A 57671-nucleotide genomic window follows, 5' to 3' on the forward strand; every position below is an offset into this window, starting at 1 on the left:
GAATCCTTGCCCAGCCCGCGGGAGAGTTACTATGAAGAGCACATCACCTGATCAACGCAGCACTCGACGTGGCTTCACTGCTCTGGAACTGATCGTTGCCCTTGGTGTTATTGTAGCGATCGTGCTGTTGCTTATGCCTGCCGTACGGACATCACGAGAACCTGCAAGGCGCACGCAATGCCGCAACAATCTCAAACAGATTGGCCTGGCATTACATAACTATCACGATCAGCACGGCGTCTTCCCCCCTGCATTTACTGTCGATGCAGAAGGCAAACCGCTTCATAGCTGGCGCACGCTGATCCTGCCTTATCTCGGTCAGGCAGCCCTCTACGACTCCATTGATCTCTCGAAACCATGGGATGATCCCGCCAATGCTCACGCGAAAGAAACCGCGACATATTGCTACAGCTGCCCCAGCAACCCTTTGCCCGCAGGAATGACGACTTATGTGGGCCTAGTAGGAGAACAGAACTTCTTTTCACCCTCCCATCCCCGGAAACTCTCCGAGTTCCCGCCGAACAAGTCTTCTCAGTTGATCACGATTTTCGAGCGGGATTACGAACGCGCCGTCCATTGGATGTCTCCCGAAGATGGCACAGCCGCCGAACTCCTCACACCTCCGGCCGACCGGAAGACAGCTCACACTGGCGGATGTCACATGCTCCTTGTCGAAGGGAGTGTCCGCTTCGTGAGCAAAGATCTTCCCCAGGAAACACTCAAAAGCCTCCTCTCCATCGACGCCCCACTCTTCAAGGGCGACTTTTAGACCGAAGAGATGCTCTGAACTTGACCAAGTTTCGTATGGGTAGGAGCGACTCCATGAGAATGCTTGCCATCGTCTTGACCATCTTGATGATCAGCGGATTTCAGACTGCAGTTGCAGGCGATCTGGAAGACTTCGGAAATCTTCTGACATACTTTTATCTCGAACCCAGCGAAGAGGCGTTTCAACGACTGCAAAATAGTGCTGACAAGATCTACCCGGAGTTAAGGAAAGCCGGGAACGGTCTTGAGAACATTACCGCAGTGTCGATTGCCCGCATTTCACAGAAGCATCAATGGCCCATCGGCGATAGTCCATTGGGAATAAAGGCACAGGAAATTGTGACGGGCGAATCGGCCTTTGCGAAATATGTGGCCGATGATTCCAAGATTGATCCCGCCAAACTGGACATGTGGTGGGTCAGTTTTTTCGCAACAGGCGACGACGCTTATCTTGAAAAAATCTTCAAATACGCGGGGATTAAACCTCCCAAAGAACCGGCGCTGCAAGTCGTCATCGTAGGCGCTGCTACCTGGTCATTTCAATCCAATTGTGGTCAGCATAAAGCGGTGCTGGAGTTTGCCAAGAAGAAGTTGACTTCACCAAATCTTCCCCCCGAACAAACCAGCTATTTACAGAAATGTATTCAGCCAGCGGCTGAACATGAGCCGCGATAACAGAACACCTTGTTTCAAGTCGGTGGGGTGAGGCGATAGAAGACTGAATCGACCGCCACTTCTCAGAAGGTAATTATTGGGATGCAATGATGCTGGCATGCTCCCCCGATATCGAGCATGATCAGGAGAGTGAATCCTTGCCCAGCCCGCGGGAGAGTTACGATGAATCGCACATCACCTGATCAACGAAAACTTCGATCTGGCTTCACCGCTCTGGAACTGATCGTCGCCCTGGGCATTATCGTAGTGCTGTTGCTGATTTTGCTGTCCCCAACCAGGCAAGTTCGAGAAGCTGTAAGGCGAACGCAATGCCGCAACAATCTCAAGCAGATTGGCCTGGCATTATATAACTACCACGACCAGCACGGCGTCTTCCCCCCTGCATTTTCCGTCGATGCAGCAGGAAAACCTCTCCATAGCTGGCGCACGCTGATCTTGCCTTATCTCGATCAGGCAGCCCTCTACGAATCCATCGACCTCTCCAAACCATGGGATGATCCCGCCAATGCTCATGCCAAAGAGACGGCCACACCCTGCTACAGTTGCCCCAGTTCTGTCCTTCCCAAAGGCATGACAACCTATGTCGGCCTGTTGGGAGAACAGAACTTCTTTTCACCCACCCATCCCCGGAAACTCTCCGAGTTGCCGCCGAACAAGTCTTCTCAATTGATCGCGATTTTCGAGCGGGATTACCAACGCGCCGTCCACTGGATGTCTCCCGAAGATGGCACAGCCGCCGAACTCCTCACACCTCCGGCCGACCGGAAGACAGCTCACACTGGCGGATGTCACATGTCCTGGTGGCTGATGGATGCGTCGCCCGCTTCGTGAGCAAAGATCTTCCCCAGGAAACACTCAAAAGCCTCCTCTCCATCGACGCCCCACTCTTCAAGGGCGACTTTTAGCATTGCCTTCAGTGTTGCGGGAAAGCCCCCTTCTGCCGCCAGTTTCGAGACCAGCCTTCGTAAATCAAAAGTGGCACCACCCAACTCAGCCAGTTGGCCACCGGATCAAACATCTCGGGATTGATCCACGAAATCTGCGTGTGCGTGACAATCGCCGTCCCCACAATCAAACGCAGAGTAATCGCCGAACAGAGCAGGATCATGCAGCGTTCCATCCACCGGCGGTGCCGGGCATATTGCCGCCGCAGGGCAGCTCGCCAGCCCAGCAGGATGCAAAGGCTCGTCAGGATGGAGAGTGTCGCCAGCGAAAATCCGCCAATCGGCCCGGAGGCCGCCCAGTACGACATCACCAGCCCGCTGGGTGCCAGTACTCCCACCACAACGAGCACCTGCACTCGGCCCAGCCAACGATGAAACACAGGCCACCGGCTGCGGATCTTCCCGCTGAGCAGTACCAGCCCGAACACAATCGCTAATGGACCACTCACAATATGGGTATAAAAAGCCCAGGCATAGATTCCCCAAAAATACCCTTCCCGATTCCGCAAAAACTCGGCGTCGAAATCAGGGGGCAGGTAATCAGGATAATTGCTGATGATCCCGATCGTCACTCGCAAAATGAGCAACACGACCGTCGCACGCAATGCCAGCAGCAGAATGTTCAGTTGAGATATGGCCATGAAAACACTGTGCTCACCAGACAAGTACCCCTCTCATCACACCGCATCCACGATTTACCATCGCGGGTGTGCCATGCCTGAGGCTCCAAACTGTGTTTTATACTTCACTTGCGGTCTGCGTACATCAAGGGTAGCCCGGCCAACTTGTGGCCGGGTCGTTGTGTTCGACACAACGACAAGAAGCCGCGCCATGGGCGTCCTCCTCTGGAACCCTCGCCCGCGTCTTCGTGGGAGAGGGCAGGGTGAGGGTTTTCTATATTCTTGCAACCGTAGGGTGCCATGCAGCGCCAGCGAAATGCACCAACTCTTCACCCTTCGCGAGACCACCGAAATTCAAACCCTCCTCACGCGAATACGCGCCGTTCACCAGGAAGACCAGCCCCCAATCTGCAACAAGACACCTTCCCGCATGCCACTCAACAAATCTTTGTCTCTGAATTCCCCATCGTGTTCTTCGTGCCCTTCGTGGTGAACAAATAACTTACCCTGCTCACACCCTCGAGCCCGCATCCTCTCTGGAACCTTTGCCCACGTCCTCGTGGGAGAGGGTGGCACGAAGTGCCGGGTGAGGGTCTTCCCCATCGACAGGTATCAGTCACCGAAGCTTCCGCAGGAGCGTCTATTATCTCAATGTAGCCAAAGATCAAGAGCACGTTGCGATGGGGACGTACGTTAATCGCCCACCAAATACGTTCGAGCTCCCCTCATCCCGACCTTCTCCCGTCAGAACGGGAGAAGGAGAAATTCCCCTCGCCCACGTCCTCGCTCGACAGCCACTGGAACACGCCCTTGATTCCTCGCATATTCATTAGTGATCCGGCAATACTCCCTGCTGATGACGTTGTTTTCGCGAAGAGCATACCATGACCGACGCCCCCCTTCCCCATAACACTCTCGATCTCAGGCCCGTGCTGAAAGTTGTTCTTCAGGATTACTCGCTCCCCTTCACAGGTGATCACGGCATCATCCATTGGGCGCGGGTCCTCGAAAATGGCTTATTGGTCGGTCGGCATGCCGGCGCGAACCTGCGGGTTGTCTCCCTCTTTGCCGTGCTCCACGATTCGAAGCGGATGAACGAATATGCCGACCCCGCTCACGGTCCCCGGGCGGCTCTCTTTGCCGAAAGCCTTCAAGGCCAGGTGTTCGAGCTGGAAGCTGCCGAGCTGGAACTTCTGAAAACCGCCTGCCGCGGCCATACCCACGAGAAGCACCATCCCGACGTCACAATTCAGACCTGCTGGGATGCCGATCGCCTGGATCTCGGACGGGTCGGCATCACCCCGCATCCAAACTATCTCAACACCAGCCACGCCAGATTAAAAGAAACCATCCAATGGGCCGATGGCCGCGCCAGCATGAGATTCATTCCCGAATTAATTCAAAAAGACTGGGGAATCGACCTGCCGGAGTTCAGGGGGTGAGGTTCTTTGACAATCAATGCCATCATAAGTTGCGTCCAATCGGTCACAAAACGAATCAAACGTCCCCAAAACCACCCCAAACCAGCCGGTTTGTGAGGGTTTCGAGAAGGCCGAATCGTTGCAATTCGTCTGGATGGTTGAACTTCCGGTCCTTGGCTGCTACGGTTCAAACGTGAAATCGACATTCTAAGAAGTGTCGTTTCGTTCCCAGGGTGCTTTCTCACCCTGGTTTACAGTGTTTTTCTCGGTCTGATCCGCTGGCGGCAGAGCCTGCTGCCATACCTTCGCATGAGAGGCTAGGGATTACGGTATGTCGACGAAGTACGTCTATTTCTTCGGAGCTGGCAAGGCGGACGGTAACGCCAAAATGAAAAACGAGCTGGGTGGCAAAGGCGCCAACCTCGCGGAAATGACCAACATTGGCCTCCCGGTCCCTGCCGGCTTCACCATCAGCACTGAAGTCTGCACCTACTATTACGCTCACGAAAAAACCTATCCGCCAGAACTGGAAGCTCAGGTCGATGCGGCCATGGCTCAGGTCGAAAAGGCCATGGGCAAAAAGTTCGGCGACACCACCGATCCCCTCCTGGTTTCCTGCCGCTCCGGTGCTCGCGAATCGATGCCCGGCATGATGGATACCGTGCTCAACATCGGCTTGAACGACGTCACTGTCGAAGCTCTCACCAAGGCTTCCGGCAACGAACGTTTCGCTTGGGATAGCTACCGCCGCTTCGTCCAGATGTACGGTGACGTCGTCATGGGTCTCAAGCCCGAAAAGAAGACCGACATCGATCCGTTCGAAGAACTGCTCGAAAAGAAAAAACACGCAGCGGGCGTCCACTTCGATAACGAACTGAGCGTCGCTCAGCTCAAGGAACTCGTGGCAGAATTCAAGGCCGCCATCAAGGCCAAGACCGGCCTCGACTTCCCGACCGATCCTAAGAAGCAGGTCTGGGGAGCTGTGGGGGCTGTGTTCAGCTCGTGGATGAATGACCGCGCGATTGTTTACCGTCGTACATATGGTATTCCTCACGAATGGGGTACCGCTGTGAACGTGCAGGCAATGGTCTTCGGCAACCTGGGCGATGACTGTGCGACAGGCGTGGCACTCACCCGCGACGGTGCTCTGGGCACCCCCGGTTACTGCGGTGATTACCTGATCAACGCTCAGGGTGAAGACGTGGTGGCCGGTATCCGCACCCCGCTGCGAATTGAAGAAACTCTGGCCAAGGATATGCCCAAGGCCTTCGAAGAACTCGACTCCATCGGCAAGATTCTGGAAGGTCACTACAAGGACGTTCAGGACATCGAGTTCACCGTTGAGAAGGGTAAAGTCTGGATGCTCCAGACGCGTAATGCCAAGCGAACAGGTTTTGCTGCTGTTCGTATTGCGGTCGATCTCGTCGAAGAAGGCAAGATCACCGATAAGGAAGCCATTTCGCCCAAGCGAATTCCTGCAGACGACCTGAATCAGTTGCTGCAGCCAGTCTTCGACCTCGCTGGCAAGAAAGCCGCACAAGCAGGCGGAAAGCTCCTCACCAAGGGGATCAACGCCGGTCCTGGCGCTGCCTTCGGACAGATCGTCTTCCACGCCGATGATGCCGAAGCCATCTACCTCAAGAATCCCAAGGCTGAACTGGTTCTCGTTCGCCGCGAAACCACTCCGGAAGATCTTCGCGGGATGAAGGTCGCCAAGGGCATTCTGACAGCTTTCGGTGGTGCCAGCTCTCACGCGGCACTCGTCAGCCGCCAGATGGGTAAGGTTTGCGTGGTCGGTGCTTCCGAGCTGAACATCGACTACGAAAAGGCCACAGTCACAGTCGGTGGCAAGACCCTTAAAGAAGGGGATTTCATCTCGATTGATGGTTTCACTGGCGAAGTCTTCGAAGGCAAGGTCGATACCAAGCCGAGCGAAGTCATTCAGGTTCTCATCAGCAAGACGATGAAGCCCGAAGAATCGGAAACCTATCAGCGATTTGCCAAGCTGATGAGCTGGGCTGATAAGTACCGCACTCTCAAGGTCCGCACCAACGCCGACGAACCCAAGCAGGCCACACAGGCTGTTTCGTTCGGTGCTGAAGGGATCGGCCTCTGCCGTACCGAGCACATGTTCTTCGATCATGTCGATGAATTCCGCGAAATGATTCTGGCTGGCGATCTCCCATCTCGTGAGAAGGCACTGGCCAAGCTCCTCCCCTTCCAGCGGGATGACTTCTATGGCCTGTTCAAGGCCATGAATGGTCTCCCCGTGACAATTCGTCTCCTGGATCCACCACTCCACGAGTTCCTGCCACACGATCACGCCTCACAGGCTGATCTGGCTGCGAAGATCGGCATTCCAGCCGATTACATCGCCCGCCGTGTGCACGAACTGCACGAATCGAACCCCATGCTCGGTCACCGTGGCTGCCGTCTGGGAATTGTCTACCCGGAAATCACCGCCATGCAGGCCCGGGCCATCTTCGAAGCGGCTTGCAAGCTTAAGAAAGAAGGCCTGACTGTGATTCCTGAAGTGATGATTCCGCTCGTCGGATACGTCGCTGAATTCAAGAATCAGGAAAAGGTCGTCCGCGAACAAGCCGAGAAGGTCTTCGCCGAAACTGGCGAAAGCGTCGAATACCTCGTCGGTACCATGGTCGAAGTTCCACGTGCCTGTGCCACTGCCGATCAGATTGCTGGTGCCGCTGAGTTCTTCAGCTTCGGTACCAACGACCTGACTCAGACAACTCTCGGCATCAGCCGCGATGACTACGGTGGGTTCATCAACCACTACAAGGAAAACGACATCGTCCCGAACGATCCTTTCCAGATGATCGATCAGGCCGGCGTCGGCACACTCATGAAGATGGGCGTCGAAAAGGGTCGCTCAGGCCGCCCAGGTCTCAAGATCGGTATCTGCGGCGAACACGGCGGCGAGCCCTCCAGCGTCGTCTTCTGCCATAAGATCGGCCTCGACTACGTTAGCTGCAGCCCCTTCCGAGTACCCATCGCCCGCCTCGCAGCCGCACAGGCCGCTCTGGCCGATGCCAAGTAAACGGTAGCTGCCGATCCTCAACTCATGACTTCGCTCATGGAGTTGTGTATCAAGAATGATTCATGGCCGGTGTCAGCTTCGTCTGACACCGGCCATGTTTTTTTAGAGCCAGTCTTCCCAGAGCCAGATCCTCCCCTTTTGCACCTCCATGGAATTGCTCCTGCATGACATCCAGATCATGACGCCTCAACATCATTTGGCAGACGAACAATGAGTTCCAAGAGGATCTGCCCGCACTTCGTGGTAGACTGTGACCGGTCACAAAACGTTCTTGCCAGAAAACCCGGGGTGCAAAGGACATCATCAGATGCCGCTTGAACTTCCTCCGCGAGAGCCATTTCGCCGCACGAATCTCCTCTGGCTGTATGGCCGCCGCCTCCTGATCTGGCTGCTGGTTCCTTATCTGCTGCTCCATCTGCTGCTTATTACTTTTCAGCGGCAACTGATTTTCCACCCCACAAAAACAGCCCCGCTTTCAGGTCACCTGGCAGGTGCCGGGCTGATCGATGTGCAGGATGTCAAACTCAAAATCAGCGATGAACTCACACTCCACGGCTGGTACTACGAGCGGCCCGCCACAGCCGAGACTTCCGCCAGACAACTGTTAATCTACTTTCCCGGCAACTCGGGCACCCGCAGCGATCGCCAGGAGATCTGCCTCGATCTGTTGAGACTGGGCTACAACATTCTGATCTTCGACTATCAAGGCTATGCCGAGAATCAGGGCTCACCTTCGGAGCAGCACTTCGCCACCGATGCTCAGGCGATCTGGAAATTCGCCACCACACAACTCGGCTACTCACCCGAAAAAATCACCCTCTATGGCGAATCCATGGGTGGCGGCGTCGCGACGCGACTGGCAGCAGAACTCTCTGAAGCCAAAACACCACCGGCAGCATTAATTCTCAAATCGACCTACTCATCTATCCCAGCCACTGCTCGCTATCACTACCCATACCTGCCCCTTTTATCACTCTTCGTCTGGGATCCATTCCCTTCGATTGATCGAATTGAAAAAGTGACCTCGCCGATCCTGCAGTTTCATGGGACAGCCGACCGCATCACCCCCTACTACGAGGCCGAACGACTCTTCGCCGCCGCCCCCGCACAATCCGCCACCGGAATCGCTAAGCAATTCGTCACGATCCCCGAAGGCGGTCATAACGGCTTCCCCGAAGAAACACTGAGGCGGGAAATTCAAAAACTGCAGGCCCTCATAGCACAGCCCACAACCCCTCCCGAGAGTTCTAACTAGCCAGATCGGGAAAGCTGACAACCCTGAGGCTCATCTTGCCGCCTCCTGAGCAGGGCGATAGATTCATTCGTACGATCCACGTCCCCATCAGTTGGCGAGACGTAGCAAGGAGAGAAGATGACCACCATCATTAACCCAGTAAACGCTATCCGCCACAGGTTTCATCAACAACCCGTTGTGCCCTCAATCGCTGATCGCACCGACAAAGTACCGCCCAGGCTAAAAAGCAATTCAACACCATCAGGCTTCTCCCAAGCAACTCTATGGCCGATGCCCGATGAATGAAACCCACAAACGGCGTTCGATACGAGAGCATCAATGCGAAATGCTCCACAAGAAGCGCAGCCCAGAAAACACTGATTAAACACTATCCATATTGAGCTTCAGTACTTTGCCCTGCTCGCCTTCCGACTCTCCAGACTTGTTGAAGATTTATATACGGCAAAAACAGATTAACCACAGGAACAAGGTAGCTCAGCACGGCCCACTTGGGTGTCAAGCTGACCTTATCGCTTGCCATCGCTTTCGCATTAATATTTATCCGATACACCACTTCTAAGTAGACGACTATAGAAAACACTCCGGACAATAAGCCAGCAGAAATGAATGATATCTGAACGAAAAAAAACAGGCAATTATCAAGCCGTAACTCTGCTTATTACTCCCTTCGCTCATTAGCCGCACGAGATCCACTCGACCGAAGGCAATCTGCAACAGTCCAAACCCGGCCTGAATTATCATAGCTATAGCCAGCCAACGCAGCGCTGCCTTAGTGGGCATTGGATTCTCTCGATAATCCCATTCCTGTAATTCGGAAGACACCCAACACCCCTTGGCTCAGTTTTCAATTTTGACACTGGTAATCAAGCATCAATCTGCTCAAAGAGTAGATACATTACACCAGAACGACTTTGTGCCATGCTTGTCGCTCTGGACAAGTATGTCTTCGCATTCAACAGAGCGCTATGATCTCTTCAGAAAAAGCCTGACTCACACGTTGAAGCTTCTCAGCACAATCATCGACGGATCACGGCCCGGTGATTCATCGCTTTCGTTCTCAATCGATCGCATTTTTCATGCGGCGGCCACTTCTTCCACGCAGCTTCAAATTCTTCCTCAATCTCCGTCGTCACAGGAACCGCCACCGTCGGCCCCCACGACGATTGCACCACACACGGCAACCCTGCTCCCATCAAATGCTTCGCCAAATCACCCATAAGTGGCGATGAAAAAACACTCCCCTGCACTGCCGCAAAATGCTCGCCCACCAGCCGACCATACTCATGCAGCCCCGTCGCGAACTCCCCGAAACTTCGAGACTTCAGCCCCGGCAAAATTGAAAGCAGCGTCAGCGCAGCCAACCGATCGGTCATCGCCTGCGGGATTGGCGACATCTCACGAAACGCTTTCAACTCCGCCTCCCCCGACAACCCCATCACATTTTTCGGCGAGATGAGCCACCACCCCCACTCCTCGGGAAAATCAGCTCGAACGACAATTGCCGCAGCAGCATCCGCCTGCTCACAATGATGCCCCGCATCCACGAGAAAACCGCCCGTCAAATACCCATACTGCCCTACCGACGACCGCGCGCCTCGTCCAGAAATTGCGAACAACTCTTGAGGCTCAAACGTCTTTCCCAAGAGCTCTCCCCACCCCTCCGTTAAAGCCATCGCCAACTGAGTCCCCGATCCCAACCCCGCATGATGCGACAGCGTCCATTCCACCGTCACACGAATGGCCTGCCGCCCCCTAAAAACTTCCGTCACACGCAACTGCGAAATCAATCGCTCAATTCGCTCTCGCGTCTCCCCTGCCGCAACCACCACATCCTGGAAGACAACAGGTTGCTCATCCGCCAGAGCTACTTCCTCCAAACGCAACGACCATCCGGGCGACGCCAACATCACCCCCAACCCCCCAAAACAGCGGTCTTGAGCACGATTGGTGCTCAGCAGGCCGAAATGAAGTCGGCATCCTGTCGTGATACGGATTGCAGCGTTCATTCACATAGCATCCCGATTCCCAACCCACTCCGCAATCAGCACTTTGCGGACATCTCCCCGTACCACCATTCAACGCGCCTTTGGAGCTTTGCCAACTGAGGCAGGGTACATGCAGTTCCGACGCAATGCACCAATTCATCCACACCACCGACTTCGGCAATCATCGCCATCCCACGAGACTTAAACCGGCAAAACCCCCACCGACACCTCACTTTCACACCCCGCCCCGCACATCGGACAAACCTTTTCCGCCACCGCCACCTGTTCAAAACACTGAGGACAACTCCACTGATCCACTACCTGCCGGTTCGATATCTGCGTCGTGATCTGACGATCAATCTGCGTAAAAGCCCGCCACGCTAAATAGCAACTCGCAATCACTACAAAATTGGCCGCAACATTCATACAAGCTGCCTGCAACCGAACCTCAAGACTCTCGCTCCGGCCCAGAGAAACTCCTCCCACGACAAGCAGACGTGAACCAACAACCGCCATCCAGTATAAATTAACCAACAGAGAATTCGGCTGCTTCTTCCACAAAGACGTCGCACACCTGCCAATCTTGGAAAGCTCCTGAAGATTCATATACGGCAGCACAAAGTTAAAAATAGGCACAAAATAAATCCCCACTGCCCATCCCGGCGACAGCGATGGCCGCGCCCCCTTCATACAGGAAGCATTCCGATTCAGCCGATAGACATACACTAAATAAATAATCTGAGTAGAAAACAACGTCAACAGGCTCCCCCGAGCCGCCACAACAAACACATAGTTATAGAGATCATAAGTCGCCTGGCTGAACTCCAACTCATTGAGCTCACCATAGGTCAAGTACACATCGATCGCATCAACAAAGGCAAAAAACAAATAGACCAACCCATGCAACAACAGTGAAACTGCGAAAACCTTCCGCAACACTCGCGTCGAGGAAGGTTGGTATCTTAAATTCGCTGAAACCGACATTCCCCACCCTTTCCACAACACCACAAACCCATCCGGTGATGCTTCACATCCATGCAACGACAGCCCCAAAGCCTACAACCAACAGATGACAGCCCGCTCACTGCCACTTCATTCATGAGCACCTGCTGGCAGGTTTTGGACAAAGGCTCATTTTGAGCCCGTCAATCAAGAGTGATTTCCAACGGACTCCAAAACCTTAACTCGATGACGATCGGTTCGCCAGACGCTGTTCGATGATGGAGGTCACCAGCTCCCACGCTTCCCGTTCGCGGGGGCCACCCGTCTTATCGACCAGAGGCTGCCAACGCCGGATCTCTTCCCAGATCACCGCCGGTTCGAGAAGCGATGTCCGCGTCGCGAGAATGATCGCTTCGAGGACGGCATGCCGGGCCCGCTGAAAGCCTGCAAACGGCCTGACAATCCCCGCCTCGCCAGCCTGCATCACGATCGTCGCCCTTTGCGCACCAGCATCGATGGAAAGAACTCCCAGACTCCACCACTGGCAGCAATCAACCAGCCGATAACCCGTCGCGGGAGTATCGAGAGGCATGATTGGCGGCAGCGCAAATGGCTCTGGCAACGATTCTTTCAGTGCAGCCCGCGCCAGCAGCAGAACATCGTCGGTGGTGTGAAAAGTCGCCTGGGGAACAGCCTGCAGATTCGCCAGCGTGGTCGAGGGATAAAAAGGCCTCAAAATGAAACGTTTGAGCTCTGTTGACGATTGTTCGGATGATTCGACAATCGGGCCCATAGGTGCCAGATTCAGTTGACCCGTCCCGTTCGTCGTGAGCAGTAAACCTTCCAGAATCACCGGGAGCCCCTCGAAAAAATTGGCTGGCAAAAGCCGCGAACACTCTGGCAGATTTCAACTTCACGCACAAAATCGCATGCCAGCAGCTTACGCGACATTACGACCAAACGGAACGGGGCCATTGGTTGTCTTTCCTTCCCCGCACTGCCGATTCCTCTTCCGCCACTCCCTGGTTGCCAAAATCCCTTTCTACGCGTGGTAGGCACCTTCTACCCGTGCCGAAAAATGCAGAAATCGTTACAACAGTCTAAGAAGCGGGAGCCTGCCTGCGAGAAGTCGCCAATCTCCTGAACAACAGACATCGACTGGAGCCTCACATGAACATCAACCTCTTCCCCACCAGCCGCTTGAACATCAAGACCATTGCCGGCGTGGCCCTGCTTGCGGCCATCGTTTCCTCGCTGGTGCTTCATTCCGGCCAGGGAAATCTGCGAGGTGCGGAAGCCCGGGCTCCCGAGAAACTTTTAAGGCACATCGTGCTCTACAAGTTCAAAGAGACCACCACGCCAGCTCAAGTCCAGGAAGTGATCGACACCTTCTCGGCTCTCCCCAAACAGATTCCACAAATCGCCGATTTCGAGTGCGGCTCCAACGTCAGCCAGGAAGGCAAGTCCGAAGGGATGACCCAGGCCTTCGTCGTCAGCTTCCGCTCCGACGCCGACCTGCGAACCTACCTGACACACCCCGCACACCTCGCCTACGTCAACATCGTCAAAGACAAACGCGAAAAAGTCCTCGTCTTCGACTACTGGAAATAACCCAACTTCCAGCTTCTAACTTCAAACTTCCAACTTCAAACTTCCAACTTCAAACTTCCAACTTCAAACTTCCAACTTCAAACTTCCAACTTCAAACTTCCAAAGTCTCCACCACCTATGTTCTCCAAAGTCAACGACGCCGAATTCATCACGGGTGAGCACACCGTCCTCAAGTTCTGGAACGAACGCCACATCTTCCAGAAACTCAGGGCCAAAAACGCCGGTAAACAGCCCTGGAGTTTTCTCGACGGCCCGATCACGGCCAACAATCCCATGGGCGTCCACCATGCCTGGGGCCGCACCTACAAAGACTCCTTCCAACGCTACTGGGCCATGAATGGCCGCGATCTCCGTTACCAGAATGGATTCGACTGCCAGGGCCTCTGGGTCGAAGTCGAAGTCGAAAAACAGCTCGGCCTCGGTGCCAAAAGTGCCATCGAAGAGTTCGGCATCGATAAGTTCGTGCAGGAATGCAAACGCCGCGTCCTCAAATACGCCGCCATCCAGACCGAACAATCCGTCCGCCTCGGCTACTGGATGGAATGGGACAGCCCGGAAGAACTCCGCAAACTGGCCTCAGCCATTGGCACCGAAACCCCCGTCACTCTCACGACTCCCAAAGGCATTACCGAGACCGCGCCAGCCGAAGCCCTCGTCTCACGCCTCGGCAACCCCGACTGGGGCGGTAGCTACTTCACCTTCTCCACCGAAAACAACGAAACCATCTGGACCTTCCTCAAGAAGTGCTTCGAACGCGGCAAGGTCTATCGCGGCCACGACGTCATGCCCTGGTCCGGTCGCGGCGGCAGTGCCTACAGCCAGATGGAAGTCGCCGACGGTCGCAAACTCACCACCCACCGTGCCCTCTTCGTCCGCTTCCCACTGCTCGATGACGCGGGACAGGAAACCAACGAAAACCTCCTCATCTGGACGACGACTCCCTGGACACTCACCAGCAACGTCGCCGCCATGATCAACCCCGAACTCGACTATGTGAAACTCCAATCCAAGAAGGACGGCCTCGTCTACTACTTCGCCAAAGACAACCTCGAATTCCAACGCCTCGCCAAAGAGTTCAAGGAAGGCTTCGGTCGCCCCGAATGGCAATGGCCCAAGGGCACCCCCAAACTCAAAACCCTCTCACAGATCTTCAAGGAATCCGGCGGCTACGAAGTCCTCGACACCGTGAAGGGCGAAGCCCTCGTCGGCCGCCAATACCGCGGCCCCTTCGATGAACTCGCCGCGCAAAAAGACCCGCGTGGTGAATGGCAACCCGCGCCATCACAAAATATTGCAGCTGACAAAGATACTGATGAGCTTGCAATTGCGAACCTCGACCGATTAGACCTTTTTTGCGAGTCACTCGGCATTGCGATTGACGAGTCAAACATCCAACAAGTCTTATTGCCAGAAGATCTAAAAAAACTCGCTAAAGACACACTGGCCCGACTCTCACAGCATCTCAAGTGCCATCAGGCCGGAATTTTCCGACAAGAAGTCCCTGAGTTCTCAACCCTGCAACAAGCTCAACTTTTTTTCAAGAATTTGGGATATCGCAGCAATATACTAGAGGAGTTCTATTTAAATTATGAAAGATCGCGTAATGATCACTCCGCTGATTTATCAAAGATGGTGCTTACGAAGCTACATGAATTTCTAGAGGAACTACCAGCCCAGCTGTATAGAAATAAATGGCGTACTGCCGCTGAGCAACATCGTGTTATCGATGGTGGCCGTGACTTCAAGGGGACGCCTAACGTCGTTGCAGGAGAAGGGACGGGTATCGTTCACTGTGCACCAGGATGCGGTGACATTGATCATCACATCGGTCTTCAATGGGGACTTCCTGTTTTGGCCCCTCTGCAAGGTGATGGCACGTTCAAGTCGACATTTGGCCCCTTCACCGGCAAGAATGCCGTCCACCCCGAAACCGTGCAACTCGTCATCGACAGCCTCAAGGAAAAAGGCCTGCTCGTTGCCGAAGAAAAGTACCCGCACATCTATCCGTTCTGCTGGCGCACCGGCGACGAACTCGTCTTCCGTCTCGTCGATGAATGGTTCATCAACATGGACTGGCGCGACGAAATCATGGGCGTCACCAAACAAATCCAGTGGCTCCCCGACAGCATTCAGGGCCAGGAACGCGAAGTCGAATGGCTCACCAACATGCGCGACTGGATGATCTCCAAGAAACGCTACTGGGGCCTCGCTCTGCCCATCTGGGAAGATCCCGAAACCGGCGACTTCGAAGTCATCGGCTCTCTCGCCGAACTCAAGGAACGTGCGCTCGATGGTGGCGAAGGCTGGAACGACTTCCAAGGCCACACTCCCCACAAACCCTGGATCGACGGCGTCAAGATCCGCAATCCCAAAACCGGCAACCTCATGACCCGCGTCGAGGACGTCGGTAACCCCTGGCTCGACGCCGGCATCGTCTCCTTCTCCACCATGGGCTACAACACCCACCCCGACATGTGGAAGAAGTGGTACCCCGCCGACCTCGTCACCGAATGCTTCCCCGGCCAGTTCCGCAACTGGTTCTACTCCCTCCTCTCCATGGCCACCATGATGGATGGCACCCCGCCATTCAAGACGTTGCTGGGCCACCGCCTCGTGATGAACGAGCAGGGCCAGCCCATGCACAAATCCGATGGCACTGCCATCTGGTTTGAAGAAGCCGCCGAACAAATCGGTGTCGACGCCATGCGTTGGATGTACCTCCAGCAAAACCCCGCGAGTGACCTCCGCTTCGGCACCCGCCATCCCGAAGAAAAGGTCACTCTCGAAACGGTCAACGGCCCGACCAACACCACCATCGATGGTGTCCCCACCTGCAAAGTCACCAGCGGCCCCGCCGACGAAGTCCGCCGCCAGGTTCTCATCCCCCTCTGGAACTCCTACGCCTTCTTCGTCAACTACGCCCGGCTGGACGAGTTCGACCCGAATGCGGCCGTCGTCCCCGTTGCCGAACGTCCCGAGATCGACCGCTGGCTCCTCTCCAACCTGCAGGCCCTCATTCAGCAGGTCCGCGCCGGCTTCGAAGCGTTCGACACCCCCGCGGCCTGTGCGGCCCTCGCCCGCTTCATTGATGACCTCTCCAACTGGTACATCCGCCGCAATCGCCGCCGCTTCTGGCGATCAAAGGATACCGGCGATCTCGACAAGCGTGCGGCTTATCAGACACTCTACGAAACCCTCCTCACCCTCACCAAACTCATGGCACCGATGACACCGTTCCTCGCCGAACGGATGTACGGCAACCTCACCTCGGGCCAGCCCAACGCCCCCGAATCCGTCCATCTTTGCGACTACCCCACTGCCGATGAGTCACTGCTCGATGCCTCGCTCAACAGGCGGATGTCACTGGCTCAGACGGTCGTGCGCGTCGCTCACAAGCTGCGGGAAGTCGCCGATCAACGCGTGCGTCAGCCGCTGGCCGAACTCCGTTTCGCCACACTCAGCGCGGAAGACCTCATTTCGATCAGCTCGTTGAAAGAAGTGATCGCCGATGAACTCAACGTCAAAGCCGTCAGCGGCTTTGAATCATTGGGCCACATCGTCAAATACACCTACAAACCGAACCTCAAGACCCTCGGCCCGAAATACGGCAAGCTCTTGAACGCCTTCCGCGAAGAACTCCCCAAGCTCCCGAGCGACTTGCTGGAAGGGCTCCGTCGTGGCCAGACGATCAACGCGACAGTTGGTGGCGAAGCCGTCACCATTGGCCCGGACGATGTCCTCATCGGTGCCGATCAGGCCGAAGGCTGGGTCGCTGGCGATGAATCCGGTATCCAGGTCGCCCTCTCCACCACCCTCACGCCAGAACTGGTGAAGGAAGGGATGGCTCGCGACTTCATCCGCCACATCCAGCAGGCCCGAAAAGACGCCAACCTGGAAATCCAGCAGCGTATCACCGTGGACTACCAGACCAGCGAACCGATCGTGGCAGAAATGCTCAAGGAGTGGTCCGATCTGATCTCCAGCGAAACCCTCGCCAACGAAATCACCCCCGCTTCGGGCCTCTCTGGTAAACCCGTACAAGTCGGCGAAGCCGAGGTCATCATTACCATCAAATAACACCGTATTTACACATTCCCGTAGGGCAGGCTCCCGCCTGCCTTCCGTATTTAACGCAGTATATAATTAGGCTTCATGAAGTTCCGACAAAATGCACCATCCCGATCATCGATCACGTTGAAACCGAAATTGGTGCCCCGGCATGCACCCTCCGGTTCGATGGCGAATCCTTCGCGGCGGACCTCTTCATCGCGGACAACAATTTCCTCCGATTGGCGGTGAAATGCCGGATATTCATCGAGTGCGAGTCACAAAAAATGTGTCGGTCGTCAGTCCCGAAGGCGTGATCCATATGAAAGCGATCGCTTCCAAGCCGCGCGATCTCGCCGTTATCCACGGCATCCGCGTCATGCAGCCCGAGTTTGATTAGGAGTATCGGCAGGAATGGGCGGGGTGTTTGAGAATTGGTGAGCAGCTTGAGAAGATATGGGTCGATTGGACACCGTAGGAGACTTGGTGAAGAGAAACTGTCGCTCGTTGAAGCGACTCTCAATCTCGCGGTTTCCTGAGGATCGGTGTGGACGTTAGTCCACGCACACTCTATAACGTGAAACGCTGAATGGGCCGCTGAAAAACCTTCACAACTGAAGAATTACGAGACGCTCAAAGCTGCGTCCAGGTTGTGGCGGGTTTTCGAAGGACAACTTCCCCAGTCGTCCGCATTCTGTTGTCGAGATATTCCATCCAGCATCGATTGCAGCTGATTGATCCCACCATCCCCAAAAAAAGTGTACTGAAATGTCAGAACGCTCAGCGCCGACCGGTTACCTCCCCACCAACACTCTGCTGAAAGCATTGTTCGCCTTCCTCCTGATCTTCGTCGTGCTTGATATCGGTGGAATCGTGAACCAGATCCTCGATCTGGCGATTATCAGTCGTGCCATCGCTGGACAACCGGCGACGGAGGCCGAAGTCCAAGGGAGCGCAACACGGGCGGCTGGATGGATGGGAATCAACGCCCTCATGCTCATTAGTGCCGCAGTCGTTTTTCTCACTCTGGTGGGAAGGCTGAACCACAATGCACGGATTCTGGGAGCTGAAAGGCTTTCCCAGACTCCGGGCTTCGCTGTTGGCTGCTACTTCATACCGATTGCGAACATCTGGCTGCCCTACCAGGGGATGCAGGAGATCTGGAAAGTGGCCATGCATGGCCCGGAGAAGTGGAAAAGAGGTGATGGTAGCACGCTCGTGGGCGTGTGGTGGCTACTCCGCATCGGGTCGGTGGTGATTGACCGAGTCGTCCTCACCATGGCTCGCTCCAACGATCTCTCGGTTCTTCAAAGCTCCTGCTATGTGGCTATGATCGTGATGGTGTCGCAGATCATTCTTTGCTATCTGACCTGGCGGGTCTTTTCCGGTGCCTGCCAATTGATGGACGCACAGAGCCTTAACGCCTCAATCGGCCAAGGAACCTGTCCCCAGTGCGGTGAATCGGTGAAGGATTTCCTGATGGATTGCCCGATGTGTGGAGCCGCTGTCAATAAAACAGCAGGCGTCACTCTCTGATCTCTGAGCGATTGAAATTGATATCCACACCGAGAAAGTCAATCGCATGACCATCGAATCAGATGACGATGTCGCCGCGCTCAAACGGATCGGTGGAATTGTCGCCAGCGTCTTACGAGAGATGCTGGCGGCTGCAGAACCGGGAATGACGACTCGGCAACTCGATGCGATCGGTGAGCGATTACTGGAGCGTTATGGCGCCCGATCAGCACCGCGTCTGGTCTACAACTTCCCCGGTGCCACCTGTGTCAGCATTAACGAAGAGGCGGCTCACGGAATTCCGGGTGAACGGGTGATCCAACCGGGCGATGTCTTGAACATCGATGTCTCTGCCGAGTTGGACGGCTATTTCGCCGATACAGGAGGGACACAGGTGGTGCCGCCAACCAATCCGCAGAAAACGCGGTTGTGCGAGGCCACGCGTACGGCTCTGGAAGCGGCCATGCAGCGAGCCGCTGCCGGACAGCCCATGCATGGGATCGGAGCAGCCATCCAGCGAACAGCAGAGAAGCATGGCTTCCAGGTGTTCGAAAACCTCGGCAGCCACGGAATTGGCCGGGCGCTGCATGAAGCCCCCGAGCATATCGCCGGATACTACGATCCTGCGGACCGAAGACGATTGAAAGAGGGGATGGTCATCACCATCGAGCCATTCCTTTCCACCAGAAGCCGACTCGTCAAGGAGCAACCCGACGGCTGGACACTGGTGGGAGCGCGCGGCAATTTATCGGCCCAGTACGAGCACACCATGATCATCACCAAAGGAATGCCGATTGTTGTAACGGGTTGGTAATCGAGAAAACTCGTGCACACTGCAATCCAGAAATATCCCTTTAAACGGGTGCCACTGCTGGCTTGCCCAGCAGTGCTCCTGCATCACAACAATCATCGAACCAGTACGATAGATAGTTCAGCTCTATGCGACGTATCTGTGTGCCTGCCACAACATGGTTTTGTATCGAGAACATTTTTCAGGAACACTGTTGACAGTCGTCCATTTACTTCAATGAGAAGGCGACACCTACAACGCTCTTTGGCTTTGTGCCTGCCGAACGACTTTTTTAGGCGACACTCTTTAAAGAGAGTCACACAACAGAGTACTTGCGCAGCCCACGTCGAACAATCGCATAAAATTCTTCGCATGGCTCGCACAACACACGCGACGCCAGCACGCTTAAGTCGTGGATCAGCGCCTCGACACGGTCGCCGCCATCTCGAGCGATAATCGTGTCAGGAGTTTTGCTTGAAGCGATCAGATGACAATCACTAGCATACCCGAGGGCATCCATCAATGTAGAATGCCCGATTGTGAACCGCTCTAACTCGGTGCTGCCAGCGCTTCGTGTAATGAAAAAATGCTCGTAAAAGATGTTATCGATCGTGGTGCGACAGGAAATTCCTATGCGAGTTGTGTCGCGGCAATAGAATCCGGATGCGAATGGGCCGCAATGAGACGATCGGATTTCCTCAGCAATGAATGCGAAGCCCCAAGGCTTCATAATCACGTCGAGTCTTAAGAAGACCGCAGCCAGTTGCTGTGCAATATCGTCATGTTGAGTATTCATTCGCAGCACCTGGGACCGAGATGCATCAAAGTGATATGACAACGAACATCTACGACGATCGAGCCAGCCAGCGGCGGTAATAAGGGAAAGCATCACTACTCAGAAGATGCCAGCCGACCCAGACGGTAAAGAACTGTGGTGCCCAGATCCCACTCAAGAGCAGTGCCAGCAGCTCAGGGGATGAAAGTGACATCAGTTTCACTGGCCACGCGTAGCCAATCAGAATGCCAAGGGCAATCACCAACATCTGCACAATCAGAATGCGAGGAATCGATAGCCACAGATCGGCGAGTTTCATACTGCCAGTCGACTGTCTCGCAATCCCGAAAGCATAAGCCCGGGTATAGTGATAGAAGCTGGCACCCGCAACATGAAAACCATAGACACCATCAGCAAACGTGGGAGACATATACGGCGCATACTCACTCCAGACGAGTGTTTCACCCACCAGAAATGCCGACATCAAAGTCACCGGCATCCTGTCTTGACTTCTCAAAGCCGCCAGGCCACCCCAATAGCCAATGGCCAGCATCATGGCCACACCCAGACTGAAAGCGAGCACCTGATGCTCAGCCCAGAATTCGTGGGCTAAAATCACAATCGAAAAATAAGCAAAGCTCATCAGCATCAGGGCATTATCACGGCGAAGCGGTGCCGCCCGTTTTTGAAAGATCCCTTCCGCTTTCAGAAAGTGCGGGATGAAATAAACCCAGACAACCCCATCAAAAATCCTGACCGGGATGAACCACCTCCCCAGAGCCGTCACCCCCAAGATCAGCGCCAGAATTCCGAAAAACATTGGCCGCCGACTCCAGGCCCAGGAATCTGTCGCTGCAGATGAAGCGCCAAGAGCCAGATTCTGCCCGCGCCAGGCATAGAAAAAGTGAGCCAGCCCGCCCCAGGCAGTGAGCGTGTAAAGATTCATCGTGCCAGTACTTTTGACCTCGAGCGAAGGATCAATCGTCGGCCACATTACGACTGGCAAGGCGTAGCCAATCCCTAGCAGGAAAAACGTAATCGCCAGGCAGATCGGGCCATCGCCGGAAGTGCTGTCATCTATGGTTGCCGCCTGACTCATGTGCGTATGGCCCCTGGCTGGCATGAGAATCGATCAATCAAATCGAGAAGCCGCACAAGAAAATCACGAACCAATTGGTCATTCTAACCTGAGAGATGATTCAGGCCAGAAGCCGTAACAATCCGGCCGCGCGGTGTTCTCTGGATAAAGCCGCAACGCAGCAGGAACGGTTCGACCTCATCCTCGAGTGTATCCGGAGGACAGTTCATCGTATGTGCTATCGCCGCCAGACCAGCCGGGCCGCCACCAAAGACATTCACAATTGTCCGTAGATACTTGCGATCCTGCTCTTCGAGACCCAGCACATCGATTTCTAGCATCGCCAGAGCCTGCCTGGCGATCTCATTAGTAATAAGCCCCTCCTTCTGCTTGACCGTCGCAAAATCTCTCGCCCAGCGCAGCAGATTGTTCGATTTGCGAGGTGTTCCCCGGCTGCGGCGGGCAATTTCCAGCGCTGAAGAATCGTCGATCTTCGTACGCAGTTTAATCGCATTACGACGGACAATCTCAGCCAGATCGGGCTCTTCATAGAACTCCAGATGCTCACGAAACGTAAAGCGATCCCGCAAAGGAGCCGTGAGCATGCCAGAACGCGTCGTGGCCCCCACAATGGTGAATGGCTTGAGTTTCATATTGATGGTCCGCGCGTTGAGCCCTTCCCCCAGAACAATATCGACGCGGAAGTCTTCCATCACGGGGTAAATAAACTCTTCGACGGCAGCAGGGAGGCGATGGATTTCATCGATAAACAGAATCGAATTGCCACTGGCGTTGGTCAGATACGGCAACAGATCCTTTGGAGCCGCCAGGGCCGGGCCCGAAGTGATCTGACATTCGACATCGAGTTCTTTGGCCAGGGCCAAAGCAAGGGTCGTCTTGCCCAGGCCCGGCGGGCCATCGAGCAGAATATGGCTAAGCGGCTCAGTCCGCATCCGCGTCGCAGCCAGCATGATTTCCAGACGTTCGACGACCTTTCGCTGACCAACAACATCGGCCAGCCGCGAAGGACGTAACTCTTCGTCGAGCGCACGGTCATCGAACGCATTCGCTGCAGGAGCCCCCGCAGCACTGGAACGAACAGTACTGGCGACCGCTCCATCAGCCGGGCCAGTGAAGATCTTTTCGCGAGCCATACCCCTCTCCGTGGGAATGTCGAAACGGGCAACTCCTGAAATACAAACGGAGATTAGCCGATCTCACCATTCCCTGCGATGTAAACTGGTTGGCAGGCTGGGCGAATTCTGATTTTCTCGTCCGCTTCATCGTCACGGACGAGAAAACCTTTCTCGCAAACTCTTTTCGAACTGATCAGCGCCGGATTTGAAATGCAGATTCAGGAAGTTCTGCACGAGAATCAGACTTCAACCACTTCCTGCCCAGTCATCTTCAGATAAGCGACGGCGGTGAATAACAGCGTGAGTGGCAGAGTAAAGATCGCCCCGACGCACAACGCCAGAATCCCCAGCAGATTAATCCCGGCTCCAGCCAGCATCAGCACGAAAATCTGCAGCAGATTCCCTTTGGTAATTTCCTGTGATCTCGAAAAGCAATCAATCCCCTTAGAGTTTTCAGCCACAATCACATAGGCAAACGGATAGAACATGCAACTCACAAGAATCCCGGGAATGATACACAGCACCATGCCAATCCCAAATGCGATGCTGAACAACACCAGTGAAATGGCGTAGCGCAGGAAAAATTTGCCACCGCTGAAGATATCGCCAATTTGAGGATCTTCACCGCGGGCAGCTTTCAAAAAGAGCTGGCAAAGCCCGATCTGCAAAAATGCACCGACACAGAACGACATGGCCATGAAGCCTAAGAGCATGGCCAGCCCGACCATGACACCGGTCGGATCTTCACCGTCACCCATCACGAGACCAGGAATGATCTGCTGTGGAATGGTGACCAGTTGCGACAACAGGTTGACGAGAAAACTTCCCACCAGACACGGGGCGAGGTTTTTCAAGTAAACCTTCCACGCGCTGCCAATGACTTCGCCCGCTTCGATCTTTGTCAGTTCTCCCGTGGCTCCGGATACTGCCTCATCGCCACCCGCCGGAGAGAGATCTTCACCGCAATGTTTGCAGCGCTTCGCTGCCGCCAGGACTTCGCCACCACACATGGGGCAGGCGACTTTCGCTCGCGTGTCACGCATTTTCCCCACCGGTGGCGGAGGCGGAAGATCCTCTTCAAAGTCATCTTCAGCCGCCGGTTGATCCAGTCCCGGCACAGTCACGACTTCGCCACAACCAGGGCATTTCGCTTTACGTCCAGCCCGATCCTCAGAGGTGCTGAGTGACTTATCACAGTGCGGACAGTTGAATTCAATGGCCACGGATTGGTTACCTTGACGATGGAAACGGATGGGAAGCGTAAAATGTGACAAATCGCTGAGGCCATCCTCAGCTTGACGATCTGCTTCAGTTCAAAGCCGCCGGGAACTCGGGAGAGTTCTGCGAAATGGGTATTGCCAGGACAGACTTCAATTCGATCATTGCAGAACTGATGACGCGAAGAAGTTAACAAGTGTTCGCTGTGAACTGAAGAGGGTCTTTCAGAAAATGAGCCAAGCCCTTCATGGAGAGTTCACCATTCACGAAAGCCGGGACTCATAATGGTTCAGCCTCATGTACTCGCGGACTCATGACGGCCGCTGCTCATGATCAAGGAGAAGTTCCAGATAAGACCTGTTTTCCGGTTGGTCTAACTTCAAACGAGCAGCCCATTCCAGCAGGCGATCCCGCGCGGGTTGCCAGGCGTGTTCTTCAGTGATGATTTCGAGTTCGGCAAAATCGCCGAGTTCCGGTATATGATCGATCGTGCAGACCAGCACATACTCTTCATCAGGGAGTGTCCAGAACTGCCGGCTCTTGACAACTTTTCTAACGGAGCGAAACCCTAACGCCAGCAGAATCTGACAGATCGCCAGGGGTGACTTGTCGGCAGCCAATGCCCCCATCGGTCCCACCAGCGGGGCCTCAATCTCATGACGTGTTTTCGTGAGTTGATCGAGCCTCGGGCCTTTGTAGGTGAGAATAGTCTCCAGCGGCGTCGAACGGACCCTTAAGGCTTCCCCGGTCGTCGCAAAATCACGCCCGGGATGTGCGAAGTACTCATCACTCTCCGTCGTAGCAGGCCCGGCACAAATCGCCTCGTGGGCCAGCAGAACGCCACGAAACTCTTCGACATCGTTCAAAGAAAACTTCATCTCGACTTCGATATCAGCCATCTCTGCTCAGCGATCTAAGAATGGAAAACGTTTGTGATTCGCGGAACATCCCATTTGAAAACAACAATCATGTATCATTCGCTCGTTTTCATGAAAAGCAACTATCCCGAACAGCGGAGAAATTCGCCGAGAGACGATGGATCGGGCAGGTTGGTATGCCTACGTGATAGCGAAGATGGTGCAATCCGTCGGAACTTCTTGCACCCTACATCAAGAAGGAAATGCCAGAGGGATCTATTGACGAGCGGCATGAGCCAGTTGCTGGAGGCGTTCCCACGTATAAAGCCCGGTATTGTGCCCGTCATTCCAGCGAATGCGAATCGCATACTGACCGACCAGATCAAGCCCAGCGGGGGCAATCTCAGTCGGAATTTTTGCAGGATCAAGCAGTGGCTCACCCGTGAATTCATCCACACATACTGCACACGTACAGCCGCAGCGCACATCAAAAAAGCGGACAAACAACTCGGACTCCCCAGGCCATTTGAGTTCAAACAGCCCGGTCTCACGGTGAGCACGGATGATCTCGGGAGCATCAGTCGGCATGGGAAAATTTGATGTTGGGTGTTGGGTGTTGGGTGTTGGATCTTGGAGAGATAAGTCGAGAGTAAGCCGCCGGTATTCGAACACCAAATACCAAACACCCAACTCCGAAAGCCATCGATCAATCTCTCCACGGGTGAGCGATTTCTTTCCAGTATTTGTCGAATTCGAAGCCCGGGCTGTTATCTCCATCGTGGCATTGATAGCAGGTTGTCTTTTTCGCCTGATCAAGTGTCACACGCATCGCCAGTCGAGCGGCGGCCTGCTCATCTTCAGTCGCTTTGCCACCATTTTCGATCCGCACATGTTCACTCCCGGGAGAGTGACAGTTCTCGCAGCCATTTCCAAAAAGATGGGCCGATGTTTCCAGATCACGGTAGCCCGAGTCATACCGCAAAACCTGCTGTGCTTCCCAACCTGTCGTGTGGCAGTTAATACATTCCGGATCATAAATGCGCGAAATGTACTCCCCTTCAATCCCCCCACGACCATGGATGATACTTTTCGTGGCCTTGGCGTGGCCGGTTTCTTCCCACTTTTCATAGGCTTTCGTGTGGCAATCGCCACACACTTTGGAACCCACAAACTTGCGGCCACTCGGGTGAGGAATGACCAGTTCGGGTGCTAAAGAGATCTGTTCAAGCTCCAGCCGCTTCTGATAGTCGGCCATGAGGTTTTCCATCGGCTTCGTCGCTTTGAACCGGCGATTGTCGAGATCGATCAGTTCGTAACGGAATGGAGTCTTTACATCATCCGGAAAATAGCCCACCAGCGAAACATACTTGCCTTTCTGGCCAGGCTGAATGATCCACGAGCGGCCTTCCATCACAGGTTTCGATTGAGGATCTTCCGGCCCTCCCGTTGTGACAATCAACTGAAACGCAGGGAACTTGCGGGCGAACTCTTTCGCTTCATCCACAGTCCCATTGTTGAGCAGAATCAGCAGATGCGGCTTCTCACCTTTGAACTGCTCAATTGCTTTACGAATCTCTTCATCGGGATCGCTGAAGGTGATGTTGTTGGCGACACCAGCCGGAGCGACATCATCTCTTCGGCTTTTCCCGAGAACTGAAACCACACAGGCTTTCACTTCGCCAATCTTGAAGGTCTTTGTACGCAGTGGCGTGCCGAGATCGGGTGACTCAAAGAACGTGACGTTCGCCCCTGAAATGGCGAGCGACTTCTGCACTTCCTCAGGATCGGCGACCTGTTGTGTCAGCAGGAAGTCGGCCCCCAGACGGAGATCTGCCGGCCCCAGACCAATCACCTGATAGTTGAGCGATCGCAAAGCCGTGAGAATCGCTTCGTACTTGATCTGATCCTGGCGGCGGGAACGCTTGACGAATCCTCCCGCATCCAACCCCGCGACCGGCCAACCTCTTTTGGTGAGCCGCTGGAAAAGATCGAGCCTGCGCGACATCCCACCCGATTGGGTTAATGAGCAGCCGCAAGGTTCAAGATATCCATTTGTTTCTGCCGAGAGCATGAGGACCGCTTGCGGGCGAGGCCAGTCTTCCGCCACAGGTGGTTCACTGGTATCGCTGGCAGCCTTGGATGTGGCTTCTGGTGAGGTCGTCTTCGAGGGAAGCGGCTCGGCTGGCACTTGAGCTGCTTGCGCGAGGGGCGTATTCCAGGGCAAGACGGAGACCGCTGAGTTCTGTAACGGTAAAGAAGAACTGGTTTCAGCTTCCGTTGAACTTCGGCTCGCCAGTTGTGCATCACTGGGAAGAAGTCGCATAACCCACGCGCCTCCAGTGAGCAGAGTTGTCAGGCAAGCCAGTCCCAAAAGACAAGGCCAGAAGACCCGCCCCAGTTTGGGTGAAGTGCACTGCGCGGGGCGATTTTTACCACCCAGAGAACCAGCAAGAGCATGCTGACGACGATGACGAGGCATGGCAGACATCCCTAGCGAGGCATTCAAAAACCAGAAATCCGGTTAATTCAACGCCATTGCGCAAAATTTTCGACCTTGAAACACCCCTGCTGGCAGTGCCTGTACAGTTCTCGACAATCCAATATCAACTGTCAGTTACAGCGATAGATAGCTGACAAAGAACTTGTACTCCGGGATGAGTGGATGATTCAACTTGAGAATCACTTTCTCGGATTTCTTGAACTGCCGGTCGGCAGGGAGACCCGGCAAAACCTTAACTGTCAGAAAGTATCGCTGCACCCCTTTGCCCATGTACTTGTCGTCCTTTCGCAAGGCGACTTCCACCGCATTGTGAGCCGTCTCGTAGCTTTTAAGCTCCAGATCTCCTTCCAATTCCCGCACAAAGAGCGACAACTCGGCCGTTTTCCCGTCTTTGGCAGGAAAATCTCCCAAGATCAATGCGGTCGACTCATTGGCCCAGCCTCGTCCCATGACATCGATCGGCCCGGGACGGGTCCCCTTAATGGCAAAGCTGACTTCCTTATGCTTTTCCAGACTGGTCTGTAAAACGACCCGGTCAGAATAACTGCCGACCGGGACATCACCTGAAACAGTCGCCTTCAGCAGATAACCCGATTTCGCACCGCGTTCGCTCAATTGCTCTTCAGTAAGAGGCACCCACGTGATCTGTGTGGTGGGAAGATCTGTTTTGACTTCCGTAATCTCAAACTTGTCAAACAGCGGGCTGTAGATTGAACCCGTCGCTTCCGATGGTGCTCCAATTTTCAATTGCCCCATCGCCCATTCCCCTTCGGGTTTGAGCTGCAGACCGGCTTCGACTTTTCCGACCACCGTCAGTTCGATTCGGCGATTCCCCGGATCGTTGGTGCGGATCACCGCATGATGCCGGAAGCTCGGATTGGAGAGCTTGATCTTCCAGTTCAAAGTCACCTCGGTCTGTTGACCCGGTGCCAGCTTACCATCACCCGCCACATTCCCCACGGTGCAACTGCAGGTGGTTTCTTCTTTACGGGCCAGAATCTCCAGCGGTGCTTCGCCTTCATTTTTAATGATAAACACGTGCGATCCTTCGTCGCCCATCTCCATTTTCCCAAAGTCGTATTCCACTTCGGGAATCACCGCTTTGGGTTGTGGCCCTTCTTTGGCCACTTTAGGGCCAATTTCAGTTTCTGGCACAGGCTGCGCCACGTTGACTGGTAACGTCGCGGTGCCACGACCGAAAAACGCAATCGCCGCTAACGTCATTACCGTCAAAAATGCACAAACAGCCATGGCAGCAGGCTTCATAGCGATCATCTCCAGCAATCCGGGCCTGTGTTGATCTCGTCATAAGTTTCGTTTGCAGAATATCTTCTGTAGAACCGCCCAGCTCAGCAGGCAATTTCAACACGCTTCCGCAGCGATATACGACAGTCTAATCGGAAATGCTGGAGAGAGTCACTGGACTCGCACCTTGTTCAAAGGATCTTCATCCAGCTTTTCTGATTGCAGTCGCTTGAGTCGCTCGACAACTTCTTCGGGAAGGACACGATCCGAGTGGCCCAATTGCCGATTCAATTCATCCTGCTCCAATGCCAGATTCGCTTGAATTGAGGCCTCTTTTCGCTGCCCTGCCAATGCCAGCGCTTCCGCAGCCCCAGCCAGAAGTCGACTCGAACTGCGATATCTGCGATTCGCTTCCTCAAAAGATTCCACAGCCTTCTCGGCAAAGATCTGTCGCTCAGCAGGACTGCTCACAGCTCTTTCAAAATAGGCACGCGCCAACTGCTCATGAGGCCGGTAACTGTGAAAATCGCGTTGACTGGCAGATTTCATCCATTTTTCACCGTCCGCCCACTCCGTCGAACTCTCGGCATTCGAAAACCACGCCATGCCGGCCGTCTCGGCCAGGCTGGGAGACCACTCATCCCATTCTGCCAGTTTCACCATTTCCCGAATGGCGGCACTTCGAGTGGTGGCTGGTCGAGCTGACATCTGGATGCGTCCCTGTGAAACCATCCAGACTGGCCATGCCCCCCAGATCGAAAGAACCATCACCAGCACCATCGCTCCAGGGAGCAGTCGACTTCCCCAACTGAAAATCGAAGAGATAAATCCCTCGCCAGAACCAGGTTTGACAGCCAGAATTTCTCCGGGTTCTCTCATCTGAGGAACAGCGGCCCCTACCGGCCACGTCGATAAAGTGATCAGCAGCAGCCATAATCCCAGGATCGCCGCCATCCCAAACCCTCCGGCCGCCAGGAGATTCACTCCCAGAGCGAACGCCGCTGCTGGAAATGCCAGATCTCCCCAACTGTTTGCGAAGCCGCGAGTAGTATTTCGATCAGCCTGCAATTCCTGCGGAGCAGCAAGCGATTCACCGGCCGCCTCTGCCTTCTTTGATGCGTTACATCCCCAGCGGTCGATGATCAGATACAGTCCCGTCCAGAAGATGCCAAACACAATCAATGCATCGTCAAACACGCCATCGAGCAGAAATCGGCCCCACCAGGCAATCGCCAGACTGCCGGCTCCAGCCCACATTGGCCAATGGGCAGGAAGGTGGACAGCTCGAGAATTCTGAGTGAAAAAAACCTCTGCCGAAGCTTGTTCATTCACTCCGGACGAAGAGTTCCATAAACCTCTCCCTAGAGCGAACAGGCCGGTTCCTGCGAGCACCAGTAACCCCGCCAGAGACAAAATCCCTCCGGAACTCCAAGCTTCCAGAACCATGTTATGAGGGTCAGCGATCTCTTCGCTCGAACTCGGGAGTTTGTACGACAGATAAACGCTGCGAAAGTTTCCGGGGCCCACACCCAACCAGGGATGATCTGCCAGCATCTGCAACGTCGCGACCCAGTATTCCAGCCGATATCGTAGTGATTTCGGGGCTTCTGTGATCACCTCCAGATCCAGCCCTCCCCGCCAGGCCACCAGACCGACCAGCAGTAGCATGGCTCCTGATCCCGCACCGAAGATCCACAACCACGATCTGGACGAAACACGCGGATTGCCCACAGCTTTCCACTGACCGACCAGCGGCCGCACCGCCAGCAGCAGCATCGTCACTGCCAGTGCAAGCACTGCCGTACGGGATTTCGTAAGCAGCAATGTCCAGCCCCCCAAGAGCCATGCCGCCAGCAGCATCCAGGTGAATGGGCGGGAAAGATCCGGCCACGACCACATCGTGCGCTGCTTCGTCACCTCGGGCCACGCAAACAGACTCAAGATCAACAGCACCAGCAGGACTGCCGCAAACGTATTCGCCAAAGCGCAAAAGCCATAAGGCTCACTGCTGGTCAACCGCTGAAAGAACGCTCTGCGAGCGTGCAGTTCTGTCGGGATGCCATCGCTTTCCAGCTTTTGCCTGAGCTGCGAAATCTTCGATTCTTCTTCTGCGGATCGCTCCTGCAGACCCTCCAGTCGATCCAGTTCCTGTATTGCTTTGATATATCGACCAGAGATCGCCGGCAGGCCAATCTCATGCTGATACAGACCCAGTACAGACATCGAGAGCAATGTCGTAATCACAAACGGCCAGATCGCATTCAGGTGGATCACGTGGCCTGGTCGTTCTGCCAATCGAGGTGCCAGTCGCCACAACACGCAGGCTCCCATGGCCAGAGAAAAAAACTCGATCAGCAGATTGGCAGCCGCTCGTCGATCTCCCTGAGCCAGCCAGACGTGAATTGTCCCAGCCACCTGACCAGCCGTCAGCAGCAGCCATCCCCAGACAAACCCTGAACGCCAGGCACTCGAAACCGGCGCTGTTTTCGGCAAAAAGATCAGCAGCATGGCCGCCGTGGCCATCGACAGAATCGCCAGCCAGAGAGATTCCCCCATCACTGCGGCTTCCGGTGGTGTCCAGAACCTGGCAAAAAAAAGACTGGCGAGCAGCACAACGAGCCAGCCCGCCACGCTCTCCTGCCATCGCGAAGGTTCAACCCGCCCTCCCGCCTCCTGCACCATGCGCTGACCTGTCGAAGTTCCAGCCCGCTGGGTTTCCACAACAGGTTTTTTTCCTCTCGCAGACATCCACAACCATCCCGCGCTTTGTCGCGCTTCCAGATCTGCGCGAACAGGAATCGCCTGCTCCCCGAACAACAGACTCTGGATTGAAAGCGCCATCGTTCGCAAAGAAGGCATTTACCAGTTCCTTGCCGAAACATCGGTCGAAGTTCGATCCGCAGCGTGCGCATTCAATTCGCGGCCACTCGCTGAAACTTCATTCCCGCTTTGTTCAGGCCCGGCAGACGCCGACATCGCTACCACCGGGATTGTTCCCAACGATGAACCAGCGATCGCAGGCCGTGGTGCCGACTCAAGAATGGCAATCATCGCGAGGATGCAGACCACAATCCCCAGGCACAAAAGCGCTGCACCCCATGAATCGACCGAGCACAACAAGAGACCAGCCAGCCCCGTCGTCAATGTCGCAAGATGCACCGTCAGTACGGCATGCACAGGTTTCAGCCCCAAAGCCACCAGTCGATGCGAAAAGTGTTTCTTGTCCGGTTGAAAAGGACTGCGCCCTTCCTTCAATCGAATACTGATCACCGACAGCAGATCGTAAAGTGGCACAGCCAGCACGCAAAGTGGTGCCAGAATGGTATGAGTCCGGCCATCCTCCGCAGTGTAGAACGTCCCCAGGATCGTCATGCTCGCCAGCGAAAAGCCCAGAAAATAGCTACCGGCATCTCCCATAAAAATGCGGGCCGGTGACCAGTTGTGGCATAAAAAACCCAGCAGCGAGCCGCACAAAAGGAGAAAATAGCCTCCCACCATCCAGCGGGGATCATCATCTCTCGAAAGCATCATGCAGGCAAACACACCCGAAACAATGAGCCCAATCCCACCCGCGAGCCCATCCATGTTATCCAGAAAGTTGATCGAGTTGACGAGCACTACAAACCACAACACACTGGCAAACGCCCCCAGCCAGAAACTCTCGACAAAGAAAGTCGCCCGCACTCCACAAGCCACCACAATGGCGGAAATCAGAAACTGCAGTAAGAGCCGGGGCTGCCATGGCAAAGGTCGAAAATCATCAGCCAACCCCACCAGGCCCATGGCTAATGCTCCCAGAGTCACAGCCAATAGTTGAGGCAGACGGTACAGCACACTGCCATCAGCCGAGATCGTCTTCCCGGGAATCTTGACGGGCAAAAGTTCCGGTGCAAAAAAGACAATCAGCAAGGCTCCGGTCAGTGGAATCAGCACACCACACCACAGACCAATCCCACCCCCCATGGGCTTGGGAACTAAATGAACTTTGCGAGCAGCAGGCTTATCGATCAGACCCAGCCGGGGAGCAATCCAGCGCATCGCACCGACGGCCGCGAATGAAACCCAGAATGAGGGAAGGACACAGGCACAGACAAACAGCAACATGCGAAGGGCACTTTGCGACGTGAGAGTCGCCACACCAGTGAGTCCATGCAACTGGCCCGGCGAGCTCCAATGATTGATCGACACAATTCCTTCGTATTCTCCCGCATCACGACACTCCCCCGCAAGTGTGCAATTCCCAGGCAGACCCACCATTCCGTCAAGGATGCTCCTGGAACTCCTGCCGACCAGCCTCAATGCCCTCCCTTGAGTTTGTTCTATTCTGAGACTCATGATCCTTTTTGGATGTTGCAGAAAAACTCGAAAAAACGTTGGCAGAGACAGCCATTTCTCCCTGAAAGCTTTTGCTTTTCTCGTAGTAATTATTATGGAGACGACTGCATGAGCCGCATCGAATGCTTCCAGCAGAAACGACCAGTGAACCTGGAATCATGCAGCCGCGTCAGATCCAATAACCATCGTCCATGAGGTTCTTTTTTGCATTATGGCGGACTGCCGGTTTTCACGATGGCCACAGCCGAATGAAACTTCTGCTGCCGGAAATCTGGAGAGTCCTCCTGATTTTCCATGCTCTGGAAACTGTCAGTTCCGCCTCAGGTTTCGACACAAATCCAGAGGGTTGTCATTTTGACAGCAAGCCTGCCAAACAGGACACAGGTCATCTCACCCGCTGGACAGCCAAATGACGAGACTGAAGTAACAGCCATGCCACTTTTAACGAGAATTCCTGATGAGAATCGGCACAAACATCATGGCCTTGCCGATTTCGAATTCAGGGCACATAACTTGCAACATAATTGAATTGGTGTGAATGGACGATTCTTCGAACATCGCACCGCCAGGTGACACTTGCCGCCAGACATCCTCGAAAGTGCCAGGCATCCTCGAAAGTGAAGGGGCTGATCATGAATCATGAGATTTCATACAAAGTCGTGAAACGACTGGCCGCTGCTGAGGGATATCTGGAACTCGAACTGCCACAGGCAGCTCTTTCCGAACTGAATCGAATCGGCGATGCAGGCCCATTCAATGCCATCGAGCAATTGCTGCGTGGTGAAGCTCTCACAGGTCTCAGCCAGTTCGACGAAGCGATTGAGCCCCTGAAAAAAGCCGCCGATCTGTTCCCTGCCCCGATGAATCGCCGAGCCTGGGCCAGTCTTTCGAAATGCTACGCCTCCACCGGCCAGGATTCGCTGGCGAATGAAGCTCTGGTCGCCAGCCAGACGGAAGTCGCGTCTCAGGGCCAGCCGGGTGTGATCGTGCAGGTGGTCATGCAGCCCATCTTTACGGCCGTCCTCGGCAATCAGGTCCGGCAGATCCAGCGATAAGCGAGTTCCCAGTAGGGTACATCCCTGACAACACACATTCAGGGAACAACTTCAAAGATTCACCTCCCGCTCATAACGACCACTCACAACATGCAAAGCTCGGCCTCTTCAGTGGATGCCGGGCTTTCTGCATCGATGAACAGGCTTCGGCCACCTGAGGGAGACCCGGCCAAGTCGTGCCGAACTTTCATACACAGGTTTCCACGCCATGCACGTGACTCTGGAACCCTCGCCCACGTCTTCGTGGGAGAGGGCAGGGTGAGGGTCTTCTCACTCAATTTGTATTTACGACAAACGTTTCGCAGGGGCGTCAATTGTTTGCCACTGGACAGAGATTAAGGGCATCCTGAGATAAAGCCGATCTTTGTTCGCATACCCAACCCGTTCGAGCTCCCCTCATCCCGGCCTTCTCCCGTCAGTACGGGAGAAGGGGAAAAAACCTTAGCTCTCCCCGATTGCAGCCACAGGCGAACTCAGTCCAGAATGTCACACGCACAGTTTGCGATCACATTCATAATTTCTCGTGTTCATAGCCCCTCAAGAGTTGATCGACATGTCCCACGATCCCGCACCCGCAGCACAACCTCCCCGTACTTATCCGGAACGTGTGGGCATCACATTTGTCACGGGGCTGATTGGTCTCCTGCCTCTGGCGTTAACACTGGCTGTTCTGGTCTGGGTCGTGAGGTTAATCCACGACCTGTTTGGGCCTCTCAGCCCTTTCGGCAAAGCCCTCATGTCCATTGGCATGCCCCTCGTGGCTTGCGAAACGACAGCTTACCTGATTGGTATCCTCGGAGTCGTCCTTGCCATTTATGGCATGGGAGCTCTGGTGGAAAATGGCATGGGTGGAGGCTGGCAACGCATGATAGATCACGGGTTACGACGTATACCGGCCCTCGGCACGATCTACGATGCCTCGAAACATGTCACCAGTCTCTTCGATCGAAAAAAAGATTCACTCCAATCCATGACGCCCGTCATGTGCTTTTTTGGAGACGGCAGTGATATCGGAACTCCGGCACTGATGCCCACTTCCGAACTCGTTCATTTTGGAGGCGAAGCCTACCACATCGTCATTTTGCCCACAGCCCCTGTCCCCTTTGGCGGAGCATTGCTCTGTGTCAAACAGGCTTGGGTCAAACCCGCCAATTGCAGCCTCGAAGACCTGGTTGGTATTTACGTCTCCATGGGAGTCACAGCACCCAAAAGCCTCAGCAAACCCGCTACTCCCATCGGGCCAGAGCCTGCTGCCCCACTTGAAAAATCATGAAGCGTAGAGGTTCACGCGATATAAAACGGGTTCAGCCCATCTATCACCCGGGACACACTGGATCATGTCGATTGATGATTGCCAGAAAGCAGTAAAAACGCCTTCTCGACTGAGTTGAATCAGTGTCTGGATTCAGGCACTCTTCGCGATTTTCTCACTCTCAATCGTGCTAAACATCATTCCGGAGGTGGCCGCATGCCGATGGAGATCTTTTAGCTCTCTCAAATCTCGGACCTCTATCAGACTTTCAATCCCTGGCTTCACCACCCTCATGCCACTTGATGCCATGAGGCTGGACCTGCAGTTTGGCGACCCTGCTGACTGGCCTGCGGTCACTGCACACAGCAGCACACTCTGAATCAGCGGATCAGCAGGTCCAGTGCAGTGGAACATCAGATCTCCACTTCTCTCCCCGCCATCTCCAGAGCCGTCGCGACAATCCCGGGCACATTTAAGCCACATTCGGCTAGCAGCTCGTCGCGTTCGCCATGTTCCACAAATCGGTCTGGCAGAGCGAGAATTTTCAGTCGATCACAAGAGACACCTCGTTGGCATGCCGCTTCCAGCACTGCGGAACCAAACCCACCGGCCAGAACATGCTCTTCAATCGTGATCACAAAGCCCTGCTCCAGAACTCCCAGAAGGCATTCTTCATCAAGCGGTTTGGCAAAACGGGCATTGATAATCCCGACATCGAGCCCATGTTCTTCACGCAGAATCTCAGCGGCTTTCACGCAACTGGTCAACAACGAACCATAGGCCACAAGCGTCCCATCCTGCCCTTCACTGATCACCTCAGCCTTCCCTAACTCGACAGGAGTCAACGTGCGGGGAATGGTTTCCACATTGGCTTTGGGATAGCGGATCGCCACCGGTCGATTCATTGACAAAGCGAGATCCACCATCGGTGCGACATCGCTCTCATCACCGGGAGCCATACAGACCATGTGTGGGAAAATGCGCGTATACGAAATGTCGTACACCCCATGATGCGTCGGCCCATCTGGTCCCGCGATCCCCGCGCGATCCATCGCAAACACCACGGGCAGATTCTGCAGACAGACTTCCTGAAAAATATGATCAAAAGCCCGTTGCAGGAAAGTACTGTAGATGTCGACGACGGGCCGCATGCCAGCTTTCGCCATCCCTCCTGCAAACGCCACGGTATGAGCCTCACAAATCCCGGTATCAAAGAATCGATCAGAGAAATCCTGCCGAATGCGGCTGAGTTTATTTCCTTCACACATGGCCGCTGTCAGCACGCAAACCCGGGAATCTTTCTCCATCGATTTGTAGAGGGCATCGCTGACGGCATTCGTATAGGCCCGGCTCGACGTCGACTTCATCTGGACAATCTGTCCATAAGCATCCCGCTGGAACGGAGGTGGCGCATGGAACGTGACCGGATCATCACAAGCCGGACGGAAGCCATGTCCCTTGTTGGTGAACACATGGAGAAGGACTGGCCCCTTCATCTTCTTGACCATGGCCAGATACTTCCGGAGTGTCGGCAGATCGTGACCGTCAATCGGGCCAATGTATTTGAAGCCCATCTCTTCGAAGAGCATTCCGCCGTGCAGCATCCCTTTGACGGCATCTTTAATCTGTGAAAGTGTCTGCTTCGCACTTTCACCAACAACAGGGACAGACTTCAAAAACCGCGAAATATCCCGCTTCAGCCCATCGTACATCGGCGCACTGCGAGCTTTGTCCAGATATTGAGCCAGGCCTCCCACGCGGGGACAGATCCCCATTTTGTTATCATTCAGAATGACCAGCATGTCTTTTTTAAGCTCAGCCGCATTGTTCATTGCTTCGAAGACCACACCCGAAGGGAGTGCTCCATCACCAATCACCGCGACCGATTTGCGATCCTCACCCGCCAGGTCATCACCCGCCTTTAATCCCAGGACCGTCGAGACACTTGCCCCGGCATGGCCTGTCATAAACAGGTCGTAGTCGCTTTCCTGAGGGTTAGGGAAACCCATCAGCCCGCCACGCTGCCGGATGGTCGGGAAAGAGGCAAACCGACCGGTGATCAACTTGTGAGGATAGATCTGATGGCCGGTGTCCCAGATCAATCGATCACGGGAAAAATCAAATTCCAGATGGAGTGCCAGGCAAAGCTCGACCACACCCAGATTGCTGGCAAAGTGAGCCGTTCGATCCGAAACCACCCCGCAGAGCGCCTCCCGAATTTCATCGGCCAGTTGAATCAACTGAGAAGGATTCAATTTCTCCAAATCCTTGGGAGAAGTGATCCTCGGAAGATGTTCCATCTGCATGATCGTGTTCCTGACCAGTCAGTTTGTGGCTCTCGAAAGAGTAAAATCTTCCAAGAAGTTAATTCGATTCCATTCGCAATTCATGTTGAAAACCAGGCTTGGAGCATCCTGGAGCGGCTTGGCTTAACGACCAACTTACTTGTAGACCGCAGCCAGACTCTCCAGATTAACCTTTTCAACGGTCCCCCAACTTCGCCCCGAAATCCCTTCCGTCTTGCCGACAGACTTAGTGATCACGTTCAATAATGTACAGTGCCAGATCACTCAACCACTGGCCCCGCGGCCCGAACAATTCCAGTTCTCGACAGGCCTGTTTGACCAGATCTGTTGCTCGCTCACGACTGGCTTCGATTCCCAGAAAACCAGGGTAAGTCGCCTTCCCGGCCTGGGCATCCTTCTGCGTCTGCTTCCCCAGTTTTTCCGATGAACCTTCGACATCCAGCAGGTCATCAGCAATCTGAAATGCCAGGCCAATGGCAAACCCATAACGGGCCAGCGATTCCAGTTGCTGCACCGAAGCTCCGCCCAGGCGACCACCCATTGTCAAGGCACATGCCAGCAGACGCCCAGTCTTGCGATGATGAATCTGCTCCAGTTCGGCCAGAGTGGTCACGGGTGTCGTCTCAGCCGCCAGATCAGCCGCTTGCCCACCCACCATGCCGCACCAACCTGCGGCTGATGCCAGATCAGCGACACAGGCCAATGCCAGTTCTTTGTTCGAAATCTCGGTCGCCAGGACTTCAAAGGCCCTCGTCAGCAGGCCATCACCCGCCAGAATCGCTGTCGCTTCACCATAAACGATATGATTCGTGGGCCTTCCGCGACGCAGGTCATCGTCGTCCATGGCCGGCAAATCGTCATGAATCAGTGAATAACAATGAATCATCTCGAGGGCGACAGCCGCGGGCATGGCCTGCAGCGGATCGGCTCCGCAAGCTTCGCTCGCCAGCAGAACCAGCACCGGCCTTAACCGCTTGCCTCCCCCCAGGGCACTGTATCTCATCGATTCAAACAGCGAGGGGGGAACAAAACGAGAAACTTCGGAGGTCGCACCCAGAGCAGCGTCCATGGCCGCTTCGATCTGCTTCTGCAATTCCCTCAAATGCTGGGTGAACTCGACCGCGCCACTGGACAAATTCATGGCCACAGATGATCGAGAAGCAGGAAGGTGAGCAGCCGACATATCGCATCCCTGCGGTACTGGAACTTCTAAGTTAAGCGGGTGAATAGCAGGTTTTCTCAACAAATTGTGCTGACAAGAAACCTGCAAATTCATTGTTCTCAACAAACTACAGCAAATTTGCGAGATCCGAAAGTCTCTAAGTTTCCAGTTTTTCCTCGGAATCCGAAGAAACCCGCCAACCAAAGCCACCTTCGCAAGGCGGCTGCTGTTCGCGCGCAGTCCTCAGGCTGCTATTCTACCGAAGCAGCCACGATTTCTGGCTTTACGGATTACGCCAACCCCTCCATTCATCACGGATTGATGCGATGCCTCTCCGCGTCTACAGCACTCTTTCTCGCCAAAAGGAAACTTTTCAGACCGTCGAGCCCGGCAAGGTCAAAATGTACCTCTGCGGCCCCACCGTCTATAAGCCCGCCCACATCGGCCACATGGTCGGTCCCGTCATCTTCGACACTGTCAAACGCTACCTGGCCTACTCCGGCTACGAAGTCACGTTCGTCGTCAACATCACCGATGTCGACGACAAGCTCATCAACAAAGCCAACGAAAAAGGCATGACAGTCGAAGCCCTCGCCAAACAGATGACCAACGACTATTTCGATAATTTGAAGCTCATGGGCGTCGACTCCATCGATCACTTCCCTTACGCCACTGACCACATTGGCGACATGCTCGACATGATCGGCAAACTGGTCGAAAAGGGTTACGCCTACCCGCTCAACGGCGATGTCTACTTCCGCTGCACCAAAGACGAAGATTACGGCAAGCTGAGCCGCCGCAGTCTCGAAGAAATGCTCACTGGCACACGGGCCGAATCGATGGGCGGGAAAGAATCCCCTGCCGATTTCGCCCTGTGGAAAGGCTCCAAACCTGGCGAACCCGCCTGGGACAGCCCCTGGGGAAAAGGTCGGCCCGGCTGGCACATCGAGTGCTCCGCCATGAGCAAGAAGATCCTCGGCGACTCGATCGACATCCACGGCGGCGGTCTCGATCTCATGTTCCCCCACCACGAGAACGAACTGGCCCAGAGCGAAAGCTGCACGGGCCATCCCTTCGCCCGCTACTGGATGCACAACGGCCTCATGCAGGCCAGCGGCCAGGCCGGCAAAGTCGGCGGCCAGCACGACAAAAAAGGTGACGCCGAATCCCAGATCGCCGGTAAGCTCGCAGGCTCACAAGGGGCAGAATCTGTCAAAACAGCCGTCTTTGCCCACCATCACCCGGAGACCGTTCGCTTCTTCCTCCTGGCAACTCACTACCGCAGCCCCATCGATTTCAGCCTCGAACGCATTGCCGAAACCGGCAAGAGCCTCGAAGGCTTTTTCCGACTGTTCGAACTTTACGAGCGATTAACGAAGAAGAATTTCTATTCTCTAGTACCCGCCGCAAAACGAACCGACTCTAAACCCATCACAGCCCAGACTCCTGATCAAGAGGCCTTTGCGACTGAACTCAACGGGCTGAAAGATCGCTACCTCGATGCGATGGACGACGACTTCAACACAGGTGGTGCCGTCGGTGTTCTTTTTGAGATGCGCCGTGTCATCAATGGCTTTATCTCCGAAAAGAAGCTCGAAACAGGGGTCGGCTCGGCGGCAGATTTGCAGTTGCTGACCGACGCCATGACTCTTGTGCGCGAACTCAGCCTGCTGCTGGGCGTCTTCCGCGAGCCACGTGCCAAAGAATCTTCAGCGGACGACGGCCTGCTCGATGGTCTCATGCAGCTCATCATTCAGATTCGTGCCGATGCTCGAAAGTCCAAAAATTTTGCTGTGGCCGACCTCATTCGCAACAAGCTCACCGAATTGAAGCTCACACTGGAGGATCGCCCCGACGGCACCCTCTGGAAAAAAGCTTGATCGACGGACCGACAGTTCTCAGGCGACTGGGAGAACAACATGAAAAGTATTTTTCCAGGTATGGATCCACTCCTCGAATCATCGTGGAGTGATGCTCATACGAGTCTTTGCACCTACACGAGAGACCAGCTTCAGGCCAAGCTCCCGCACGACCTCCGCGCTCGACTGGAAGAGCGAATTCAACTGACACTCCCCGAGGATCAAGTGACGGGAGAAACGCCCCCAATTCGCTTCATTCCCGACATCTCAGTTTCTGAATCGGGACGGAGAAACTCGGGAGGAACCGCTGTCAAAGAAGCGCCAGGGCAAATTGGGGTCGCTGCCAGATCCCACATCATTTTTTCAGACCCGGTCTCAAAAACTCGGCGCGTCTCCATTGTCGATCGCATCGCGGGGAAGCTCATCACGACCATCGAGTTTCTCAGTCCAGCGAACAAGATCAGCGAAGCCAGAAGAGTCCAGTTCCGTCAGAAGCAAAGGGAACTTCTTGACGCAGGCGTTAATCTGGTCGAGATCGACCTGATCCGTGCTGGTGGCTGGGCCATGACTCCCGCAGAAGAATATCTGCCACTACATCTTCGCAACCCCTATCGCATCATCGTCGTCAGGGCTGAACTTCCTGATGAAGCGGAATGCTACGAGGTCAAATTGTCTGAACCTCTCCCGACAATTGCCATTCCACTTCGTCCGACCGATCAAGACATAACGCTCGAGATCCAGCCACTTGTCAGCGAAGCCTTCGAAAAAGCCGCCTATTCCACGAGCGATTACGAACGAGCACCTTTGCCTTCTTATAGTGCCGAAGAAAATGCCTGGGTCATGAACCGACTGACCGCTGCCGGTATCTACCGATCACCCACCGATGCCGATCAGAAAGCCAGGTAGCGGCGATGTTCATTATCGGTATCGATCCCGGCCTCAACACCACAGGCTATTCCGTTCTCGCCTGCCATGGTCGCCAACTGGTACTCCACGAAGCGGGCGTCATTCGCTCCACCAAGGGTTGCTCTCTTGCCAGCCGTGTGACTGAGATCGGTCGTGGACTCCGTGAAGTTCTGGCCGACTATCAGTCCGCAGGTCATGAACTCCGCGCAATCGCGATCGAACAGGTCTTTTCGCATACCAGTTTTCCCAAAACGGCAATTCTGATGGCGCACGCCCGCGGCGCCATTCTCTATGCAGCCTCCGAGGCCAATATCCCCATCGTTCACTACATGCCCCGGCAGATCAAAAGTCTCCTCACAGGGAGTGGCAAAGCAAGTAAAGAACAGGTGCAGCGAGCAGTTCAACTCGAACTGAACCTCCCGTCGATTCTCGAACCTAACGACGTCGCCGATGCCGCCGCCATTGCCGTCTGCCATGCCTTCGCCATCCGCCTCACTCAACCCATACCTGAGGCGTAAATCCGAGTCCATCGACAATCGCCGGTCCCATCTCTTTCCGGCTTGCTTGCTATACTGACGCCGAACACCTTGATGTATTAGACAATCTGCATGCATTCAGCAGGTCGTGCGACACAAATCCATCCCAATAGGCTATAGCAATTTGTTTGCACGACCGTCATGATGCAGCCATGTGAAAAGTCTCCACAACCGTTCACCACCAAAAATCTTTCACTATGGCTGTCTCGACGGAACAGTTTGCCAAACAGCTGATCGATAGCGGAGTCATTTCGGAACCCGATTTACAAGCTTTCATCGATCGATTGCCTCCCGCAGAAAAGCCTGGTACTGGCGAGCAACTCGCGAAATCCCTCGTAAAAGAAAAGAAAATCAGCGCCTACCAGGCACAGGTTGTTTACTCAGGCAAGGGTAAGTCGCTGACTATGGGGAGCTACACCGTCCTGGATAAACTCGGCCAGGGCGGCATGGGGATGGTGCTTAAGGCCGAGCATCGGATGATGATGCGACTGGTCGCCATCAAGGTCCTATCCCCTTCGGTCACGAAGACCAAAGAACTGGCACAGCGGTTTCAGCGAGAAGTCCAGGCAGCAGCGCGACTGACACATCCCAACATTGTCGGCGCATTTGATGCCGGCGAAACCAACGGTTCGCCATTCCTCGTCATGGAGTACGTGCCGGGCGATGACCTGGCGACAATCGTGAAGAAAAAAGGCCCGTTCTCCATCGATCAGGCCATCGACTGCATCGTGCAGGCAGCCAAAGGACTGGAGTTCGCGCACGCACAGGGAGTGATCCATCGCGATATCAAACCCGCAAACCTGCTGCTCGATACCAAAGGCGTCGTCAAAATCCTCGATATGGGCCTGGCTCGTATTGAGTCAGAGGATGTCGCGACTCAGGCCGATTTGACAGGCACCGGGACTGTGATGGGGACTGTCGACTACATGGCGCCAGAGCAGGCACTGAGCACCAAACACGCCGACGCCCGCAGCGATCTGTACAGCCTCGGAATTTCGTTATGGTATTTGCTGACTGGTAAAGCAGCCTACGAAGGTGACTCATTAATGGCCCGGTTGCTCGCTCATCGCGACCAACCCATTCCCAGCCTGAGGACAGTTCGACAAGACGTTTCCGAATCCCTCGATCACGTCTTCATGAAACTCGTCGCCAAGAAACCAGACGACCGTTATCAGACCGCAACCGAATTGATTGTCGATCTGCAAGCCTGCCGAACAGGGGCCACGCTCAAGGCCGTCACCGTCGCCGAAGCCGGGACAGATCTCGACGAGTTTCAGGATTTCCTGCAACAGATCGACTCTCCCATCGAAGGCCCGCGCGGCAAGCGTTCTCATCCCGCGGGTGCGGGAACGCGAACTGTCGCGCGGTCGCAAGCGACTCTTACATCGATGGATGAGACAATCTCTCAGAGAAGAGAGCACGAGACTCAACGTTTTCGTGGTCCAAAGGCTCAAAAGGCGAAATCCACCTCCTGGATTCAAGACCGGCGCGTTCAAGTCGGCAGTGGAACTGTAGCGATGATCATGTTGTTAATGGCTGTTGTCTTTTTCTTCCAGACACCCACCGGCACGCTTCGAGTTGAGATTCTTGACCCTACAGTCGAGATGCATGTCAAAGGGACTCAACTCTCATTTCATAGTCCGGACCTTGATCCTGTCTCACTGAAGACGGGTGAGAAGAAACTGGTGGTCACGCGGGGCGATTTATCCTTTGAAACAGAGTCTTTTACGATTAACAGAGGAAAAGAGTTCCGCGTTAAGGCCGAGTTGGTGGGCGACCATCTGGTCATCAACGGCGGAGAAAAAGTCATTGCCCGGCAAGCCGTCAAACAGCATGGGCTGACCACTTCCTCCACAGGTAACGCACCGGCCAATACGCCAACCAATACGCCAACCAATATGCCGGTCGATACACCGGTTGCCTCAACACCACCAGCCTCCATGGCGGTCGAAACTCCGGTAGCGTCCATCGCACCAGGTTCAGAGACATCCGGGCCACCACTGGCAATTGCACCGTTCGATTCGACTCAGGCAAGAAAACACCAGGAAGACTGGGCCGCCTATCTGGGCATACCGGTTGAATTTACGAACTCAGTTGGCATGAAGTTTCGGTTGATCCCGCCGGGCGAGTTCACCATGGGTTGCACTGAGGAAGATATTGATCTGCTTAAACTCGACGTCGACCCAAGTGTTGCTGCCCAACAGCGACAAAATCTTGCCACATCAACTCCCCCACATCGCGTGAAAATCACCCGCCCGTTCTACCTGCAGACACACGAAGTCAATAACGGTACCTATCAGAAGTTAATGGGGTCACTCCCGCCGAAAAATGATCCCCAAAAGCCAGAAACGGCCGTGATGGCCTATGTTGGTCTCCTCGATGCCACTCGCTTCTGCAACGCACTCAGCCAACTCGATGGGAAGAGCCCGGCCTTTCAAATCGAAGGGGATCTTGCACGAAGAATCATGGATGCCGACGGCTATCGGCTCCCCACGGAAGCCGAATGGGAATATGCCTGTCGGGCCGGCACCACCGGATTGTGGAACTTTGGTGATGACCGCCAGGTTGTCTTAGATCCAACAGTCATCCGGGAACACGAAACTTCACACTTTGGTACAGGAGCAATCCCAAATCCCTTTGGCATCGTCGACGTTTATGGCGGCAGCTTGGAATGGTGCTTTGATCGATTCATGCCCTATCCGACCAATGATGTCATCGACCCATTTACACAGCCAGGAAAGAACGAAGGGGTCGCTCGAGGTGGCGGAGAATCTGCCGGTGGCGGTGCCGATCCGCTCTACAACAACAGTGTGACTCGCCAAAAAGAAGCATTTCATACTTCGCCGTTTACCGGATTTGGTCGAGTCGTGCTGCCGATTGTCGTAAAGCCCAAAACATAACCAGGACAGCGGCTCTCGTATTCGCTCTTTCCCCGATCATCCGCCCGACTCCCCCTGCTCAGACGCTTTCCCTGAGACAAGAACCCTCTGTGTGCCATGCTTGCAGCTCTGGGCAAGCATGTTTTCACAACCCACAACGCGCTGTTGTTTTCTGGGAAACGTATCAGTTCATCATGGCAGACGACCGGGAGTTCACGAAGCGCAGCGTTCGAGGCTTCGAGATCTTCCCTAGGCGCGATCCATGGATCATCTCAGACTGAAGTCATCTCGCGGCACCACAAACGCCACTGAAGATCATGAAACTCAAACGCAATTGATATGCCATGCTTGCGGCTTCGCGCTGACATGTTTTTCATATCTCTCAGTGCAACGTTGATGATATCGGAAAAGTGACTCGCTCAAGTCGAAAGGCCTCTCTTGATCACTCGCATTACTGGAAAACTTGTTCGGCTAAGCGAAGACATCGTCCGCCTGGAAATTGGTGCATTCGAATACGAAGTTCTTGTTCCGGAATTCGTCCGTCGGCAACTCCAGCCCAGGCTGGGAGAAGTCGTCAGTCTCTGCACGATCGACTATCTCGATGGCAATCCGCAGCAGGGCCGCCTGGTGCCGCGCTTGGCCGGCTTTCTCAGCGAAACCGAGCTCGAATTCTTCGAAATGATCTGCTCTGTCGATGGCATGGGTGTCAAAAAGACCTTGCGTGCGATGGTTCGACCCGTCCGTGAAATTGCCGAAGCCATCGAAGAACAGAGCATCAAGGAACTGACACTCCTCCCCGGCGTCGGCCCCGCCATGGCCGAACGCATTGTGGCCAAGCTCCGCCGCAAAATGACCAAATTCGCCCTGATGGTCGCGCGAGAAGTTCCGCGTGAAGCCGATGTCGACCGCAACGTCCTCACAGAAGCTTATGAAGCCTTAATGGCGTTAGGCCACTCCTCGATCGAGGCCCGCGACAAAATCGACCAGGTCGCCAGCAAGAAGAAAAAATTCAAAGACGTCCAGGACGTCCTCACAGAAATCTACCTCCAAAGCCGCCCCTGAGGTTTTTACTTTAAATGTGATTTGCAAATCACAAACGAAACAGGCACACCAATCGATTTCCCAGAAAACTCGCTTCGGCCACCGCCAAAAATCACAACTACAGGACGCCACTATGGCTGACGCCACTTTCCCGAAAGATACTTGCGTTTACTGCGGTAGCACCAAAGAGCTGACAGACGACCATATTCCACCTAAATCACTATTCGCCAAGCCACGCCCCTCAAATCTTATCACCGTTCGCAGCTGCCGATCATGCAATGGGAACGCGTCTAAAGATGATGAATACTTCCGTCTTATGATTTCAATGCGACATGACACTGGCGATCATCCAGCAGTTCAAAAAAACTTACCTTCAATCTTTCGTTCCTTGGAAATGCCTACAAAGAAAGGGTTCCAAAGGACTCTAATCGGCAGCATGGATGAAATTGAAATTGCTACCCCTGGTGGATTTTATCTCGGCACGGCCCAAGGATACAACGTTGACCTCTCGCGACTTGATCGAGTTGCAGCCCGAATCACAACTGGATTGTTTTTTCACGAATTCGGCAAACCACTAGAGCCGGAATTTAAAGTTTTAGCATATTCTGTTGATGGATTTAGCAATGCTGACCAAAGAACTAAAACACTGATTTACGACACCCTGACTAGAATAACAAGCGGAAAACCTCGCGTCTTTGGTGATGGAGTATTCACTTACTGGCTCGACGGAGCTAGAGAGTGCGATACCACGAGTTTATGGGTACTGCAATTCTACCAGAAGATTTATTTTCTATGCTCCATCGCAAGCAATCACGAAGATTGAATACCATAGCCTCGAATAGTAAGTCAATTCTCACTGAGGTACAGAGATCTCAATCGATTCATTATTGCGATGTAGCAAGGGTTTTATTTCACAGTTTTGGATGACATCGGTGGTAACGAGTATCTTGCAACACAAAAACATCCTCTGATACGCTTCCAGAATTTGGCACGTCAAACACCAGCCAGGTTTCCTTCAAACAAATTCATCTTTAGAAGCCAGGTACTATCACCATTTCGCCTACCAGAACGCCACTGAAAAAGCTCCATAAGCGATATAGTCGCCATCCTATGTGAGTACCACCGTTTGCCCAACTCCCAACTCCCAACTTCCAACGCCCGAACTCACACTTTCCGCACCAGCACAATCACATCGGCATCGATGCACTCGCCGCGTCCTACGGGGCCGACTTTTTCACCGGTTTTGGCCTTCACGCTCACCTGGTCAGTCTCCACAGCCAGGAGTTCCGCCATACGGGCCGCAATCGCTGATTTGTACGCCGAGAGTTTGGGCCGTTCGGCGTGGATTGTCGCATCGACATTGCACACTTCCCACCCCCGCTCGCGCACAGCCGCCATGGCTGCCACCACAAACCGGTCAGAAGAAGCCCCTTTCCACTGCTCATCGGTATTGGGAAACCACTCGCCAATATCTCCCAGTGCCAAAGAGCCGAGCAGAGCGTCGGTCAGGGCATGCAGCACCACATCCGCATCGCTGTGACCATCCAGCCCCAGCTCAAAGGGGATCGGCACTCCACCCAACCACAATGGCTTCCCCGCGACCAGACGATGCCGGTCATGCCCCATGCCAATCCGTTGCATACCGACATCCCTCTTCAGAGAAATTTCACAACTCATTATAATTTAACATGTTGCGCATCAACGACAGCACCTCTTCGCGCACTTTGTCCTCTCGGCTATAGTACGCCAAATCGTGAAGGTTTCCCACTCCTGGCATGGATGCTGTTTGTGGTCTCCCGCCCCGGCCATACCCGTTGTCTCTGGATCTTGCTGGCTGGCTTATGCCTCCTGCAGACGGGGTGCGTCAGTCGCCGGCTGATGGTGCAGTCCAATCCCCCTGGGGCTCTCGTGCTCCTCGAAGGCGAAGAAGTCGGCTACACTCCGGTGGCTGTCGACTTTACCTACTATGGCACTCGCGAAATCACGCTCATCAAGGATGGTTACGAGACTCTCAAAGTCATGCAGCCTGTTCCCGCACCGTGGTACCAGTGGCCCGGCATTGATTTCTTTTCCGATAACCTGCTCCCCCACCGTGTGACAGATCGCCGCAGGTTGAGCTACAGCATGCAGCCCAAACAGATCCCACCGAGCGAAGATCTGCTGCAGAGGGCTGACCAGCTCCGTAATGAATCTCGCCTGGGTCCCTGAAGCCCACAAATGGCAATCGCCCCTCTGGTTGAGATGACTCAGTCAGCAAGACCGTTCTGATCCCTCCCTGATCCTTGGGAACCAATAAGGGATCACCTGCTGCCGCTCGCACTTTCCTACCCTGTCCCTTACCTTAGATGATCACAGAGTGCTCCACTCTGGGCTTCATTACGCGTAAAGGGAACTTTCATGGCCGACTGGCAACCACAAATCTTGAGTGTCGTCACGCACCCGGCGTACACACCACTCAAATGGCAGCAGTTGGCCAAAGAAGTCGGCGCCCAGAAACACGACTGGACGAAGTTCCGCCGCTCGCTTGAAGAACTCATCGAAGGCAAGCGGCTGCATCGCACTTCCGGCGGGCTGATCAAAGTCCCTGTCGCACGCGAGCACATCATCGGCACCATCAAACGTGCAGCGCGCGGCCACGCCTGGTTCACTCCCGACTCACTCGCCAATCAACCACACATTGAACCATATACCGTTGCTGCCGAAGACGCCGGCTCGGCTCTCACAGGCGATAAAGTCTCAGCCATTATCCTCAAAAAGCGGGGCCCCAACGGAAAGATCGCCGTCCGCGTGATGGATATCCTCGAACGCGCCACCACTCAGTTTGTGGGCGAGTACCACGAATCCCGCGGCAAAGGGTATGTCACTGTCGACAACAGCCGCTTTGAACGGCCAATCGATGTCGGAGACCCCGGTGCGAAGGGTGTCCGCCCCGGTGATCAGGTCGTCATCGAAATGGTGCACTTCCCCGAATTCTCAACGCCGGGCGAAGCGGTGCTGCTCAAAGTCCTGGGCCAACGGGGTGAACCGGGCGTCGATCTGCAATCGATCATCTACGAGTTCGGCCTGCCAGATGAATTCCCCGAAAGTGTGCTCGAAGAGTCGCGACTGCAGGCACAGCTTTTCTCCGAAGATGAGATCGGTGACCGCCTCGATCTTCGCGACGAACTGATCATCACTATCGATCCCCTCACCGCCCGCGATTTTGACGACGCCATTTCTCTCCAGCGGCACGAAGACGGTTCATGGACTCTCGGCGTCCACATTGCCGATGTGGCTCACTTTGTGCGGCCCGGCACAGAACTCGACAAAGAGGCCATTCGACGAGGCAACAGCGTTTACCTTCCCGGCAAAGTGCTCCCGATGCTCCCCGAAGTGCTATCCAATGCACTCGCAAGCCTGCAGCAGGATAAAGTCCGCTTTGTCAAAAGCGCCTTCATCGAATACTCCCCTGATGGCATGGTGAAGCACACCAGCTTCGCCAATGCCGCGATCAAGGTCCGCAGACGCTTCGCTTACGAACAGGTCATGCCACTGTTATTGAACCGGCAATCTCCGGGCGAACATCCGGCTCCCGAAGGTGAAACAGTTCCCGAAGAAATCTGCCAGCTTCTCGAACGCATGTACGAACTGGCCATGATTCTTCGCAAGCGCCGCTTTTCTCGCGGTGCCCTCGAACTCTCGCTCGGCGAAGTTGAACTCGATTGCAATGACGACGGCAATGTCACCGGGGCACACCGAGCTCTGCACGACGCTAGCCATCAGATTATTGAAGAGTTTATGCTGGCGGCCAATGTCGCTGTGGCCGAAGAATTTGATCGCCGCGGCTGGTTTTTCCTGCGCCGGGTTCACGACAGCCCGGATGAACTCCGCATGCAGAACTTTGCCAAATTCGTCGCGACACTCGGCTACGACTTACCGCGAGCACAGGATCGCCAGGCGATTCAGGCACTGCTCGACGAAGTCGCCGGCCAGCCTGAGGCTTTCCCGCTGAATTACGCACTTTTACGGAGTCTGAAGCAGGCCGAATACTCTCCCGAAAAGATCGGCCATTACGCCTTGGCGGTCGACAATTACGCCCACTTTACCAGTCCGATCCGCCGCTATCCCGATCTCACCATTCACCGCCTGCTGGAACATGTGATCGCCGATACTTCCTTCACGCACAGTGTTCCAGCCGCCGAATCATTAAACACAGCGAGTGATCGCAAAAAGTCGAAATCTTCACGAGCCGATCTTCTCTCGGAAGCCGAATTGCGACAGTTGGGCAAGCAATGCTCACTCACCGAACGTCGAGCCGAGAAAGCCGAGCGGGAACTGATAAAAATCCGGCTCATTCGCTATTTGGTGGATAAGGTGGGCCTCGAACTCAACGCCACAATTACCGGCGTGGAACGCTTTGGCCTCTTCTGCCAGGGAATTGAACTTCCAGCCGAAGGCCTTGTGCATCTGTCCGACCTGCCTGGTGATTACTACGACGTCGATCAGATTGCCCATGCCGTCATTGGTCGGCGATCTGGCCGGGTATTCCGCCTGGGTGACCCAGTGCGTGTTCAGGTATCCAGTGTTGATCCTGCGAAGCGAGAACTCAACTTTCGCATTGTCGGGCGACCAGGCGACGATGGGACTCGACCAGAGGGTGAATTCTCTCGGGAAACACCGGAGGATGATCGATCCCGATTTGCTTCCGATCCATCTTCTGGCAACCCGAGACGACGATCTCCATCACGTTTTCCCGGAGACCGCTCAAACGCTTCTGCCAAGGGTGGGTTCCGCCAGAAGAAACAGAGCTCCGGCACCAAAAAATCTCGCAAGAAACCTCGCTGAGCTGAGCTCTTTTCCGCAGCGGCTTCTGTTTTAATCGTCAGACAAGACAGTTATGTCCCCCGCAGGATGACAGACTCATAGAACGTGGCTATCATTCATGAGAGAAAAAGACTGGAAATTCGAATATCGAATATTGGCCCTTATGGCCGATCCTTCAATCCAGAACATTGTGAAAAATGATCAATTGGCTTGGCATCACGTTCAACACTGACCGCCACTCTCATTCGATAATTCTCCACATTCGGCAGAATCTGGAGCTTTTTCTGGCTCAGTCGGCGACACTCGAGCCGATTTCTCCAGACAACAAGCCAGAGAAAGATCTCACACAGGGAAATTTACGTTCCCGAAGGTTAGAGTGAGGACAAGGTGAGAGTGAGGGCAATAAGACGGCCTTCTGTTCACACGGTATCAACGATCCCTTGATTCAAGCAGCCTTAGGAAAACACAGTCTTAGGAAAACACAGTCTCTTCTGAGTCACAGATTGGTTCACAAAGCTCGAACGGGCTTGATGGCCAACAATCAGCTCAAAGACATTCACAGAATCGTTTCAACGCAGATATCAGACGAAGGACTCAAGCGAAATGGATCCGGCACCATCGCCAGCCTCCAGCAATCTGGCTCGTCAGATCAATCTCAAGTGGTTGCATCGATTAATCACTTCTTCGATTGGCCGCAAATTCATCATGGGTGTCACGGGGCTTCTGCTCTGTGGCTTCCTGGTCGGCCACCTCGCTGGAAACTTTCTACTCTTCAAAGGCGAGAAAGACTTCAACGAGTATGCAGAGTGGATTCACCACCAGAAGCTGCTCCCGCTCATTGAACTGGGCCTGCTGCTTTTGTTCCTGGCTCACATTTACCTTGCATTCGTCACCACCTTTGAAAATCGCAAAGCCCGTCAACAAAGGTATGTCGTCAAAGAATCGAAACAATACGATCTGACCTTGCCGATCCCTGCCCATAACTGGATGTTCATCTCGGGCTCAATCATTCTCGGCTTCCTCCTCCTGCATCTGGTCGATCTTCGCATCGGTATTCGTCCAGATTTTGTCTACACCGATTCAGCGTACGCCAACACCATGCAGGCCATCTCCAACCCCATTGGCCGCATTGCCTACATCGTGGGTCCAATCATTCTTGGCTTTCACCTGGCGCACGGTTTTGCCAGTGCATTCCAGTCGCTCGGGCTCACTCATCCCAAGTACTCGGGGTTGATTTATAAGTTGTCGATTGTCTTCGGGATTGCGATTGGTGCTGGATTTGCCAGCCTTCCCATTCTGGTTCCCGGCATGGCAAATCGCTCAACCAAACCAGCCGCCACGACCGGCACTGCACCCGCACCAGCAGTAGCAGTCGATCTCCCCGCACATGACTAAAATCCATCAGGACTAAGCATTCGATCTCATTCGTTTGCCCAGTATGGTGATTAGCCGCAATCAAGAAATACAGTCGCAGCATCCAGGAATTGTTCATCAACATTTCTATATCGTTTTGAAGAGGCCATTTGATGTCTTTGGCAACTGAAGTTGGCATTCTTGACGGAAAGTGTCCCACCGGTCCGATTGCAGATCGCTGGCCGAAGCACAAGCAGGAAATGAAGCTCGTTAATCCTGCGAACAAGCGAAAGTACACCATCCTTGTGGTGGGGACAGGCTTGGCAGGTGGCTCAGCCGCTGCCTCGCTGGCCGAACTTGGCTACAACGTTCACTCGTTCTGTGTGCAGGATTCTCCCCGACGGGCACACAGTATTGCAGCTCAGGGCGGGATCAACGCTGCCAAGAACTATCAGAACGATGGGGACAGTGTCTGGCGTCTCTTTTATGACACGGTCAAAGGGGGCGATTTCCGTGCCCGCGAATCGAACGTCTATCGTCTCGCATCGATCAGCACCAACATTATTGATCAATGCGTCGCCCAGGGTGTTCCTTTCGCCCGTGAATATGGTGGCACTCTCACCAATCGATCTTTTGGTGGAGCACAGGTTTCACGCACCTTTTATTGCAAAGGCCAGACTGGCCAGCAACTGCTGCTCGGCGCTTATCAGGCCATGATGCGACAGGTCGAAGCCGGTCGGGTGAAGCTTCATACCTGGCAGGAAATGAGTGACCTCATCGTCATTGATGGCGTCGCTCGCGGGATTGTGACCCGTAATCTGCGGACAGGTGCCTTTGAATGCTACCTCGGCGATGCCGTCGTCCTCTGCACTGGTGGCTATAGCAACGTCTATTATCTTTCAACGAACGCCAAGAGCTGCAACGTGACAGCCGCCTGGCGTTGTCACAAGCGCGGGGCTCTCTTTGCCAACCCCTGCTACACACAAATTCACCCAACTTGTATCCCGGTCTCAGGTGATCACCAATCCAAGCTCACCTTGATGAGTGAAAGCTTGAGAAACGATGGCCGCGTCTGGGTTCCCACGAAAAAGGGAGACACCCGTTCGCCAGAGCAGATTCCTGAAGATGAACGCGACTATTATCTCGAGCGTCGCTACCCGTCATTCGGCAACCTCGCCCCACGCGACGTCTCCAGCCGGGCTGCCAAAGAACGCTGTGATGCAGGCTATGGCGTTGGTCCCAATGGCCTTTCGGTCTATCTGGATTTCCGCGATGCGATCCAGCGCGACGGCGAAAAAGTTATTCGCAGTAAATATGAAAATCTCTTTCATATGTACGAGCGAATCACGGCCGAAAACCCATACAAGCAGCCGATGCGAATCTATCCTGCTCTCCACTACACAATGGGTGGCCTGTGGGTGGATTACAATCTGCAGAGTAATATCCCGGGGCTTTTTGTGCTCGGCGAGGCCAACTTCTCCGATCACGGCGCTAACCGACTGGGAGCCAGTGCTCTGATGCAGGGACTCGCCGACGGCTATTTCGTGATTCCCTACACGATTGGCAACCATCTCGCATCAACAAAACTGCCCAAGGTCTCCAATGATCATCCTGCTGTTAAAGAAGCCTTGATCGAGTCGCGAAATCGTATTGAAACGCTTCTCGCCACCAATGGCAGCCGCACGGTTCAGGATTTCCACCGCTCACTCGGCCACATCATGTGGGATCATGTGGGCATGGCTCGCACATCAGCCAGCCTCCAGACTGCGATTGAGCAGATTCGCGGCCTGAGAGAGGAGTTCCACGAAAACGTCAAGGTTCCCGGGACAGCCGACACGCTGAACCAGAATCTCGAATATGCCGGTCGTGTGGCCGACTTCATGGAGTTCGCAGAACTTCTCGCTATCGACGCTCTCCACCGGGAAGAATCTTGCGGGGGCCACTTCCGCGAGGAATATCAGACCGAAGAAGGCGAAGCGAAACGTAATGACGACGACTTCTGCTACGTCGGAGCCTGGGAATTTAAAGGGGTCGGTGTTGAACCCGCACTCTGGAAAGAACCCCTCAAGTTCGAGGAAATTCCGCTCGCCACGCGAAGCTACAAATAGTCTGAATCACTCATTATTTACTTGCAGCATCCTATATTCATTGCCAGCACGAACCAGCGGCAATCCCTATTGAAGCAGGCACTAATTCCATGATTGCTCACAATAGCGACAGTATGAAATTGACTGTCAAAGTCTGGCGCCAGCCCGCGACCGATAAGCCCGGCCATCTCGCGACCTACGAGATTGCTAACATCTCTCCGGACATGTCGTTCCTCGAAATGCTCGATGTACTCAACGAGCAACTGATTCTCAAAGGCGAAGAGCCCATTGCCTTCGACCACGATTGCCGAGAAGGCATTTGTGGAACTTGCGGCATCATGATCAATGGCCAACCGCACGGCCCGGATAACAACACGACGACCTGCCAGCTCCACATGCGACGCTTCAAAAACGGCGATACGCTGATTCTTGAACCCTGGCGGGCGAATGCTTTCCCGGTCATTAAGGATCTCGTCGTTGACCGTGCGGCCTTCGACCGGATCATTGCCTCCGGCGGGTATGTCTCGATCAACACCGGGAATGCCCCCGATGGAAATGCAATCCCTGTTCCCGGGACAATGCAGGAAAAGGCCATGGAAAACGCCGCCTGCATTGGCTGCGGTGCCTGCGTCGCTTCTTGTAAGAACGCCTCCGCTATGCTCTTTACCTCGGCAAAGGTGGCTCACCTGTCACATCTGCCACAGGGCGCTGCCGAACGTAATGAACGCGTGTTGAAGATGGTGGCCCGTATGGATGCTGAAGGCTTCGGCAACTGTACGAACACCGGCGAATGTGCTGCCTCCTGTCCCGCCGGGATTCCACTGGCCAGCATTGCTCGCCTGAATCGGGAGTATATCCGCGCACTCCTCGCCTCCGACCAGAGCTGATTTGAGCATTAAGCCGATTCGATACTACATTTCAAAGACGATGCATGCCCATAGCAGTGCATCGTCTTTTCATTGACAATCCCCAGTAGGGTGCATGCAGTTTCAACGTAATGCACCATCTCCTAAAAACAACCGGCAATACAGTCAAAATTTGTGCGCATCCAACTCCAAACTTCCAACTCCAAACTTCCAACTTCTACCTTCCCCTCATCCTCTCCCGCACCTCAACATACCGCTCCACATCCTCCTCATTGAGATGAAACAAAAAGATCGAACCGCCGATACTTTCCGCGGGCTCGAAGAATCGAAAATATCCAAACTCATCCAGATTCACTGCTCGATAACTGCCATCTGGCAATCGCAGCGCATGTGGTCGGCCCTGGACATAGTTCGCACTCACAGCATGCCACCCTGGCGCGGGAGTGTAGGCCGCAGGTGCTTCTTGAGTTAATCCGACCTTCCAGGGCCTGACACTTCCAAAGTAGGCCAAAGTCGATAGCTCAATCTCGTTGGTATCCAGATATTCCTGCAGCCGGTAAAGATCCTGACCCCAATCCAGATTCGAATCAGAGAGCCGGTGAATCCCACCCTCAGATCCACCAGCCAGCAGATTAAAGTACGCGAGATGATCCGGATGTTGCCTTAACGAGAGCGGCATACAAACGATCAACATCACCCCGACGACATTCATCCACTGGGGAGAACTCTTTTGCCACCAACCAGCGGCCTGAGCTGCAAACAGCATGAGAAATGGAAAGGCCGGCAAAACATATCGGATCCCCAGTTGATTCCCGGATAAACTCGCAGGGATCACAAACACCGCCACTCCCGTCATGATTAACAGATTTCGTCGCCATAAAACGCCTATCTCCTCGCCCACGATCCGACTCTTCTTCACGATCAGTGCCATTGCCAGCATCAGGCATACCAGCATTGCCAGAGGCAGCTTCCAGATGAGCGCCCACAGGTAGTAGCTGCGAAATCCTTCGCTATTCCACTCACCATCCAGAAATACTGGATGCTTAACAGCCAGGACCTCGCGCAACGCTTCCCACTCCGCTAGATATGGTGCTGGTAAGACCCCTAAGGCAAAGAACTGCAGACTCAAAACCAGCCATGTCATGAACAACCCCGCGAAGATCTGCCAGACGATCTCTCTGCGTTTCGTAACAAATGCCGACTTCGGCAGCATCACCCAGACTCCCACGCACACTGGCAGGACAAACGCCACCGTCAACTTCGTCAGCAGTGCCAGCCCGAGCACAGTTCCCCACAGGCAGGCCCTTTTCCCGGTGGGTCGGCTTTGCCAGTAGACACAGGCGGCTACTGTCGCGAACGCTCCCAACGTTGCTGGTAAATCATGGGCCACCAGACTGCTATGAGCCAGAACGGTCGGACATGTGACCCATAACATGGCGGCCAGTAAACCGGCAGACTCACCAAACCATTGCCGCGCCCAGATCACCAGCAGTAAACCAGCCATTGTCCCGAGTGGAATCATCATCAGGCGAGCCATAAAGAAATGCTGGCGATAGCTCCCGGCATGCTGGTCATGGAACGCATCCCCCACTTCTTCAGCCATAGGGACGCGATCTGGCCAGCCACTTTTCTCTGGCAACTCCAGACCCACGCCTCCGACAACCAGCGGCAAACTCGCCCACATCCGCACCAGCGGAGGATTGATCGGATCCACTCGCCAATCGGCGGTCTGCCAGTAAAAGACCCCGATTGGCAGATGCCAGTATTCATCATGCGTTGGTGACCATCGCCTCGCACAATCCGCCGCCAGGAAAGCCTGCAGCAGCAACAATCCACCCACGATTGGCCAGAACCAGCGCAGCCCACGCCGCGTCGAGTCATCGCTGCGAGAGACTTCTACGCCCGCATGCAGCTTCGTCTCAGCATCGACTCGCTGCGCTTCGGCACTCGCGGTTGCCATCGCAGCCGTCTTTCGACCATGCTCCCTGTTCCCCTGATGTTTGTTAGAAGCCATGCAAAAGCGACCTTCACCAGCGCACGATCGAATTGTCTCGACGACAATAAAACAGGGAGATCATCCGTTTGTCGGACAGTTTCCACAATGATCGACTGCCTGCGATCCATGTCCCCCCGGCTTTCGACAATCCATCAGCACACACCAATGTCCTGAGCATTCAGACCGCAAAATCACTCCGATCATTTGCTCAATCGGATTGTTCCTCTACACAATACACAGATCGCAGTAACACACTTTTCCCGGATGGAACGAAACGAACATGACTCTGGCAACTCCACTTTGCGACTGGCACAGCACCCATGGCGGCCGAATGGTCGATTTTGCAGGCTGGAACATGCCCGTCCAGTACAAAGGGATCGTCGACGAACACAACGCCGTCCGCACGGCTGCCGGTCTGTTTGATATCTCTCACATGGGTCGTCTTCGCTTCACCGGCCCCGATGCCCGCGAATTTCTCGACGAAGTACAGACCGTCGATCTCTCCAAGCTCAAAACCGGCCAGATTCGTTATGGCTTCATGCTCAATGAATCGGGCGGCATTCTCGACGATATTCTCGTTTACGACTGGCCAGATGCCCCTCAACTGGTAGTGAACGCCTCCAACCGCGAAAAGCTCCTGGCATGGATGACTCCTCTTGCCACGCGCTATGCCGTCTCGATTGAAGATCTCACGCTCACCAGAGCCATGCTCGCGGTTCAAGGCCCCCACGCCATCGATATTGCCGCACAGCTACTTGGCGATGAAGTCCGCCAGCTCAAGTATTACACCGGCAAGCC

45 protein-coding genes (1 of these 45 running past the window's edge) are annotated in these 57671 nt (G+C 54.5%); 26 read left to right on the top strand and 19 right to left on the bottom strand.

All coding sequences use genetic code 11. The features are described from left to right. Positions 1-31: 31 nt before the first annotated feature. From A6X21_RS02350 to A6X21_RS02360, 3 genes are all read left to right on the top strand, one after another. The gene (locus A6X21_RS02350; protein WP_068845867.1) at positions 32-769 is read left to right on the top strand and encodes a DUF1559 family PulG-like putative transporter; all 738 of its coding nucleotides are present in this window, start codon (positions 32-34) and stop codon (positions 767-769) included. 53 nt (positions 770-822) lie between these two features. Continuing rightward, on the top strand, positions 823-1443 hold the full coding sequence (locus tag A6X21_RS02355) for a hypothetical protein (protein WP_131818150.1): 621 nt from the start codon (positions 823-825) through the stop codon (positions 1441-1443). A 162-nt stretch (positions 1444-1605) separates the two neighbouring features. Further along, on the top strand, positions 1606-2274 hold the full coding sequence (locus tag A6X21_RS02360; RefSeq protein ID WP_068845871.1) for a DUF1559 family PulG-like putative transporter: 669 nt from the start codon (positions 1606-1608) through the stop codon (positions 2272-2274). Positions 2275-2356: 82 nt separating this feature from the next. Here A6X21_RS02360 and A6X21_RS02365 read toward each other — a convergent pair whose 3' ends face one another. Further along, complete coding sequence (locus A6X21_RS02365; protein WP_068845873.1) at positions 2357-3028, bottom strand: DUF2306 domain-containing protein; 672 nt, start codon at positions 3026-3028, stop codon at positions 2357-2359. Between the two features lie 863 nt (positions 3029-3891). Between A6X21_RS02365 and A6X21_RS02375 the strand changes: the two genes are divergently transcribed. From A6X21_RS02375 to A6X21_RS02385, 3 genes are all read left to right on the top strand, one after another. After that, a complete protein-coding gene (locus A6X21_RS02375; protein WP_068845878.1) occupies positions 3892-4449 on the top strand; it encodes a hypothetical protein in 558 nt (185 codons plus the stop codon). Positions 4450-4759: 310 nt separating this feature from the next. Beyond that, on the top strand, positions 4760-7483 hold the full coding sequence (ppdK, locus tag A6X21_RS02380; RefSeq protein ID WP_068845880.1) for a pyruvate, phosphate dikinase: 2724 nt from the start codon (positions 4760-4762) through the stop codon (positions 7481-7483). 307 nt (positions 7484-7790) lie between these two features. Next, the gene (locus A6X21_RS02385) at positions 7791-8738 is read left to right on the top strand and encodes an alpha/beta hydrolase (protein WP_068845882.1); all 948 of its coding nucleotides are present in this window, start codon (positions 7791-7793) and stop codon (positions 8736-8738) included. Between the two features lie 367 nt (positions 8739-9105). Here A6X21_RS02385 and A6X21_RS25465 read toward each other — a convergent pair whose 3' ends face one another. From A6X21_RS25465 to A6X21_RS02405, 4 genes are all read right to left on the bottom strand, one after another. Continuing rightward, the gene (locus tag A6X21_RS25465; RefSeq protein WP_369009484.1) at positions 9106-9327 is read right to left on the bottom strand and encodes a DUF4328 domain-containing protein; all 222 of its coding nucleotides are present in this window, start codon (positions 9325-9327) and stop codon (positions 9106-9108) included. Between the two features lie 427 nt (positions 9328-9754). After that, complete coding sequence (locus A6X21_RS02395; RefSeq protein WP_068845887.1) at positions 9755-10744, bottom strand: beta-ribofuranosylaminobenzene 5'-phosphate synthase family protein; 990 nt, start codon at positions 10742-10744, stop codon at positions 9755-9757. Positions 10745-10924: 180 nt separating this feature from the next. Continuing rightward, positions 10925-11707, bottom strand: coding sequence for a DUF4328 domain-containing protein (locus A6X21_RS02400; protein WP_068845889.1), 783 nt, complete (start codon positions 11705-11707; stop codon positions 10925-10927). A gap of 196 nt (positions 11708-11903) precedes the next feature. Next, positions 11904-12518, bottom strand: a complete 615-nt coding sequence (locus tag A6X21_RS02405) for a DUF447 domain-containing protein (RefSeq protein ID WP_068846032.1) — start codon at positions 12516-12518, stop codon at positions 11904-11906. A 317-nt stretch (positions 12519-12835) separates the two neighbouring features. Here A6X21_RS02405 and A6X21_RS02410 point away from each other — a divergent pair, with 317 nt between their 5' ends. The 5 genes from A6X21_RS02410 (at position 12836) to map (ending at position 19652) form a co-directional block, all read left to right on the top strand. Then, the gene (locus A6X21_RS02410; protein ID WP_068845891.1) at positions 12836-13276 is read left to right on the top strand and encodes a Dabb family protein; all 441 of its coding nucleotides are present in this window, start codon (positions 12836-12838) and stop codon (positions 13274-13276) included. A 117-nt stretch (positions 13277-13393) separates the two neighbouring features. Further along, complete coding sequence (locus A6X21_RS25100) at positions 13394-17353, top strand: isoleucine--tRNA ligase (RefSeq protein WP_083233348.1); 3960 nt, start codon at positions 13394-13396, stop codon at positions 17351-17353. 142 nt (positions 17354-17495) lie between these two features. Next, positions 17496-17723, top strand: coding sequence for a hypothetical protein (locus A6X21_RS02420; protein ID WP_068845898.1), 228 nt, complete (start codon positions 17496-17498; stop codon positions 17721-17723). A gap of 368 nt (positions 17724-18091) precedes the next feature. Beyond that, a complete protein-coding gene (locus A6X21_RS02425; RefSeq protein WP_068845900.1) occupies positions 18092-18859 on the top strand; it encodes a DUF4328 domain-containing protein in 768 nt (255 codons plus the stop codon). Positions 18860-18905: 46 nt separating this feature from the next. Beyond that, positions 18906-19652 (top strand): type I methionyl aminopeptidase, encoded by a 747-nt coding sequence (gene map, locus A6X21_RS02430; protein ID WP_068845902.1) that lies wholly within the window; start codon positions 18906-18908, stop codon positions 19650-19652. A gap of 292 nt (positions 19653-19944) precedes the next feature. Here the strand turns inward: map and A6X21_RS02435 are convergent, their stop codons facing one another. The 10 genes from A6X21_RS02435 to A6X21_RS02485 form a co-directional block, all read right to left on the bottom strand. Continuing rightward, on the bottom strand, positions 19945-20424 hold the full coding sequence (locus A6X21_RS02435) for a hypothetical protein (RefSeq protein ID WP_068845904.1): 480 nt from the start codon (positions 20422-20424) through the stop codon (positions 19945-19947). A 49-nt stretch (positions 20425-20473) separates the two neighbouring features. Continuing rightward, entirely contained in the window at positions 20474-21502 is a 1029-nt protein-coding gene (locus tag A6X21_RS02440) for a hypothetical protein (RefSeq protein WP_068845906.1), read from the bottom strand. Between the two features lie 83 nt (positions 21503-21585). Continuing rightward, entirely contained in the window at positions 21586-22635 is a 1050-nt protein-coding gene (gene ruvB, locus A6X21_RS02445) for a Holliday junction branch migration DNA helicase RuvB (RefSeq protein ID WP_068845908.1), read from the bottom strand. Between the two features lie 221 nt (positions 22636-22856). Then, positions 22857-23840 (bottom strand): DUF975 family protein, encoded by a 984-nt coding sequence (locus A6X21_RS02450; protein WP_131818151.1) that lies wholly within the window; start codon positions 23838-23840, stop codon positions 22857-22859. Positions 23841-24146: 306 nt separating this feature from the next. Then, positions 24147-24734 carry a class IV adenylate cyclase gene (cyaB, locus tag A6X21_RS02460; RefSeq protein ID WP_068845914.1) on the bottom strand — a complete coding sequence of 196 codons (588 nt, stop codon included), beginning with the start codon at positions 24732-24734 and terminating at the stop codon, positions 24147-24149. A gap of 234 nt (positions 24735-24968) precedes the next feature. After that, the gene (locus tag A6X21_RS24520) at positions 24969-25280 is read right to left on the bottom strand and encodes a DUF971 domain-containing protein (RefSeq protein ID WP_068845916.1); all 312 of its coding nucleotides are present in this window, start codon (positions 25278-25280) and stop codon (positions 24969-24971) included. 118 nt (positions 25281-25398) lie between these two features. Then, positions 25399-27171: a multiheme c-type cytochrome gene (locus A6X21_RS02470; RefSeq protein WP_165603664.1), complete on the bottom strand. Its 1773-nt coding sequence runs from the start codon at positions 27169-27171 to the stop codon at positions 25399-25401. Positions 27172-27306: 135 nt separating this feature from the next. After that, a complete protein-coding gene (locus A6X21_RS02475) occupies positions 27307-28467 on the bottom strand; it encodes a DUF1573 domain-containing protein (protein ID WP_083233350.1) in 1161 nt (386 codons plus the stop codon). Between the two features lie 141 nt (positions 28468-28608). Continuing rightward, on the bottom strand, positions 28609-31296 hold the full coding sequence (locus A6X21_RS02480) for an O-antigen ligase family protein (protein WP_068845922.1): 2688 nt from the start codon (positions 31294-31296) through the stop codon (positions 28609-28611). Continuing rightward, positions 31297-32694, bottom strand: coding sequence for an MraY family glycosyltransferase (locus tag A6X21_RS02485; protein WP_240490141.1), 1398 nt, complete (start codon positions 32692-32694; stop codon positions 31297-31299). A 269-nt stretch (positions 32695-32963) separates the two neighbouring features. Between A6X21_RS02485 and A6X21_RS02490 the strand changes: the two genes are divergently transcribed. The 3 genes from A6X21_RS02490 (at position 32964) to A6X21_RS02500 (ending at position 35100) form a co-directional block, all read left to right on the top strand. After that, positions 32964-33185, top strand: a complete 222-nt coding sequence (locus A6X21_RS02490) for a hypothetical protein (protein WP_068845924.1) — start codon at positions 32964-32966, stop codon at positions 33183-33185. Positions 33186-33404: 219 nt separating this feature from the next. Continuing rightward, on the top strand, positions 33405-33827 hold the full coding sequence (locus tag A6X21_RS02495) for a hypothetical protein (RefSeq protein ID WP_068845926.1): 423 nt from the start codon (positions 33405-33407) through the stop codon (positions 33825-33827). A 553-nt stretch (positions 33828-34380) separates the two neighbouring features. After that, a complete protein-coding gene (locus A6X21_RS02500) occupies positions 34381-35100 on the top strand; it encodes a DUF502 domain-containing protein (protein ID WP_068845928.1) in 720 nt (239 codons plus the stop codon). A gap of 392 nt (positions 35101-35492) precedes the next feature. Here A6X21_RS02500 and dxs read toward each other — a convergent pair whose 3' ends face one another. Further along, positions 35493-37385 carry a 1-deoxy-D-xylulose-5-phosphate synthase gene (gene dxs, locus A6X21_RS02510; protein ID WP_068845932.1) on the bottom strand — a complete coding sequence of 631 codons (1893 nt, stop codon included), beginning with the start codon at positions 37383-37385 and terminating at the stop codon, positions 35493-35495. A 226-nt stretch (positions 37386-37611) separates the two neighbouring features. Beyond that, positions 37612-38568, bottom strand: a complete 957-nt coding sequence (locus tag A6X21_RS02515) for a polyprenyl synthetase family protein (protein WP_068845934.1) — start codon at positions 38566-38568, stop codon at positions 37612-37614. A 305-nt stretch (positions 38569-38873) separates the two neighbouring features. Here A6X21_RS02515 and cysS point away from each other — a divergent pair, with 305 nt between their 5' ends. The 6 genes from cysS to A6X21_RS23975 all read left to right on the top strand — a co-directional run bounded on the left by cysS (position 38874) and on the right by A6X21_RS23975 (position 46591). Next, positions 38874-40427, top strand: coding sequence for a cysteine--tRNA ligase (gene cysS / locus A6X21_RS02520; protein ID WP_068845936.1), 1554 nt, complete (start codon positions 38874-38876; stop codon positions 40425-40427). 39 nt (positions 40428-40466) lie between these two features. Beyond that, positions 40467-41312 carry a DUF4058 family protein gene (locus A6X21_RS02525; protein WP_068845938.1) on the top strand — a complete coding sequence of 282 codons (846 nt, stop codon included), beginning with the start codon at positions 40467-40469 and terminating at the stop codon, positions 41310-41312. Positions 41313-41317: 5 nt separating this feature from the next. Beyond that, positions 41318-41830, top strand: coding sequence for a crossover junction endodeoxyribonuclease RuvC (ruvC, locus tag A6X21_RS02530; protein ID WP_083233351.1), 513 nt, complete (start codon positions 41318-41320; stop codon positions 41828-41830). Between the two features lie 215 nt (positions 41831-42045). Beyond that, on the top strand, positions 42046-44748 hold the full coding sequence (locus tag A6X21_RS02535; protein WP_068845940.1) for a bifunctional serine/threonine-protein kinase/formylglycine-generating enzyme family protein: 2703 nt from the start codon (positions 42046-42048) through the stop codon (positions 44746-44748). Between the two features lie 417 nt (positions 44749-45165). Next, positions 45166-45789, top strand: a complete 624-nt coding sequence (gene ruvA / locus A6X21_RS02540; RefSeq protein ID WP_068845942.1) for a Holliday junction branch migration protein RuvA — start codon at positions 45166-45168, stop codon at positions 45787-45789. Positions 45790-45901: 112 nt separating this feature from the next. Continuing rightward, positions 45902-46591 (top strand): HNH endonuclease, encoded by a 690-nt coding sequence (locus A6X21_RS23975; protein WP_131818153.1) that lies wholly within the window; start codon positions 45902-45904, stop codon positions 46589-46591. Between the two features lie 341 nt (positions 46592-46932). On the opposite strand, the gene ispF is transcribed toward A6X21_RS23975, so the two are convergent. Further along, positions 46933-47409, bottom strand: a complete 477-nt coding sequence (gene ispF, locus A6X21_RS02550) for a 2-C-methyl-D-erythritol 2,4-cyclodiphosphate synthase (protein WP_068845945.1) — start codon at positions 47407-47409, stop codon at positions 46933-46935. A 138-nt stretch (positions 47410-47547) separates the two neighbouring features. On the opposite strand from ispF, the gene A6X21_RS02555 reads away from it, so the two are divergent. From A6X21_RS02555 to A6X21_RS02580, 5 genes are all read left to right on the top strand, one after another. Continuing rightward, entirely contained in the window at positions 47548-47976 is a 429-nt protein-coding gene (locus A6X21_RS02555; protein WP_068845947.1) for a PEGA domain-containing protein, read from the top strand. 189 nt (positions 47977-48165) lie between these two features. Further along, positions 48166-50592 carry a ribonuclease R gene (gene rnr / locus A6X21_RS02560; RefSeq protein ID WP_068845948.1) on the top strand — a complete coding sequence of 809 codons (2427 nt, stop codon included), beginning with the start codon at positions 48166-48168 and terminating at the stop codon, positions 50590-50592. 582 nt (positions 50593-51174) lie between these two features. Next, a complete protein-coding gene (locus A6X21_RS02570) occupies positions 51175-51966 on the top strand; it encodes a succinate dehydrogenase cytochrome b subunit (RefSeq protein ID WP_068845950.1) in 792 nt (263 codons plus the stop codon). Between the two features lie 131 nt (positions 51967-52097). Next, positions 52098-54032 (top strand): fumarate reductase/succinate dehydrogenase flavoprotein subunit, encoded by a 1935-nt coding sequence (locus tag A6X21_RS02575; protein WP_068845951.1) that lies wholly within the window; start codon positions 52098-52100, stop codon positions 54030-54032. Positions 54033-54121: 89 nt separating this feature from the next. Further along, positions 54122-54898 carry a succinate dehydrogenase/fumarate reductase iron-sulfur subunit gene (locus A6X21_RS02580; RefSeq protein WP_013110710.1) on the top strand — a complete coding sequence of 259 codons (777 nt, stop codon included), beginning with the start codon at positions 54122-54124 and terminating at the stop codon, positions 54896-54898. 196 nt (positions 54899-55094) lie between these two features. On the opposite strand, the gene A6X21_RS02585 is transcribed toward A6X21_RS02580, so the two are convergent. Beyond that, the gene (locus tag A6X21_RS02585; RefSeq protein WP_068845952.1) at positions 55095-56891 is read right to left on the bottom strand and encodes an ArnT family glycosyltransferase; all 1797 of its coding nucleotides are present in this window, start codon (positions 56889-56891) and stop codon (positions 55095-55097) included. A gap of 262 nt (positions 56892-57153) precedes the next feature. On the opposite strand from A6X21_RS02585, the gene gcvT reads away from it, so the two are divergent. Beyond that, a protein-coding gene (gene gcvT / locus A6X21_RS02595; protein WP_068845954.1) for a glycine cleavage system aminomethyltransferase GcvT crosses the window boundary here: on the top strand, positions 57154-57671 show its start. Its footprint extends 574 nt past the window's final position; only the first 518 of its 1092 coding nucleotides appear in the window; it begins with the start codon at positions 57154-57156; the stop codon falls past the right edge of the window.

Source organism: Planctopirus hydrillae (assembly GCF_001707835.1).
Lineage (GTDB): Bacteria > Planctomycetota > Planctomycetia > Planctomycetales > Planctomycetaceae > Planctopirus > Planctopirus hydrillae.

Bases quoted from the DNA above. Each gene is read 5' to 3' on its own strand.
- A6X21_RS02365 (WP_068845873.1), bottom strand. From the start codon at position 3,028: ATGGCCATATCTCAACTGAACATTCTGCTGCTGGCATTGCGTGCGACG.
- A6X21_RS02580 (WP_013110710.1), top strand. From the start codon at position 54,122: ATGATTGCTCACAATAGCGACAGTATGAAATTGACTGTCAAAGTCTGG.
- A6X21_RS02355 (WP_131818150.1), top strand. From the start codon at position 823: ATGAGAATGCTTGCCATCGTCTTGACCATCTTGATGATCAGCGGATTT.
- A6X21_RS02535 (WP_068845940.1), top strand. From the start codon at position 42,046: ATGGCTGTCTCGACGGAACAGTTTGCCAAACAGCTGATCGATAGCGGA.
- dxs (WP_068845932.1), bottom strand. From the start codon at position 37,385: ATGCAGATGGAACATCTTCCGAGGATCACTTCTCCCAAGGATTTGGAG.
- ppdK (WP_068845880.1), top strand. From the start codon at position 4,760: ATGTCGACGAAGTACGTCTATTTCTTCGGAGCTGGCAAGGCGGACGGT.
- A6X21_RS02350 (WP_068845867.1), top strand. From the start codon at position 32: ATGAAGAGCACATCACCTGATCAACGCAGCACTCGACGTGGCTTCACT.
- A6X21_RS25100 (WP_083233348.1), top strand. From the start codon at position 13,394: ATGTTCTCCAAAGTCAACGACGCCGAATTCATCACGGGTGAGCACACC.
- A6X21_RS02495 (WP_068845926.1), top strand. From the start codon at position 33,405: ATGAATCATGAGATTTCATACAAAGTCGTGAAACGACTGGCCGCTGCT.
- A6X21_RS02435 (WP_068845904.1), bottom strand. From the start codon at position 20,424: ATGAATACTCAACATGACGATATTGCACAGCAACTGGCTGCGGTCTTC.
- A6X21_RS02515 (WP_068845934.1), bottom strand. From the start codon at position 38,568: ATGTCGGCTGCTCACCTTCCTGCTTCTCGATCATCTGTGGCCATGAAT.
- A6X21_RS02555 (WP_068845947.1), top strand. From the start codon at position 47,548: ATGCTGTTTGTGGTCTCCCGCCCCGGCCATACCCGTTGTCTCTGGATC.
- A6X21_RS02470 (WP_165603664.1), bottom strand. From the start codon at position 27,171: ATGCCTCGTCATCGTCGTCAGCATGCTCTTGCTGGTTCTCTGGGTGGT.
- ruvC (WP_083233351.1), top strand. From the start codon at position 41,318: ATGTTCATTATCGGTATCGATCCCGGCCTCAACACCACAGGCTATTCC.
- A6X21_RS02475 (WP_083233350.1), bottom strand. From the start codon at position 28,467: ATGATCGCTATGAAGCCTGCTGCCATGGCTGTTTGTGCATTTTTGACG.
- A6X21_RS02570 (WP_068845950.1), top strand. From the start codon at position 51,175: ATGGATCCGGCACCATCGCCAGCCTCCAGCAATCTGGCTCGTCAGATC.
- A6X21_RS02395 (WP_068845887.1), bottom strand. From the start codon at position 10,744: ATGAACGCTGCAATCCGTATCACGACAGGATGCCGACTTCATTTCGGC.
- ispF (WP_068845945.1), bottom strand. From the start codon at position 47,409: ATGCAACGGATTGGCATGGGGCATGACCGGCATCGTCTGGTCGCGGGG.
- A6X21_RS02420 (WP_068845898.1), top strand. From the start codon at position 17,496: ATGCACCCTCCGGTTCGATGGCGAATCCTTCGCGGCGGACCTCTTCAT.
- A6X21_RS02585 (WP_068845952.1), bottom strand. From the start codon at position 56,891: ATGGCTTCTAACAAACATCAGGGGAACAGGGAGCATGGTCGAAAGACG.
- A6X21_RS02375 (WP_068845878.1), top strand. From the start codon at position 3,892: ATGACCGACGCCCCCCTTCCCCATAACACTCTCGATCTCAGGCCCGTG.
- A6X21_RS02490 (WP_068845924.1), top strand. From the start codon at position 32,964: ATGAGGTTCTTTTTTGCATTATGGCGGACTGCCGGTTTTCACGATGGC.
- A6X21_RS02385 (WP_068845882.1), top strand. From the start codon at position 7,791: ATGCCGCTTGAACTTCCTCCGCGAGAGCCATTTCGCCGCACGAATCTC.
- cysS (WP_068845936.1), top strand. From the start codon at position 38,874: ATGCCTCTCCGCGTCTACAGCACTCTTTCTCGCCAAAAGGAAACTTTT.
- A6X21_RS02440 (WP_068845906.1), bottom strand. From the start codon at position 21,502: ATGAGTCAGGCGGCAACCATAGATGACAGCACTTCCGGCGATGGCCCG.
- A6X21_RS23975 (WP_131818153.1), top strand. From the start codon at position 45,902: ATGGCTGACGCCACTTTCCCGAAAGATACTTGCGTTTACTGCGGTAGC.
- A6X21_RS02425 (WP_068845900.1), top strand. From the start codon at position 18,092: ATGTCAGAACGCTCAGCGCCGACCGGTTACCTCCCCACCAACACTCTG.
- A6X21_RS02410 (WP_068845891.1), top strand. From the start codon at position 12,836: ATGAACATCAACCTCTTCCCCACCAGCCGCTTGAACATCAAGACCATT.
- A6X21_RS02360 (WP_068845871.1), top strand. From the start codon at position 1,606: ATGAATCGCACATCACCTGATCAACGAAAACTTCGATCTGGCTTCACC.
- A6X21_RS02500 (WP_068845928.1), top strand. From the start codon at position 34,381: ATGTCCCACGATCCCGCACCCGCAGCACAACCTCCCCGTACTTATCCG.
- A6X21_RS24520 (WP_068845916.1), bottom strand. From the start codon at position 25,280: ATGCCGACTGATGCTCCCGAGATCATCCGTGCTCACCGTGAGACCGGG.
- cyaB (WP_068845914.1), bottom strand. From the start codon at position 24,734: ATGGCTGATATCGAAGTCGAGATGAAGTTTTCTTTGAACGATGTCGAA.
- A6X21_RS02525 (WP_068845938.1), top strand. From the start codon at position 40,467: ATGAAAAGTATTTTTCCAGGTATGGATCCACTCCTCGAATCATCGTGG.
- rnr (WP_068845948.1), top strand. From the start codon at position 48,166: ATGGCCGACTGGCAACCACAAATCTTGAGTGTCGTCACGCACCCGGCG.
- A6X21_RS02400 (WP_068845889.1), bottom strand. From the start codon at position 11,707: ATGTCGGTTTCAGCGAATTTAAGATACCAACCTTCCTCGACGCGAGTG.
- A6X21_RS02485 (WP_240490141.1), bottom strand. From the start codon at position 32,694: ATGGTGGGTCTGCCTGGGAATTGCACACTTGCGGGGGAGTGTCGTGAT.
- A6X21_RS02480 (WP_068845922.1), bottom strand. From the start codon at position 31,296: ATGCCTTCTTTGCGAACGATGGCGCTTTCAATCCAGAGTCTGTTGTTC.
- ruvB (WP_068845908.1), bottom strand. From the start codon at position 22,635: ATGGCTCGCGAAAAGATCTTCACTGGCCCGGCTGATGGAGCGGTCGCC.
- A6X21_RS02575 (WP_068845951.1), top strand. From the start codon at position 52,098: ATGTCTTTGGCAACTGAAGTTGGCATTCTTGACGGAAAGTGTCCCACC.
- map (WP_068845902.1), top strand. From the start codon at position 18,906: ATGACCATCGAATCAGATGACGATGTCGCCGCGCTCAAACGGATCGGT.